Here is a 54036-nt window from a genome sequence, read left to right as displayed (position 1 = left end):
GTTCATTTAATGGTGTCATTTCACCCTAAATATGCGCCAAGTAAAATTGTGCAAGCTTTAAAAGGTGGGTCGGCAAGGATGTGGTTTAAAGCACATCCAGAAACAAAAGCAACATTATGGGGAGGGCATTTATGGTCTGGGAGCTACTTCATGTCTACGTTAGGCCATGTATCAAAACATATCGTTAAAGACTATATCGACAACCAACTAACCGAATACAATGCGGGTCGCCCGAGACGCTGATTCACCACGTCACTAAAGTAACGTGTTCTCTCAGCTGGCGACCCGTATAGATAATCTAGATGAATAGCCTATGACGTTTTAGGCACCTGGGTATCAGTTACAACCTTTTTAAAATACCGGTATAACACAATGTTAATAAAGACACCCATAAAGACAATAAATAATATGGCGACGATAAAAACATTTAATTGATTCGTCACATAACTGTAAACACCAATACCCAGCCCTAAAGCCGTTTCTAAAATAGCAAGAAATAAAAAATAACGATACTTCATTTTTACCCCCGAAAAATTTATTCAAAATTTTAAAAAAGGATACAACAAACTCACCATACCCTACTCACATTTCCCATTAATATAATCATACATCTCTATCAGCTCTTCGACAAGGATTATCACTGTTTCCGTTGACATTAATTGATCTTCTGCATGCATAAAAACCAGTGAAAATGTCACGTTTTCTCCACTTGCTTCTTGTTGAATTAAGTCGCGGTGATATTGATGCGCTTCATTAAAATAACGTCTAGCTTGTTCAAGTTTTTTGGTTGCCTCATTAACCTGCTTGTTTTTTGCAGATTGTAAAGCTAAAATGGCTAAACTTTTAGCACTTCCCGCCTCTGCGATAATTTTAAATGCACGTTGTTGTATTTTTTCTCGCTCTATCATAACGTCTCCTTTAATACTTTTTAGTTTTCACTGATTATCCGAAGACCTTTCATCAACACTTTCTCTCCATCCATTTCAGCATAATCTTTTGCAGATAACGACACAACAGGTATACGCGGATATTTTTGTTTAATCTTTTCTTCCATATAATGAATTTGCGGACTGATTAATAACAAATGCGCTTCATCAATAAAGGAGGCTAAATCGCCCATCCCAGACGCATGAATCATGACTTCAAGTTCTTTCTTTTCTGCTATTCTAATCATGCGATTGACCAATATACTACTCGACATCCCCACAGCACATACTAAGACAAGGTGTTTCATCAAACATTCCTCCCTTTGATTGCTATTTGCTTTACATTCTCCTCTTCCTTTTCTTACGAGAGTCTAAACGTTGTTCATCTATTTAAATATAAAATCCTTTAGGAGTGAGGCTAATAATAAAGTCGAAGTAAACTTAGAGCACCTAAGGCACCTTCCTCTCTCGGACACACCGAAATAGCAACCTCCTAACACCAACAAAAACAACTGAAGTTTAATACCGATTTGACATTCTCGCTGATCACTACTCACATAACACATTAGCCCGGCCTGAGCAGTTTTTTCATGCCAACAATGCGTCTTGAATAGTCTTTTTTACCACCCTCATTGCAAAGCGCTTACAAAAATAACCGATCCAAAAGCTAACGTTTGATGCGGCATTGTCTTCTTTTTCGTTTTTCACACTAAAAAATTTGACATTTAGCATTAAATCCGTTATATTACATGAGGGATTCGAACGATATCCTTAATTAAATAAAAAATATTCGTCTTTAGGAGTGTAAATAATGGAAAATGTATTTGATTACGAAGATATTCAATTAGTGCCAGCAAAGTGCATTGTTGAGTCTCGCTCAGAATGCGACACATCAGTCACTTTAGGTGGACATACGTTTAAATTACCTGTTGTCCCTGCAAATATGCAAACAATTATAGATGAGAAAATTGCACGTCATTTAGCAACTCAAGGATACTTTTATATTATGCATCGGTTTGAACCAGAAACGCGGATGACCTTTACACAAGCGATGCAAGAAGATGGCTTAATCGCTTCCATCAGTGTTGGGGTTAAAAAAGAAGAATATGATTTTATCAATCAGTTAAAAGAAGACCAGGTGATACCTGATTTTATCACCATTGATATCGCGCACGGTCATTCACAAGCAGTGATTGAAATGATTAAACACATTAAAGCACAATTGCCAAAAACCTTTGTTATTGCTGGGAACGTCGGTACGCCAGAGGCGGTTCGAGAACTCGAACATGCGGGAGCTGATGCAACAAAAGTAGGGATTGGCCCCGGTAAAGTATGTATCACAAAAATAAAAACCGGCTTCGGTACTGGCGGATGGCAACTTGCTGCTTTGCGCTGGTGTGCCAAAGCAGCAAGTAAACCTGTTATTGCTGATGGCGGGATAAGAACACATGGAGATATCGCTAAGTCTATTCGTTTTGGTGCTTCCATGGTAATGATTGGATCGCTGTTCGCTGGGCACGAAGAATCTCCTGGCGAGACTGTCGAACTCAACGGGATGCTATACAAGGAATATTTCGGCTCCGCATCAGAATACCAAAAAGGCGAGAAGAAAAATGTCGAAGGAAAAAAAATGCACGTCGAGTATCGCGGCAAATTAAAAGATACTTTATTGGAGATGGAACAAGATCTTCAATCTAGTATATCGTATGCTGGGGGTAAAGAATTAATGGCCATTCGAAATGTTGATTACGTTGTCGTTAAAAACTCTATTTTTAATGGCGATAAAGTTTATTAAACTAATTTGAACAACCCTGGAGAAAGTATCGCTTACTCCGAGGCCACTGAAAATCTTACGATTTTCTTATTGTAAGTTTAATTAGAATCAAAAAAGACGACACATTTATTCGAAAATATGAATAAGTGTCGTCTTTTTATTGTTTTTAATTCACATACTCGTACATGTTACCTTCTAAGTTTTAATATTCTTTTCAAATTCACCGCGAATATCGCGACGGCTCCTTGCATTTGCATGCCAACAAGACCCGAGGATTTTGATATATCATACCCGTGTCCGTGTTTTAATTCACTGTTTTTAGCTTCTATTTTATAACGCTCTTTTGATTTCTCCTTAAAATATTCTGTTTCTTGAAACTTCGCCTGATCGCTATGATTGTCTGATTTAATACTAACGGAGTAACTTTTACTTTTAGCGCCAGGTTTATAACAACCATTTCTAAGCGGACACACTTTACATTTTTCCACATCAAAATAATACGTGTCCGTTTGATTTGTGGCCACATTCTTTTTACCGTGACGTGCTTTCTTAACGGCTAAATGACCGGCTTTACACACATACATACCTGCATCTTTGTTAAACTCAAATTCATCTTCTTTTTTACGGAAACCTTGAGTGACAGAAGGGTTTAATTTAGCCACGAGTGCCATGTTTCTTTCCTTCGTAAAAGCAATATTCGCCTTCTCTGAATAGGCTGCATCTCCAATGACGGTTTCAACCTCTAACCCAGCTGCCATACTTTTTTCAATAAGACTCTGGAGTTGCTTGCCGTCTGTCTTTTCTCCCGTGGTAACAGTTGCCGCTGTAATGATACGTTCTTCACTCATAGCCAGGTGTGTTTTATAACCAAAAAAGGCTGTATCACGTGTTTTGTGTCCCACTCGAGCATCTTCATCTTCAGATATACGCAGCTGTTCAATATCATCTGTCACAGTTTCTTTTAACAGATTCATTTTTTCTTTTATCTGAGGGTATTCAGAAATCGTATGATTCGCATCAATCACATCTATTAGTTTTTGAGTGTAGTCGAGTTCATCTTTTAATTCATTGGATGTCGGTTTGGTTGGGAATTCATCTTTTAACGACGCATCAATCGCATAAACAGCTTTACGTAATTTCTTCGAACGGTCCATTAATATTTCTTTCGGTGATTTTTGATTATAACGCGCCTTTGTATGTGTAGCATCAACAATAATCGTATGACTTTTTAAAACGTCGGTTTCAATCGCAATTTCCACGGTTTTATTGATCAGTAAGTCGAGTAAATTGATATCTTTTAGTCGTAATTTACGAAACTTGGTTAGAGAACTTGGCTCGATAACTGGCTCCTCCGGAGCCATGCCAAGAAAATATTTAAACGACATATCGTATTTAGAACGTTCCACAACATCAACATCTGAGACATCGAAGATGGTCTTTAAGAGTAAATACTTGAACATACGAATAGGATTAATGGCGTTTCGACCATTGGTGTGACAGTACTTATCTTTTAATTCATCATAAACAAACGAGAAATCAACGAGCTCGTTAAGTTGTCGTAAAAAATTATCTTTAGGCACAACAATATCATAAATCTCTGAATACGGACTTAACATCATTTCTGTTTGTTTTAGAATCATTTTAGCCACCACCTATTATTGATACTTCTATTTTATCGAAAAAAAGACCGGATGCCTATGATTAAATGAGGTATCCGATCTTTTTTGGGCTTTTTCAGTGGCCTTCTTACTCCAGGGTTTTTTCTGCCTAACAGTTTGTTTTATGATGGCTTCTTTCTGTGCATCCGACAGATTTCTCACTTCAAAAAAAGTAACTATTTGTGCCATTAGATCATACCAAACAGGTACAGGCCAATTGTATTAATGGCAAAATTCGCCCCGGCATGAACCATATAAGAGGTTAAAAATGTCCCTGTTTTTTCATTAATATAATTAAAAAACAGCCCTACGCCAATTAACCCTATAACTAATAAGGTAAATAACAAGGGCGAAAACCAATGAGCCATAATCGCCACATGATACAGACTGAATATAATAGCGCTTAAAAAATAGCTCCAACGTCTTGAAAAAAATTTTTTTAATGTAAGAAAGCCAAATCCTCTAAAAAACCATTCTTCTACTAGCGCATTCACTAATGGAATGTAAAAAAACACAAACCAAAAATTGTTTTTCGTAATAGCCATCGATGATTCTAATTGGACGGTAATCATCGAGAAATCAAACCAACGCTCTAGCAATTGATAGCCAAAAATAATTGTGCCATAAGTAGCGATCATTACCAGGGCTATTAGAGATAGTTGTTTTTTTGTTACTGTCAACATCGATTTAATACTCACCCATTGATAATGGTTATTTAATATTAATGGGAGACCAATGAATAATATACATTTAACCAGCGATTTAACCCAGTAATTTGGGGCTAAAAATAAATCTACCGGCGCCATTAGTATCGGCAAGATAATTAACAGTGCAATAAGCACGCGCTTTTTAATCTCGTTAGCAATCATCTAGCGTCGCCTCCGACTAATATGATTATTCTTTGCTCTTAACACAGCCAATTTATCTTTAATTTTCACTTTTTGTTCCTTTGTCTTTAATTCATTCTTCCCAAGGATCGTTAAACTGTTATGAATAACTTCTACATCTATATAATCATGTACGTTTACACCCTCAGGCAACTGCGCCTGTTTAACAACAAATTCTTTTCCGAGCGTTTCAACAAGTATTACCGCCGTTTGTTGGTCACTCATTCGGTCAATCACAGCTATCGTTTTCATGCCTATTCACCTCACACATGCTTTATTTTCAGCTTTAATATCCTTTAGTCGACCACTACCAATACCGTTAATACGTGTTAAGCCATCAACGGATGAAAAGGGGCGTAATCTGATTAATTCGTCTGCTCTAACGTCACCTATATGAATAATCGTCATTAACTCTTCTTTTGAGGCATCGTTAATATCAACACAGCCTTCTAGAGCGTCTTTTGACACGGGTTGTTTCGCTGTTTCTAGTTCTTCTGCTTTTGCGGATGCTTCTTCCTTTAGCTCTGGCTCTTTTTCAATTTCTGGACGTGTTGTGTAATCTTTCGCCTTTATAAGCTTGATGACTTCACCATCTGATTGAAAGACAATATCCCCGTGCTTACTCGTTTGGTAGACATTAATTGTCGCTTGAATAACTCGCGCTAAAACGTCCGCATGCGGATGGCCATAACTGTTATTGGCACTGGCTGATACAATCGCAATCGATGGTTTGACCGCGTTTAAGAAAGCTTGAGACGTTGACGTGTTTGATCCATGGTGACCGAGCTTTAATATATCACTCTCTAATTCACGACCAAAACGTGTGATCAACGCTTGTTCTTCTTTCACTCCAGCATCACCCGTTAATAAGAGCGCATTAGAACCATGCGTTACTTTAACAACGATAGAATCTCGGTTAGCATCCCCTGTTTTGGTAATAGGTCCTAATACGTCAATGGCTACGTCACCAAAGTCAATACCATCACCGACTTCTGGTTCATAGTAGATGATGTTTTTTTCATCAATGATATTGAGCGTGTTTTCAAACGTCTTAGACGTTGACTCGACACCATTCATCCATATCTCATCCACCGTTAATTGATTTAATATTAGCGGTAACTGTCCAATATGGTCCGCATCTGGATGCGTTGCAATAACTAAATCTAAATGTGTTATTTGCTGTTGATGAAGGTAATCAAGAACTTGACGACCGTTCCAATTTCCAGCATCAACTAAAACGTTCCCAGCAACAGTTTCAATCAATATACCGTCGCCTTGCCCCACATCAATAAAATGCACGCGCATGTCATCCGTTTTAGAAGCACTTGGCGCTTTTTCATTTGTTTCACTTTTCCCTGTTGCTGTTTCATCTAGAGACGAAGCGTCAGGAGATGTTGTTTGTTTTACATCTTCTGTCTGTTGTCCTTCTGTTGGAACACCAACGTCACCATCCTCAACAGATTCGTGAATCGACGACCCACACCCGACCAAGACAAATAGCGTCATTAATAATAGCAAAAGATACTTTTTCATCTTACTCATCCCCTCAAATCTATTTTTCTTTCTACATCTTACCACAGTTTACTAACGTCAAACAGCCGCCTTCGATAGTTATATAACAGGAAGCTGCATTAATATCCAAGCCGCTTAATTGATTAACAAAAATAGAAAATTATATTTTTACATTGTTGTTATATAGCACTTTAATTTAGATATTATTGACCGATATTATATGTGTAAGTATATTGACTGGGGAGTGAAGCAGCATGTTTAAACGTAAAGAAAAACCAGAAATTAATAGTAATCAAATGAATGAGGGAGCGGCTATTGTTGAAAACCTCACAACTGAATTATCAGAAAAGAAGCACGATTTAGAATTAACTTTAACATCTATAAACAACCTTTTAATCGATATGACAAGTTTGGACTACATAAAGGCCATGATCTTAAGTGTACGTGAACAAGCGAACCTTATAGAGAGCGTGGCCAGCGGGAGTGAAGAGCTCGCCTCAACGACGGAGGAGATCTCACGCCAAACACAGTACTCAGCTGAAAAAGCTGGAACAGCTCAAACAAATGCCGTAACTAACTTAACCGTTGCTCGCGATACATTCAATCGCATGAACAAGGACGTCAATCGGGTTAAAGAAATCAAATCTGATATGTCTGAAGTCATCCATGAAGCCGAACGCATCAAGGAAATGGTCGATGTGATTAAAGGGGTTGCCGAGCAAACAAATTTACTTGCTTTAAACTCATCTATTGAAGCCGCACGTGCTGGCGAACACGGCAAAGGTTTTTCAGTCGTTGCCAATGAAATCAAAAAGCTTGCCGACTCAACAAAAGTTCAAGTCGGACACATTGAATCCATCGTTGCTGAACTAACGAAGAAAATCGATCAAACAAATGACAAAGTTGATGATATCGTCGCTCAACTGACACATGCTAACATTCAAATGCGTGAAGCATTTGATCAGTTAGAAGGTATAAAAACAGCTTTTGATGAGTTAAATCATTCCTTTACAGAAGTGAGCGCCAACGTCGAAGAACAATCTGCCACAACAGAACAAATGGCCGCACACCTCCAGCAAATTAATGAATTTAGTCGTGAAATTGAATCAAAAACAGAACGAACCGGACAGGTTTTCTATACTATTTCAGATCAACTTAACACCATAAGAAAAAACATGTTAGAACACGCATACGACTTGAACAATAAGACAAAAGCCGATATTTCTATCGCGGATCACCTCATGTGGAAATGGAACGTCTATAACATGATTTTAGGTTATGTTGATTTAGATGTACAACAAGTTGGAACGGAAAAAGAGTGTCGTCTAGGAAGATGGTTAGCAATTTTACCAGATACCGATAAGTGTCGTGTCCTTAAACAAGACATCCAAGCACCACATAAGCGCATTCATGACCAAGCAAAGCTTGCCATAAATCACTTTAATAATAGTCGAACGGCAGAAGCTGAGTTAAGTTTAGTCCAGATTGAGAAGGACTCACAGTACGTTGTTCAATTAATCAAAAAAATCAAACCAGCGCTATAAAACTTCGCAACTCTATTATTAAATTATTGCCTCTCTTTTTTTCAACCCACCGGTTCTATTTGAACCGGTTTTTATATTGACAATAATCTATAATTAACGTATGTTAGCTAAAGTAAAGAGCTATTAATAATTTCACAGTATTTTGTATAAAAAAGGGGGGCATCACGTGGCTAAACGTCAATTAGCAGTCATCGGTTTAGGCCAATTTGGCAGAGGTGTCACTGATACGTTAATTCAACAAGGGCACGATGTACTTGTGATCGATAAGAAAGAACGGTTAGTAAGTGACTATCAAGCTATTGCAACACATGCCGTTGTTGCTGATACAACAGAAGAAAACGTTTTAAAGAGACTAGGCTTAACCAATTTTGATTATGTCATCGTCGCAATTGGAGAAGATATCCAGGCAAGTATTCTCACGACACTTATATTAAAAGATATGGGCGTTAAGAACGTCTGGGTAAAAGCAATTAATAAAAACCATTCAAAAATACTGAGTAGAATTGGTGCTGATTATATTATTCAACCAGAAAAAGACATTGCCAAACGCTTAGTCAATCAATTATTGAATAACCATATCATGGATTTTATTGAACTTTCTGATGACTATAGTATTGTTGAAATTAAAGTATCCAAACAATTATTTAATCGCTCAATTGAGAATATAGATTTGCGTGGACTCTACGGATTATCATTAATAGGTATAAGACATGAAGGACAAGTTGATATAAACCCTAGCCCTCATTATCTTATTGAACCAAAAGACGTGCTGATTGTATTGGGACGCAACAAAGAGATTCAAAAATTTAAAAAGGTGGAAGTTTACGATGAATTTACGCTTAAAACTAAGAGATAAACCTCTCTCACCACCACAAATACTGGCATTCGGCTTTATCACTATTATTACACTTGGTACAGTATTGTTGATGTTACCAATAAGTCGAACAGTACCTTTATCGTGGTTAGACGCATTTTTCACAGCAACATCTGCGGTAACAGTTACTGGTCTCATTGTCGTTGATACTGGAACTGCATTTACAACATTTGGGCAAACTATTTTAATGATTCTCATACAAATAGGTGGTCTAGGTTTTTTAACATTTGCCGTAATGAGTATTTTATTTTTAGGAAAAAAGATTCGATTAAAAGAGCGTATACTCATGCAAGAAGCATTGAATCAAAACTCTATGGGCGGAATAGTTCGACTTATTCGGTCTTTATTTTACTTTGCCATTTCTATGGAGCTGATAGCTACAGCTCTGCTTAGTATTCGGTGGATTCCAGAATACGGTATAAGCAAAGGGCTTTTTATCAGCTTATTTCATGCCGTCTCTTCATTTAATAATGCAGGGTTCAGTCTATTTAACGACAGTTTATCTCAATACGCCGCTGACCCATTGATCAACATTGTCATCACATTACTTTTTGTTTCAGGCGGGATTGGTTTTACCGTTATTTATGAGTTAATGCATAAAAAAAAATGGCGTACATGGACCCTCCATACAAAAATTATGTTGATTGGCACATTTCTGATTAATATTTTTGCGATACTCAGCTTTTTTATTTTAGAAATGAATAATCCACATACTATTGGTGCAATGCCTCTAAACGAACAACTATGGGGTAGCTTTTTTCAAGGGCTTACACCTAGAACGGCTGGATTTAACTCGTTAGATTATGGTGATATGAACAATAGTACACTAATGTTAACAATTTTCCTGATGTTTATTGGAGCAGGTAGTGCGTCAACCGCTTCAGGCATTAAAGTTACAACACTTATCATCATTATATTAGCAGTTTTCGCTTATCTTCGCGGGCGTAATCAAGTATTTGCTTTTAGACAACGCATTGAAACCGAGGTGGTGATTCGTTCGCTCTCAATTATCGTTATTAGTTTCTTTATTGTCTTTGTCGCTATATTTATGCTTTCGGTTACTGAGGACTTACCAATGATGGCCGTTGTTTTTGAGGCTTTTTCTGCCTTTGGCACTGTTGGACTATCTGTTGGGATTACTGATCAACTCTCATCGATTGGAAAACCAATTATCATGTTTCTTATGTTTATTGGACGAGTTGGCCCTCTTACCATCGCCTTCTCACTCGCACGTTCAAAGCCACCACACATTTCTTATCCTAAGGGTGAGATTTTCACTGGATGATTATGCATTTCATATAACATCTATAGAAAAAGCGTCTGAGATTATGCCTCAGACGCTTTTGTTATATCTAACCAATTAATCAAATAATCTTCACTAAATAAATCTTCTGGGTAATCTATGATCCCTGTATCCCCATCTTCATATAACCACTGAACAAAATCGTTCAACGCCTCAAAATACGGGCCATAAAGAAATTCAAAGCTGACGGTTTCTTTAGGCATTCTGTTCTCTTCACACAGGAGAGGATCAAGATAATTTACATACGTTCGACAAGGAATTGGCCTTACTTCATACGCTATGCAGCTGTTCGTTTTTAAATCGAGTAAGGGACATGGTAAATCCAGCGAGCGATACTTACGTTTAAAATCAGCATCTTCTTTAAAATCAATTGATCGCGCTTTAGCCAAAGTCATCCTATGCCTTTCCTGATATTCAACTAAGTGTCTGAAGATAGCTAATCGTCTTTTGTCAGGGAATTGTTCAATCGCATGTTTAATTAACTTAGCTTCAAGTCCTGTTACAATAATTGGGAAGTAACAACAAAAAGCACACCCCATAAAACACGTCGGCTTTTGTTCCATCACGTTGTCCATTTTGTCCATCTCAGCACTGACTTGATTTAACAGCCCTTTAAAAGATTCTGTTAACTTTTTCTCAACAGGAACGTCTTGTTCATCCCAATGTTCAACAATCTGATAAAAAAGTGCTTCATCAATTGCATATTGTTGACTTAAGCGGTTTATTTTATCCATTAGTTTATCATACGTTATATATGTCATACTCATCCACCTTATAATAGCCTATTCATCGATACTTAGAACAATCTAAAGTTTAACATATCAGAAGTAATATCGCCATCACGTAAAAAATACACACCTTCATATGATGTTTTAAAAAAATCACCCGGACACTTCCAGCCTTACACATAAGATAGGCGACTGACAATGAAAGCCACGTGTAAGCTGCCTGGCCCTCATCAAAAAAGCGTAAAGACAAATTGTCCTTACGCTTTTTGAAACAATAGAAGGATTATAAAATTGAATTAAGAAACGCTTTTGTTCGCTCTTCTTTTGGATGATCAAATATGTGATCTGGTTGCCCCTCTTCTACAATTCGCCCCTCATTCATATAAACAACCCAATCGCCTACTTCACGAGCAAAGCCCATTTCATGGGTGACAACAACCATCGTCATCCCCTCTTCTCCAAGTTCTTTCATCGTCTCAAGCACCTCACCAACGAGTTCTGGATCAAGTGCTGACGTTGGTTCATCAAATAACATAATGTCAGGTTGCATAGCAAGCGCGCGCGCTATCGCTACCCGTTGCTTTTGTCCACCTGATAAACGGGAAGGATAAATATCATACTTATCACCAAGTCCCACTTTATCTAGTAGCCGCTTCCCTTCTTTAACCGCCTCTTTTTTAGACATCCCTTTTACTTGTATCGGGGCTTCTATGACGTTTCCTAAAACCGTTTTATGTGGGAATAAATTAAAGTGCTGAAAAACCATACCAACTTTCGCTCTCACTTTGTTTAAGTCATGGGTAGCTGCTTCAACTTGCTCACCTTCTATAACGATTTTTCCATCATCTTTAAACTCTAAAAAATTCAAGCATCTCAATAGCGTACTTTTTCCCGACCCACTCGCGCCGATTAAGACCACAACATCACTTTCATTAACTTTTAGATCGATATCATAGAGCACATGTAAATCACCAAATGATTTATTTAATTTCTCTACACGGATCATTTCTCTAGGTTTTGTCATTTTCTTTTCCTCCTTAATCACTTACCGCTAATTTTTTCTCTAATTGGTTCACGGCCACTGTTAGAACTAACACAATGACAAGATAATAAATGGCTACTGTAAAGAAGTAAGGTAAGTAATTAAATGAATTTGACCCCATCGTATTTGATACGCCAAATAATTCTTGTAAGCCAATAAATGACGCCAATGACGAATCTTTGATTCCTATAATAAATTGGTTACCCAAAGCAGGTACTGCACGTCTAAATGCTTGTGGTAGGACTATGCGACGCATCGTTAATCGTCGGTTCATTCCTAATGAACGCGCGGCCTCATTTTGTCCTTTGGCAATCGATTGAATCGACCCACGAATAATCTCTGCGATATAAGCACCCGAGTGAAAAGCTAAACCAATACTCGCTGCCCAGAACTCAGGGATGAGCCAAATACTTGCCAAACCATAATATAAAATAAAAATTTGAACGATCAGTGGCGTTCCTCGCACAACCCAAATGTATAAGTCCGCAATTATTTCTAATATTTTAATGCGTGAAATTTTTAGCATCGCAAAAAATAGTCCAATCACAATGGCAATGAGTAATGATACGACAGAAAGTCTTAATGTTAACCATAACCCTTGAAAAAATACATCAGTACTCCCGATGAATATATCAAAAAACTCTCCCAAGTCAATCTCTCCTTCTCCCTAATAAAAGCCCTTATTATTGATATGTAAAACAAATGCCGGTCACGCAAATGCGTGACCTTGGCACTTTACTCGATCGTATCTTCTGGCTCAACTGTTATATCTACACCAATCCACTCTTGTGCGAGTGCTTCTAACTCACCAGATGCTTTCATTTCCTCAAGAGCAGCATTAATTGCTTGAGTTAATTCTGGGTTATCTTTCCTTACTGCAATGCCTTGTTCACTGACACCCAAGTAAAAAGCTTCTTCAATCTCAAGACCATTATCAATCGCTGCATTACCCGTTACATCATCAGTTATAACGGCATCGTAATTCCCATTAGCAAGAGATTGTAACGCAACAACATCACTGTCTAGTTGAGGAATGTCATCGGTATATTCCTCTGCCATCGCAATATAAGTTGTCCCACGCGCTACCGCAATCTTTAAACCTTCTAAATCTGCTTCTGTTTCAATGTCACTGCCAGGCTGTACCCATACAACTGGACCTGAATAATAATAAGGTTCAGTAAAATCGACTTGCTCTAAACGCTCTTCTGTTATTGTATGACTAGCCACAGCAATATCATATCGTCCTTCACTTACACCCGTTACAATACCAGAAAATACCGCCTTTTTCGGGTTAGGTTCAAGTCCTAATTTCTCAGCAATCGCTTCGCCTACAGCAATATCATAACCGACCATATCCGTCCCTTCCATATAACTAAACGGTTTAAACTCACCTGATGCCGCAAAAGTTAACTTACCTGATTCAACTAAATGAAAGTCTTCATCAGTGCTGTCTCCATTTAAATCCGTTGCCGTATCATCTCCTGCGCATGCAACCAATGTGAATAGCAACCCTAACATTAAAATACCTAACAATTTTTTCATGAATAATCGTCTCCCTTTTACTTTTTTTCATCTCAAATCAAGAGATAAGTATAGGTGATTCCTTTTAATCATGGTATAAAAGCAAAAAGTTCGCTTAACCGGTCCCGCATCCTCCTCTTTGTTTTAGCATTTATTACTGCTTCGCACGACCCGAAGCAGTTCACCCTATAATTCCCATACCCATCATTTTTTAAGCTTAAACGTCATTACATGCCTTTTTGATATGAAACACTCGCAACACATATCAATATTAATCAGTTATATCAGTAATTAGAGCGCTTTCAAAAAAGATTTGTTTTTTTCTTTAAAATCCACGTGCCTCTAATCATTTCAATAAAAAAACATTTTCACTTTCAACATTATTTAATCTAAATGATTTAAACAACTTTTCACCAACAACCAACATTATATAAAAAAACATTAAAAAACCCTCAATCCCATAAAGGAATTGAGGGTTTATCTGGTTAATATAATTAACCAGACCTATTTGCGGCGCAACACACGTTGCCACATTCAACGTTTTTGACGTGTGCGTCTTATGCAAATCAGCTCATCGCTCTCTTACTATAGCATGTCCTATGAAAAAAAACTAGCTTTTGTTTAATGTTTAAAGATTCAGTTTTTATTCTCAAACGCTGTTCTAGCTTGTTGTTCTGCTTTTTTCATAATGTCAGATAAGTCCTTCTTACTGACTTGGTCTACGAAGTATGCTTCTGCCGCTTTCCCCATCGCGAATGTGCCTGAATAAGCGATTGCACTTGAGATAACACTACCCGAACCAGGTAAGACAACATTCAACAATTTACTGCCTTGTTGGGCAAGTAATTTAAAACTGTATCCGAGAGAACCAACCCCACCAATACTTATTAAAAAATCTCTCAACATTTTTTTATCGACCGTGCGTCCACTCACATACGCAATGAAACTCACCATCAACAATTGTAATGGCACTAAAACAGACATGTCACTGACCGGAATTGGTGTTAAAGCAACTGTTGATGCCACACCAGAAAAAACCTTAATTATCCTTCTTGTGAGTAATTTAATCGCGCGTTCGATCCGTGTTGAAAGCATGAGATGTATCGCGGATTGAAAATCGATCGTTGCTTCTAAGTAGTCTAACAACTCATCGATTTGGTAGCGGCCATCGAAATCAATCGTTAAATATTTTTGTTCGATGGTTGTTAATGTTTCTGGAGCATCATGACTCCACTCAATATAACTAGACACAGGAATCACGTCATCAATCGAGAGTTTTAGGTCGCGAATCAACTGTTTAACTTGTGCCCGTTTATTTTTTATTCGTTCTTCTTTTACTTCTGGATAACGTTCAGGTTCTTTTATACGTGCCGGGTCTATATGATCCGCATGTGTTAACACACACACGATAGGAACATATTGCGATATGAAGGGTTTGAGTAGCTGCACTTGCTTTAGTTCTTCATCCATTCCTGCTCGGTCTGTCGCATCCATCACAAGTATAATGGCGTCTGGCTCAAATTGTTGCATCGCTTTTTTCAGTGCCTGTTCTGCAGAATCACGCGCTCCTTCTGACTCGTTTAGACCACGAGTATCAATCACATCAAATAACGTTTGATCACCATCTCTGTATTGATAGCTTGCGACAGATGTCGTTCCAATATCTACCGCTGATGTCTTGGCAAGATAGCGTCCGATCATCGCGTTGATTAAACTACTTTTCCCAACGCCTGTTTTACCAATAACAATAAAACGAGGCGGACGTCGATCCACTATGTCTTGTATTAATTGATTGAGTTCTTCATTTTTAAAAAGCAATTCTTTTACCGTTTCCCTTACAGCCCCTGGTACTTTTACCGGTAACGTATCCATTACTTGATCTAGACTATTTCTCATATTCACTAGCCGATCTAATCGCTCGTCTATAGTTGCTCTGTCCATCAAGTCGCCCCCTCTTCATTCATTTCATAGTGCGTCTATCATTGATGTCTCTATGCGCGTTCAAGAAATAACTGATCTAAAACCGTCGTTACTTCTTCTATATCCGCGAACAATAACTTTATTAACTGTTGTTTATCCGATTGCCAAATGGCTCTTAGCGATGGATCAATAGCGGTTTTGCCTTTTATAAGTTGCGTATATAATTTAAGCCTTAATAACTCGATCGTTTTTCTATCCTCGGTACTCGTTGATTTATCTGAGATGATTGGATACAAACAATATTCTTTTCGATCATACGTTGACCTCGCTACCCCTAAACCTACTTGGATGGCGTAGTCAATTCTAAGCGGCAAATTTATTTTGTAAAAATGGGTGTTTGCCAAATCCGATTCAATCGGGGTTGATGTAATATAAATGTATGCATCTTTAGGAATAAGTTTAATTAAGGCATTCAGCGTTTCTGTCGCTGTTTGATATTCAATCATTTGACCGACATCAACTTGTAGTAAATGATCTACCGTATAAACCCACTGATTTCTAATGCCGATAAATGAAACCACTTCAAAATCACGGTATATTTTCAATTCATTACCTAAACGCCAGCCTATTAAGTAATCATCTACCCAATTTTCCATGGTGTCACTTCCTTTCTTGATGTATATATTATATAACCGAGTTAACGAGCAGTCTGATATGTTGCGGAAGCACTTGAAGTTCAAGTGGAAGAGGATCGCCTTTATCTCCATCGATATTTGCATGTAATATTTCTGTAGAAGTGATGCGTACGCCTTTGGTTTTTGCGTACGTGACTTGTCTATGTGTTTTTAAATCACCACTTAACAACGCAGGTAACAGCGATACCATGTCAACACCCGCCAGTTCTTTTATGATAAATATGTGCATCAAGCCATCATCTAATTCGGCATCGACCACCATGTTTTCAAATCCTGCGATCGACTGTGTCATACCTATCACAACTAAAAACGCCTCTTCTTCAATCACTTCACCATCTAAAGTCAGACGCAGTGGATAGACGTTATGTTTTACCAACGTTTTTGCTCCTTCGATATAATAAGCAAGCCGACCCAATCGTGTTTTTTGATCAACGCCCACCTCTTAAGTCGCCTCAGCAATTGCTCCAAGAGCAACAACATTCACAAAATAACGGTCGTTTATTTTTCCTATATCAGCAAGCTGTTCAGTATTGGCTTCTTTCACCCACTGAATAGCCTGTTCTGGCTTAAGTGGGACGCCTATTGCTCTTGCAAAATCATTGACCGTGCCAAACGGAACGAGGCTAAACAGTGGCTGGTACTTCTGTTCTGCTAGACCTGAAACAGCTTCATTTATAGTGCCATCTCCACCAACAGCTATGACGTAATCATAACCTTTCTCTGCCGCCTCACGCGCAAACAACGTCGCATCATGTGCTTTTTCCGTTTCACGCATCGTCAAATCATAACCTTTTGATTCCACAACATCGCAAATGAAGTCTTTATAGTTTTTAGCCTCTTCATTACCTGAAGAAGGATTTAATATAATCATTGCACGCTGCATCACACTCACCCAATACCTCTCTAGATTTCTATGTTGACCCTCACCATAAAACATGTGTAGTATACTACAGTATACCCAAATGTTAGGGTTTACTAAACAAACAGCATAGCTTAAATAAATAACAAAAAAGACTAAACAGTGGTTGCTTAGTCTCTTTTACAGAAGAATTCGTCGTTAGTCTATTATTTTCGAAAGTAAATAGCGGTAGATTAATTGTTCAGTTGCGTTAATTGAGTCACGGTGTGTACGTTCAAACGCATGTGAACTATCAATGCCGGCACCAATTAATCCGTGGATGATATCATGACCTGCGCGAATAGCTGAAGAAGCGTCTGACCCATAATGTGGATACAGATCGACTTTATACGGAATATCATGCGCATTGGCTAATGCGATTAAGTGTTGTCTCAAACGATAATGGTAAGGACCGCTTGAATCTTTTGCACAAATGGAGACAGTAAATTCGTCTGTCGCTTGACCATCACCAATTGCGCCCATATCAACAGCCAAGTATTCGCTAACAGACGATGGAATATTCGAGTTACCACCATAGCCAATTTCTTCATTATTAGAGATAAGAAAATAGGTAGTATACGGCAATACAATTGCCTCATTTACTAACTTCTCTGCAACTGACATCAACATCGCGACACTTGCCTTGTCATCTAAGTGCCGAGATTTAATAAACCCAGATGGCGTTTCTTCAAATCTTGGATCAAATGATACAAAGTCTCCTACGCTGATGCCACGCTCTAACACATCGCTGTCATTTTTAACAACAGCATCAATCCTTACTTCCATATTGTCTTGGTTACGTTCGGCAGTACCTGCATCTTTATAAACATGGACAGAAGTTTGATGCATCAAAATGGTACCTGTGTAAGTCTCACCACTTGCGGTATGAATCGTGCAATATTCACCTTCTATTGAATTAAAGCGAAAACCACCGATTAAATCGAGTTTTAACCTGCCGTTTGATTTCACTTCTTTTACCATCGCGCCTAGTGTGTCAACGTGGGCTGTCAACATCCGTGTTTGATCTGATGATTTCCCTGGTAAGGTAACGACGAGGCCACCTTTTTTATTGCGCATTGTTACTAGTTTTAAGTTTTGAAAGAAGTTTTCAACATAAGTGATCACTTCATCGGTATAGCCCGATGGGCTAGGAATGTTTACTAAGTTCTTTAAATATGTCACAGTATGTGCTGTCATATACTCCCTACTTTCGTTAGTTACTATTTTAACTATCATTTAGTCATCTCACCTACGACTCGTAAGATGCTTTTCATTGGCTTCTTAAATCAATATAACCTTCTGACAAATAAGTCGGCGTTTAACTAAAAGCGATTCATCTCCCACCTACTCACTTGCATTCCTTGATTCGGGAGTCTTCTCGCTTGTTATAGATAAAAAAAGAAAGCTTCCCGGCAACACAATAATAAAGAGAAATCTCACGAGGACATTAAAATGGGTCGCAAGCCCACCGCATAAACCATGAATCGACCTTTATGTTCGTGACCATGTTTACTTTTCAGACAGCTCTACTGCCTCTTTTATGTTATGCTGAGTAGATAAACACGAACGCGAAGAAGAGGTAACCTAAAAATGACACTCATCTTACAAGACAAATGGCAAAAACAACTGCCACCGGTTGATTATGATCACTACAAGGCGCTGTATCATGCGTATCTTAACAATCAATTATCTTACTTAGAAGACATCGATCTATTTGCGTCAACAGGTAAACTGATTCCTCTAAGACAAGCAAAAAACCATGCCGGGCACCGGCTCATTATTTGCTTCTATCAATATACAGGAGTAGAAGCTTCTGTTCCTACTTTTACCGCATCATTAAAGTCAACTGAATCTGTTGTTGTCACCATACCTACCCTCACATTAGCCCCAGGAGAGACGACCTTATGGACGATTATTTTCACAGCGCCAATGACGGCATTCACGGAAGGTTGGTTAGTGTCAATCGATACATAGTTTTAAAAAACGATGAGGCTAGTCTTCGTCTCTTACAAATAAACTCTCAGGAACAGGTTCAGCTAGATACGCTTGAATATCCGCGCGAATCCGGTCCATTTCTTTTAAATGCGTATCGAACTGTGCTGTGTTCACTAAATACTGTTCTCCGTCATGAAATGCTTTGATTTTCTTATCAAAAATTAATTTGCGCAAATCGGTCTCATTGATTTCTAAGTAAGCCGCCGCTTCCTTAATTGATACAAACATCTCCTCGCCCCCTTCACTTTCTTTAATACAGCCCTCTTCATTATGTCGCCATGAACGATTTAGGCACAGGCGCACTAAACGATACTAGCTTTTCTGTTGTTGGATGTTGAAAAGTAATCGTCTCAGCATGTAAGCCTAAACGTTTGATGGGATTTGTTTTTGCGCCATACTTTTTATCGCCAACAATCGGATAACCAGCCGCACTTAGTTGGACCCTGATCTGATTTTTCCGACCAGTGTCTAACTGCACGTGTAGTAGACTTGTATTTTTACCACGATATTTTACTTGATAATGGAGCGAGGCATAAATCCCTTCAGATTTATTTTTAGTCGTGTACATCCGGTGCGTTTTAGACTCAGCTAAATAATCTTCTAGCTGGGCGTTGTCTTGTTTGACAACGCCTTCTACAAGAGCCACATAACGACGTTCTTTCACCCGTTCTTTCCAATGTGTCTGTAAGATATGTTTGGCCCGCTCATTTTTTGCAAACACTAAAACCCCCGAGGTGTCTCGGTCGAGCCGGTGCACGATAAAGACTCTCGCCCGCGGATCTTTCTCTTGAAGATACTCACTTAATTGCCGGTGAGCAGTCAGTTCTTTTAATTGTTTATTCGTTTGAATCGTTAAAAGACCACTTACTTTATTTACGACAAGACACTCCTCATCTTCATAGAGAATAGTTAATCCCTTTAGTTTAGACGTTTTAATCTTTTCTTTTGAAATCGCGACCACTTGTCCTGCCGTTAATGGATGATTAAATTGCGTCACCGACTGACCATCGACATAGACTTGCCCCCGCTGTAAGAACCCCTTTACTTTGCTTCGGCTATAATCAAATACCTCGAGTAAAAAATCCATTAATATTGTATCAGCTTTAACCATTTGTTCATTTTTTTTCACGAGACACTTCACTCACTTTCATTATACGCACGTTTTTTATAAGCCATCATACAGATGATCCAAATAACGGGCATGTATTCTCTTAGCCGCTCTTTATTATCCTAGATAACATTCTTTTAGGATGTTCTTTTCCATACCGACTGCATATGATAGACTGGCTCATCTTTTTCTTGAATATAGGCTGTCCACTCATATGTCTTTGGCCAATTTTTAAACATTTTAGCTACAGTATAAAGGAAAAGAAGCGATAGTTTGGTAGGTCTTGGTTTCCATCCTCCGGATGGAACCAAAGTGATTTTAGTTTTATTATGATCTTTTTTAACAGTATAATGTCCCTTTACACTACCCACAGTAGGATTACCTGCTATTTCAAAGGATCCTTTCATGGTTATATCTTTTTTTAATGATCTAATATCAAAAAAACCTTCTTTAAAAAACAACGTCACTGGATAAGTGTCATTTTTACAGATTATGCGCTTTATTATAGGTTGCTCTTTAATCCATTCAAACTCATAATCATACCCTGCATGACTGAGTTTTTCTTGATAAAGATTAACTTCCAATGGAATGATCTCAGCATTTACATTTGGATTAAAAGTGACGATGAGCGGTTCAGGACTATATCGTGTGTATAGCATTTTCGAGCCGTCCATAGGCAGCGGAAGCTCATCAGGTTTATGCACCTTATCTTCAATCCTTATGTCAATTTCTGTGCCCTTCTTTCGAACAAAATAAAAGTGATGTAAAAGCACTAAAGGCATGGCTGAAGGGTTTTCTGCAGCAGCACCCATAGGAGCAAGTAACCCAAAGGGCTTTCGTCTTTTAGGGTTATTTTCATTCACTTTAATAACTATCTGTCTATTGTCCACGTCTTTAAAATTGTAAGATGCGTGTACACCAACATCATTTACTTCATAGTGAGCTTCAAAAAAGTCACATTCAACCATAGTTGCTAATCCTTTACCTACAATATCAAATGTCTGTCGTTCTAGCTTAAGGCCAGGCTGGTGATAGACATCCACTTTGCCATCTCGTCTCCAACCAATGACCAAATGTCCTTTACCATGAATGGCATCATTAAATACCTGAGGTTCAAAACCAATATATATTGTATCTGGGTCACCCTCAAAATTCACCAGTAATAATCGTTCCATCGGGTCTATATTAATCTTAAAGGGATTGATAATAGTGACTTTTTCTTGTACCATACCTTCACTCCTTTTTCTTGATTGGCGCATGACCGGTTATACCTGTCCACCTGAGAAATATAGCGCGTCATGTTAAAGTTTTAACCTAATATACGTCAAGGTTTTTATTAAAGGGTTCATGTCGATGATCTTTTTTTGTTTCGTCCAATAACCATAAAGGCTATCGCTATTAGTATATAGACGGGTGTAAAATTGAAAAAAATATCTTTATAAGCATTTGGATGTAAATCAATGAATAAACGACTGAGCCATAGTAACAAAATAATCGTGCCCATAGTTGCTGTATAATGTAGTCCATAAATTGCTGCTAAAGGCCATTTGGGAAACAATCTAAATATTAAAATACTAGAAACACCAACAACAGTAACAACAAAGCGCATGATAATATGAACATGAGCGTCTGCTGTTTGACCCTGTAGCAAGCCGGTAATAGAACTGATTACTGTTAACAATGTAAAAACGACACAAATTAAAATAACTGTCTGCTTACCAGTGAGATGAGCCCTCATTTTTAGCCTCCTATAATTACATGATCAACTACGTAACATACGTCTTGAATGATAATGACGATTTGACTGTTTTTGAGCTATCGCTTGATGATCACTGAACACCCTATAATGAGGCGTCCATTGACATTGACATCTATCGTATCACTTATTTACTTGCGTTCTTTTGTTGTATTCATGTTTGAGTAACCCATAGTGAACATGATCAAGATAATGATCATGCATCCACTCAGCCTGTCTAATTATGCCTTCTTCTTTAAACCCTAAACGTTCGGCGACCGCTCGACTTTTGGCATTTGTTGATGCTGCCTTTAAATCCATTCGGTTCAGCTGCAACGCATCAAATCCATAGGCAATCATCTTTTCTGCTGATTTTGTCATAATCCCTTGACCAATATAAGGTTCACCTAACCAATAGCCAATTTCTGCTCGCTTGTTTTGATAGTCAATGTCATTAAAACCAACCAATCCAGCCACTTGATTGTCAACATAAATGACAGACACGAACGTTTTCATTTTTGCATTTGAAAGGACTGTTTCCTCAACGAACTGGCGCGTATGTTCTTCTTTAGTTGTCAAATCTACGAAAATCAAAAACTCACGTAAATGTTGTTTCGATGCTTTAATTAAATGATAGAGCGGTTCTGTATGAAACACTTGAAGTGGCCTAAGCTCTATCCCTTCCTCAATAACATAGTTATACACATGAATACCCTCCCTATAATGATTAGCGTTCATCTTTTACCTGAGTCTTCTGTAACGTTAACTTTCTTTTTTAGTTAATAATTTTGGTGCACTCCATTTAATTAATATCGCCCCCATAGGTGCGGTGAGTAAAATAGATAATACAGCCACTGCTAAAATCTCCGGACCTTTACTTACGCCACTTGCCAGTGGCAGCGCACCAATCGCCGCTTGAACCGTTGCTTTCGGGAAGTAACTTAAGACACAAAAAATGCGCTCTTTCCTGTTTAAATTACTACCGAGTGTTGCAAGTAACACACCGAGTGAACGGAACACTAAGCCGATAAAGATTATCACAATTCCCATTATACCAGCATTTAGCGCAACAGTAATGTTGACTTCCGCCCCTACCAGACTAAATAAGAGTATCTGAGCAAAAAACCAGATATATAATAACTGATTGGCTAACACTGCACCCATCTTCGCACGCTGGTCGGTAATTAGAAAGCCAATCGCCATAATTCCTAACAAACTCGCAATTCCAACATGTTCGCCCACTGCATAAAAACCGATAATGCCTGTTAAAAGTAACAACAAACGTTCCACATTAGATTGGAATAAGTGTTTAAAATCAAACAATTTAATAAACACATAGCCTATAGCTAAACCGAAAATGACGCCAAATACGATACTTAAAGGAATAGTCAGAAGTGATGCAGTAAGTGATACGTCACCTGTAGTACCAAGTGTAAGAAAGAAACTAAAAATAGTGATGGCAAACACATCATCGATGGATGTCCCAGCTAAAAGTAATGTAGGAATTTGCTTGTCTTCTCCGTAACCATCACTTTTTAATTCAAGCATGCTCGGAACGACAACCGCTGGTGAAACAGCAGCAATGATAAAGCCTAACATCCCTGCTTCAGCGAAAGAAAAATCAAAGAAATAATAACTGACAAGTAAAATGCTAAAACCTTCAAATAACCCTGGTAAACTACTCATCTTAACAGCTAAACTTCCTACCGCCTTTATTTCATGGCGTTTAATGCCTAGTCCTGCCCGAATAAGGATTACAAATAAACTAAACGAACGAATATCACTTGATATATGTAATAAATCGACATGAAGCCAGTCAAGTACATATGGACCAAATAACATTCCGACAAACAACATTCCAAGTAGTGGGGGTAATTTCAGACCTTTCATCACCATCCCTAAAGTAAATCCAGCAATTAATAATAGTGCCACACTTTCTAACATGTTGTCTTCCTCCTCATTATTCACCTGAGCTTTGTATGACTTTAAGCATTATGTCAACGACAGACACTTTCTTATCAATATATTTTATAATCTTAAAACAGTTCATAAGCTTAATTGATCTATAAAGATAAAAATAGCCACTACAAAGAACAGGATTTTCCTGTTATTTGTAGAAGCTATTGGCCTTAAGCAGACAGTTTCTGATGTGACTCAGAGGCGAGCTTCACCGCCTATTATTCTTTAGTTTAGCACAACCCATCTCACTAGACAACGACTCATTTTAAGTATACAATCGCCACTTTTGAAACTTTCGTAAAGCATCAGACGTCCTATATAGTTAAAGGGCATTATACTCATAGGTAACTACTAATTTATACCAAAAGTCACCTTGTAAAGATTTTGAATATTATGTACAATAGTGACAGATTGGTGGAGGAAATGTGGGGGATATTGATGAATAAAAGTACACGTATCGTTTCATGGTTGTTAAGTGGACTCATTTTATTTTGGATTCTAGAATTTTATTTTGCTTCATTTTTTTCATATTGGCGGATACTCCCTTCCGTTTTGTTTGCTTGGCCTATTTTACTATTCAATATTTACTGCGCTCTTCATATACCAGATGCCTCGTCTCGATTTTATCGATGGTTCTCTCTTACTGTACCCGTATTACTTGCTATAATCTTGACTCTTCCAACAGCACAAGTATTACTCACAAAACAAGAAAAGCTATTAACAACAACGTCACCTAATGAAGCATACACAGTTAATGTCTACAAAAAAACAAATCCAACTGTTTTAGTTGCAGAGCGTAAAGGACCGTTGTGGTTTAAGCAACACCTACATGTCGAACCTCATTTTGATCATTTGGTTGTACAGTGGATTACAAATAATCAATTACAAATAAATCAGCACGTGATTGACCTAAGAAAAGCCGGCCACTTAAAGTGACCGGCTGTCTTTGTTTATAGCTTAAACCTACATCAATCTCCTTATTGATCTCCATTGTTTTGTTTTGGTCTAAGATAAAGGACGTAATATCTAAATAATTCGCGTAAAACCAAAACAAGGAATAAACCGAAAAAAACTTTATTCATCGTTGTAGAGAGGTCACCAATAATTAAAAAGGCAACAAGTCCCAGCAGATAGAAACTAATCATAGCCAGTTGGGCTATTTTCACATTTTGTTTTTTCATCACATATACACTCCCACACTTACATTTTGACAGTCGTTGGTTGTGCTGACAAGACCACATAGTCACTTTTCTGACTTTTTAATCTTTGTTTTAAGTTTTTGTGCCGCACTGCGCTTATAATGTCTGACCGCATTTGCACTGACACCTAACTCTTTCCCAATCTCAACGAGTGTCTTTCCCTTTAATACATATCCCGTAAACCATGCCCATTCATTCTCCGTTAACAGCTGTTTTATTTGAATAATAAGTGCTTTGTCTGGCAGCTGATCTTCGGTTTTATATTGTTCCGTTGTTTCAACATGTTGCTTATATTTCTCTTCTCGGTTTCTTTTTCTTTCATCCTTCCGAAACAAATCAATTAAACGAAACTGCATTTTATTGTAGACATACGTAGAAAATTTCATCTTCTCATTGTCATAGTCTAATGTTGCTTGCCATAGACAAATGGCCAATTCTTGATAAAACTCACCTTCTGGGTCTCTTACATGATATTTTTTTAGTAGGTGATAGATCATCGGTTCATAGTCATTGAGTAATCGGTTAAACTCATCCATCAATCGTTTCCTTAACGAGGGCCTCACTGTATTCCGCGGTAACTACAGAATAAATCACTCAATACAGTTTTGGCACCTTGCCAAAACTCCCTCGATGGCACCAAACCTTTTAGTTTAGCAGTGTTTTCTGTTCTTTGCTGTGTGAATGCTAACTAAATGATAGGTTTTGGTAGAATGTTAAAAGAAAAAACTCACAAACATTAATATATTGGTCCATGAGTTTTGTTGCTTATCCCGTGCTCAAAATAGCTTGTTAATCACTAAGGTACGAGTGGTATCGACTACTACCTACCACTCTTCATTTAGTATCTGTTGCTTCTTCACCTCATACTCTTCATCTGTTAAAATACCTTCTTGTTTCAACTTATGTAACTTACGTAATTTTTCATCAAAACTATTACTTGTATCGCTAGTTTGTTCAGTATCAATCTGATGAGACGTCGTCGTGACATCCACTCGGTGTGTCGGTACCCCTTTCTCAGTAAAGGCATTTATCCCATGCATGACTGTGATTCCAATCGCAACAAGCAGCCATATCACTCCGAAACCTCCCATAGTCTGCAAAAAACCTAATCCTATAAACACGAAAACAATCCCAACGACAAAACCAAACATTGACTGACCTTTCCCAGGTCTCACGTTATACCTTTGTTTCATCATGTCACCTCATTTATTCTATATATTTCCTCTTCACTTAAAGGATAGCATATTATATCATCATCAACAATGCGGTTAAGCGTTATCAAAAAAAAGGCTGATTAAATCGAACCCTCATGGCTCGTTCAATCAGCAAAACTCTCCCAGTTACACTTATTGGCAACTTCTTATATTATACAACAAAACAGACAAATCGGAAACAGTTTATTTAAAATAATCCTCAGCAGCAACTATCCAATAACTGCATAAGATGATCTAGTTACTTAAAAAAATTTCTTTAGCTTGAACAGCAATCAAGTAGTCAAAAATATGCACGTTCTCATAGCCTTTACGCTCAAGCTTCTTCAAGTGACTATCGATATCTTTATAAACATTCCTGCTTAAATCATCTTCTCCTGTCAACAAAAGGTACTCTAATAATAAACCATTTACTGCAAGTGAGCTAAATTCCACTGTTGGTTGTAATGTTTCCCTATTATACCTACCCTTTAATTCGCCTTGCGTCATATATTCATCAATAAGCCATTGATGAAATGCGTCTGGTTTACGTTGGAATAAAGCTAAATAAGCCTGTGCAACAAGTAGTTGATCCACAAGATGTACTTCTTCTTTCTTTTCGAACATACCTGTTGTAACGTCATAAATCTCACTAAAAAAAGGCTGGCCTTCTGCTGAGATAAATAATGAATGATACGCCTCTTTGTCATAGTTTAATTGTTGAACTATAGGTATGTTTTGATAACTTAAATGAACCGTTGAGGCTTTTATATCATATTCCCAATCATAAAAATCAACATATATACCTTGATGATTATGAAATGTTTCAATAGCCGACAAATAAACCCGTGCCGCATCTTCATATGTGTCGTTATCAAATCGATTAGCTGCTAATTGAAGTGCTTCAACGATTCTTAGCGTATCCACTAAAGCATCTACTGACGTACTTTCAGTACGCCACTTTATGAAATCACCTTCTAAGAAATGTTCTATCACGACTTGATATGCTTGACTAAATAAAGCTTCCTCACCTATAGACTGAAGATAATATAAATATTGCCCCATTGATTCCGATAACTCTTCTCCACCATCAGGATAAGCTCTTAACGTCCCTCTTTCTGTCTCGTAGTAAATCTGAACAACGTCGATTGGGTTCGGTTTTTGAGCATGTTGATACAAAAAGATGATACCCCCTAGAATAATTAAAGTAACTATCGCTAGCGCAACCCTTGGTCTATATTGCTTTTTCTTAATACTGATCATCCGGCTCATTGTAATCTGTCCTTCTTATAACGTTTCGTTTTATCCCATTTTGTTTGTTTTTTAAAGAGCCTACCTGATATATATTGAATCATACTCTTAAATAACATAATCAAAAATAACTGCGCATATGTGAAATACATAAGCACACCAACCCCAACGTTCTTAGGCGTTAAAGTGTCTTCTAAAACCATGGCACTCGCTATTTGCGCACTGTATACAACATAACTTAAAAACCAAAGGACAAGCAGTGGTGTATTAACAGAAGGCAACGGGTAACCAATCAACCCTAGAATAAACCAAATGTTACTAAAGGCTAGAAAAAAGATAAAGACAAGATACGTTAATATGTGTTGCAGTGAGTGGACAAAGGTACGCCCTTTCCAAAATTTAAACGTATACAGTGATTTTTCAAGCAAGTACAAGTTACCTGTTAGCCATCGTGTCCGTTGCTTGATCAGCGTTTTTAGTTGTTCAGGTTCTTGCTCCCATGTTCTTGCATGGTGAACAACTGGTAAAAGGTATCCCAAACTTGACACTCTCACCGTTAACTCCGCATCTTCTGCCAGTGCCTTTGGGTCATATCCACCTGCTTCTTCAATCACCTCTCTGCGTAAAAGCATATTTGTTCCTGCAAGCGCTCCTGCCTTAAATAGCTGATAGCGCCCACTTTGCATGAGCAGTTGAAATACTTGGAATTCTAACGCAATCATACGCGTGAGTATATTTTTTTCAGCATTAATCGTTTTAACATACCCTACTGCTCCAGCAGCTTTTTTAGTTTTTTCTGCAGCGTGAACAAGTCTTAAAACACTTTCAGGTTCTGGTTGATTATCACCGTCAAATACACAAAAGTAATCTGATTTCGTTGACTGCAAGCCATAGTTCAACACAGATGATTTTCCCTTGATCTCCATTTCAGGGACTAACAAATAATGAATATGACTAAACCGCCATTGAAACGCCTCTGCTATTTCCTTTGTATTATCTGACGACTGATCATCTAATATATACACATTCAATTCACCTGGATATTTCAATTGACTTAAAGCATCTAATGTATCATTTAAGACGAGCCCCTCGTTGTAGCAAGGAACTAAAACAGCGACAGATGGATAACTTTCAAGTGGTGTATCATCAAGCTTTTTTTGCCGTCTATAAACACCCGCAATTGTCAAAACAGAGTAGTACACTAACATACACCAAAAGAACGCCATAATGATGACTAAGACGTAAACCATCATGATGGATCACCTTCTCTAGGCGCTAGCAAATCAAAATCATAATTCGTCGCCTCATAGTACTTATACGTGACAGGTAATTTAATCTCATTTAAGTGATGACGTATCGTTTGAAAAAATCGCTCAGTCACCTTCTCTACACCGATTTCATTAGTATCTTGTAAGAAAACAATATAGTGTTGCTGATCCGTTTTCGTCACTAAATCATATTCTTGTCGAATGGTTTTAAGAATCGTTTCAGCAATGTATGCATGCAGTGCTTTTTCCGTTGTTTTCACCGTGGAAACAGAAAATTCTATTACCATATTTTTTGCTCCACGTCGATCTGTTGCTTTTGTTATAAGTTTAACACGTGACTTGAATTCATCATTACTGAGAATTTCCGTAGATCCTTGATACTTTTCAAGTTTATTTATCGTTTCTCTTTGGTGTTGAAGCACTATCTCCATTCGCTTTAAAACGGTTGCCATAACCCAAATAAGAAGGAGACTCGCAGATAGTAAAACATGTTCACCAATCAAGTCAAATTGATTACCAAGTGTTTGATCCGTAATAAAGAAAATACTAAATCCGACAATTAATATGGTTGTAAGAACGACTAAAAAGAGCTGTCGCCATGTTAAAAAAATACTAATAATAGAAATAATTATTATTAACCACATGTTGAGGGATAAAAACGTATCCGTACTGTAGTGAAACAAACCAACTGCGACAATAACGAATATGATAAACAATAGGGAAATAGATTTTTGGAAGTTTTTTATCATGATATCTCACCCTTTCAAGTCTTTTAACTTTACACATTGCTCTTCCCTTTCCCCATAATAGCGAAACTCCGTGAAGGGTAAATGGTGACTGCAGTCATAGGAATTCTCTATGAATTCCATAAATGCATACTTATTGTCAAAGGTATGTTATATTAAAAATAATCAACTTAAGAGAGGGGACGTTTCTATGCGACTCATATTAGGCTCATCTTCACCAAGACGCCAAGATATATTAAAACAAATAAACATTGATTTTACCGTTCGTAAACCTCATGTAGATGAAACACAAATAAAAACGACAAATCCTATTGAAAAAGTTTCTGCACTTAGTAAATTAAAAGCGGAAAACATACCTTTCGAATCAACCGATGACATTATTGTGACAGCGGATACGGTGGTCAGCTATAATAATATCATTTTCGAAAAGCCTAAATCTAGAGAAGAAGCTTTTACTATGATGCGGGCATTAAGTGGGCAAACACATGAGGTACATACAGGTGTTTTGATACGTTCAAAAGACAAACAAACATCGTTTGTTGAAACGACACAAGTTACTTTCTATCCGCTGACAGAAGAAGAAATCACTCGCTATATCGATACTGAAGAGCCCTATGATAAAGCTGGCGCTTATGGTATTCAAGGCCTTGCGGCCCCGTTCATCAAAAAAATTAATGGCGATTATTATAATGTGGTCGGCTTACCTATTGGGCGTTTAATGCAAGAATTAAAGAGCTTTTCACACAAAGGGCGTGACTTATCGTGAAGAAAAACATTCGTGTCGTCGCCGCTATTATAGAAAATGATCATAATGAAATATTTTGTGCCTTACGTTCTTCAACTATGAGCTTACCAAACTTATGGGAATTCCCTGGTGGGAAGATTGAAGCAGGAGAACGCGTTCATGAAGCGTTACGTCGAGAAATTTCTGAAGAATTTGACTGTCACATTCAGACCTCACAAGATATTTTTATGGAAACTAGCCACGATTATGATACATTCACCATTGAATTGATAGCAATTAAAGCAACCTTACTATCACAAACGGTAAAACTTACTGAACATGCCCAATATATTTGGCTGAAACGCGATAATTTACTCAGCTTAAACTGGGCACCGGCCGATCTTCCTATTGTTGAAAAACTGATACAGGAACAAAACCCATAATAATAATAATAATAAACGCCCTTATTCTAGCTACTGACATGCTCCCAATAAAGTGGACAGTAGAAATAAGGGCGTTTATTATATAGAACGTGAACCTCTCCGCATAAATCACAGAATATAGAAGAGCAATGCGTCGCTAATTTTTGTTCAATTTAACGAGTGTTTAATCTTTGACCCGCTTGATCTGTTAAATAATTATACAAGCCTTTCTCTACTGGTTTCTTAAGCCTTAACATCATTTTTACAACTGACACTGTTTTTTCCCCAGTAGCCATAATATCCTCTTTAAATGACTCTACTACCGGTTCCACGTCACCCATATAGTAAAAAGAGGTGCCTTCATCATTATGTTTTTTAATAAACAATGGTAACCGCATACCATGCGATTGATAATTTCTGATTGCTAAAACATCTGGTGACTGTAATGTTCTTTTCGACTTTGATACCCATTGAAATAATTGTGGTGTGATAAATTGATCTTCATACTTTGTTGTATCACTAATCGTTTCTTCTTTGTGATAGTTAATAAAAATAGCACAATTTGATTTATCTTGACTTATAATATAGCCCCCGACATTTTGGGCCAGCGGATTCTCATCCCAAAGTAACAACCTAAATACGTCTTGACGTGTATATTTTTGATATATGACAAAGCCTTCATGCGCTTCACCTGATTGACTTCTAACTTCATATAGATGAGTAGCATATGCCGCATGATCGGCCAAATACTGTTTAAAAGTATCTTCTTTAAGTAAGTCACTAAAACAAGCACTACGTTTATACGTTTTTGAGGCATCATGATAGTCAATAAAATCCACTTGTAAAAACTCTTGTGGTGATCGACGTTTCTTTTGATAATTCTCTTGGTAAAATAGTAAGTTGATACTTCTTAAAACCGATCGCCGCAACTCTTCATTAAAAGAAGCATAAACATCTTGATTCAAATGAACAAGCAAATCAGCCTCAGCAACCTCTTCATTTTCAATCAGAAGACGACACAATAACCCTTCGTGTCCACGAATACCATTCAGAACATGTTGCCCCAAATATACTAAACTTTTATCGGCCTTCTCTGAGAGGGATGGAAGGCCTTTTTCTAGTTTTGAAACATAGCGATAATAAGATTTACTGTAAGCGACATAGCTCATAGGATCTCGCGAACCATGTTCAACAAAATCCATCATCGACGGGATCTTTCCCACCTTATATTTTAAATGCAAGAAATCTTGATCTAAATCTTTTTTCAAAAGCATGTTTTTTTGATCAATAGCATTAAAAATACGTTCCTCAGCTATTTTTTCAAAGTTAATCGTGGATTCACCAGGAATAGCTCTGCTACGTTCAACTAACTGCCTTCGTAATTGATCCTTATTGTAGCTTTGATCACCATACAGAGCGACAGGAATGAGGTAATTATTTTCATGATTGCCGATAAAATCGATGACGGTTAGAAATTCCTTTGATTCGTGCTTCCTCAATCCTCGGCCAAGCTGTTGTACGAAGATAATACTTGATTCTGTTTGTCTAAGCATAACGACTTGGTTAATTTTCGGTATATCAATTCCCTCATTAAAAATATCCACTGTTAAAATATAATCTAACTGACCATTCTCTAATTGCTTTACGCACTTTTCTCGCTCTGATTGGGGATCATCACCCGTTAAACTCACTGTTTTTAATCCAGAAATGTTTAAAGCTTTCGATAAGGTCATCGCTTCCAATTTCGTTGCACAAAAAATTAAGCCATGGGGCCTTTCTCCAGAAAAGCTATAGTAATCTAATTTCTCGCGAATATGTCTTACTCGCTCATGAATTGATAAATCTTTAAAGGTCATATCTTCTCTTACTTGACCATTTACTTCATAGTCAGACACACCAAAATAATGAAACGGCACGAGTAAGTCTTCAGCTAAAGCCTCTTTCAATCGTATTTCATAGGCTATGTTGTAATGAAATAATTTAAATAAATCATAGCCATCAGTCCTCTCGGGGGTTGCTGTCATCCCTAGCATAAATAATGGATCAAAATGATCTATGATCTTTTGGTAACTCGTTGCACCTGCCCGATGAGTTTCATCTATTAATAAATAATCAAAACTATCTTTATTGAATCCTTGTAGCGTCTGTGGTCTGGAGACAGATTGGACAGTAGCAAACAAATACTTTGCTTCTAGGTCCTTTGATGTCCCTGATAAGATCCCATAATCACGATCGTTACCTCCAATAACTCTTCTGAAATCTGTCATCGCTTTTTTTAGAATTTGTTCACGGTGAACAATAAACAACAAGCGCTTTGGTCGCACACGTCTTACATCAAATGCAGCTAAGAATGTTTTACCTGTACCAGTAGCGGATACAACAAGCGCCCTTTTTTCACCTTTATTACGAACGTCCGCAATGCCTAATAATGCATGTTGCTGCATCTTATTTGGTTTAACCTCCAACGCTTCTGACCATTTATTTTGATAGCTTGCAGGAAAATCAGCGACTGATTGTATTGAATACCGTTGATGCTTCTGACGATATGCAACAATCCACTCTTCACTAAGAGGCATACTTTCATGCCACATATCGTCAAACTGACTAGTAAAATGTCCAATTATTGCTCCGTGTTGATGGGAGGTTAATTTGATGTTCCATTCATAATTCACCTTTAATGCCGTAGCTGTAAGGTTAGAACTCCCCACAATTAATGAGTGATAATCCCCATGGTCAAAGATATACCCTTTAGAATGAAAACCTTCTCTTTCGGCAATCCTCACCTCTAAATTAGTAAGCTTTAAAAGTTCTTGAAACATTTTAGGTTGATTGAAATAATTATATGTCGACGTAATTAATCTACCCTTAACACCTTTTCTATGTAAATCTAACAGATGTGCTTATAACGTCTGAATACCTGATTCTGTTATAAAAGCAACGGCTATCATGAAACGCTTGGCTTCTCTTAGCTCTTCTATAAGCGTTGTTAAAACATCTTGCTTTTTCTCACTATTATTTATTAAAAGTTGTGGTTCAAAGGCACCTGAGTATGGGACTGATCGATCAATAAACCCTTTTTTAATGCCTTGTTCTAGCTCATTCATCCATGCTTCCATTTTTGCCCCTCCTCTTACTTTTTCTCTTACTCTCTAGTTTACCAAAGATTGCCGCTTAGCTGTGGCTTTTTATCCTAAATCCAAGAAGATATTCTTCCCATTATAATTTTTTAAACACTCGAAAAACTTAAGCTTTTGATAAAGACTATGTATGTAAAAAAACTGTCACGCCTATTGTAGCGTAACAGTTTTTTTAATCACTGTAAATATCTTCCGCATCATGAAAACCATCTTTAATCACTGTCTCCTCAATATTGTCCTTCGTGACCGTGACAGGTGTTAAGTAAATGGTCGGTACATCCTTTTTTCCGTTATTAATGACATGGTTTGTCTCGATTGGTTCGCCTCTAGCTAATTTAATTGCCATTTCAGCAGCCTTTTCTGTTAATTCATTAATTGATTTATAAACTGTCATCAGCTGTTCTTCAGTAAAAAGACGCTTAATTCCTTGTAATTCAGCATCTTGACCAACAATAGGGATCTGTTTTTTTATCCCTGCTTCAGTTAGCGCCTCAATAGCACCTCCTGCGGTGGCATCATTAGCGGCAATGATCGCATCGATCTTATGATCGTTTGCTTTTAACGCAGCTAACATATTCTTTTTTGCTTCTTTGGGCCGCCATGCATCCGTCCACTCATCATAAACGACTTGAATTTTACCTGCATCAATGTGTGGTTTTAATACTTCATATACACCTTCGCGCATCAAATGGGCATTGTTATCGGTATTAGCACCACCAATATATACATATTGTCCCGATGGGACAGCTTCTAGCATAGCCTTTGCCTGAAGTCGTCCCACCTCTTTATTATCGAATGAAATATAGAGATCAATGTTGGCATTCTTAACGAGACGATCATATGAAATAACCGGTATCCCAGCGGCTTGTGCCCGGCCCACTATCGTCGCAGCTGCTTCAGCATTATGCGGGACAAGTACTAACACATCGACACCATCAGTAATCATCCGCTCTGCTTGAGCTATTTGTAGCGCATCATTCCCATTAGCTGCCCGAACAATAATATCAGCTCCTTGACCTCTTACAGCTTCAGAAAACATGTCACGGTCCTTATGCCATCTCTCCTCTATTAATGTATCCATTGATAATCCCACGGTTATGTTTTCGTTTAACACCGCTTCATGATTGTCATCTACATCTGGTTCCTCTAAAGGGGGCGTTTCAACGGCACACCCTAGAAGTGTAAATAGACAACTTAGCATTAACAATCGCCGCACATCTTCACCTACTTTCTCTTCCTTTATCTAGTATGATTTATGAATAAGCTGTTGACGGTAAGTTTTTGGTGTCTCACCCGTTACCTTTTTAAACACTTTACTAAAGTAGTTAGCGTCTTGATAGCCAACATCTCCGGCAATCGATTTAATGGATACTGTGTCGTCTTCTAACAATTGTTTAGCTCGATCGATCCGACATTTCGTCAAAAAGTCAATATAGTTCATCCCTAATCGCTCTTTAAATACTTTACTCACATAAATAGGGCTAAGGCCAGCCTCATCACTCAAATGTTCCAGTGATAGATCATCCTGTATATGCGTTTGGATATGATGTTTCATTTTAGTAAACCAATCGTCAGCTAGCTGGGCGTGATAGATGATATAATCTTCTTTTAATTGATTAAAATACTGCTTTATTTCTTCACTAAGGACCGCATAATCGCGCGCTTTAAAATGATATTTTTGCCAATTAACATTGATATGCATTTCATCTAGTGTTTGGCCCATCATATAAAGCAATTGAATAATCCGTTGTTTAAATTCAATCACATGTAAGCCTTCGGATTGAAAACAAAGCGAAATATCAAGGATACACCGGGTCATGTCATCCCATTTACCCATCCGCAAATCTTCAAAAAAACGTTCTGTAATGTAACTATCTAACTTTTTATCACACACATTTTCTGATTTTGGCAAATCGTCATAATACATGACCTGGTAGGGCCTCTTCGTTTCCATTGCAGCGACCACCGCTTGCTGGTAGCCAGCGCTTAAGCGATCGAGTGAGGCAATTTCATCACTCACACCCATCTGAACAGGTTGATTTAAACGCTCAAATGCTTGTTTTATTGCGCGAGCAAGATAAACAACTTGTTGGCGATACGATTGAGAGTCTCTTAAAATGATGAATGGCAACTGTTTATGATAGAGCGGACCTACTAATACCGCTTCAAACTGTTCAATCCCTTTGATCATCTCACTATAAGACGCTAAAGGCTTATCTTTAAACATAAGTAAAAGCACACCATACCCTGTCCCCCCCTCCTTACTGACATAATCCATAAGCAAGGGGGCTTCAACGTCATGCACATGGTCTAAAAGGAGTTGTGTGACAAGATCACGTTCCATCACTTTCTTAGATTGGGCAAGAGTCGCAGTGACTTGGTCGGATTTCTTTTTTTCTTCTTGATCAGCTTGAACCTCTTCCATCACTTTTTCTAGTGTCGTAAGAATTTCTGTAATTTTACTCGGTTTTAATAAATAATCTTTTACCCCCATTTTAAGTGCTTCTTTCGCATAATCAAACGTATCATAGGCGGTCACCATAATAAATTTGATGTTGGGTTGTCTATCTTGAATCAGTTGAATCGCCTCAAGCCCATTAATCTCTGGCATTTTTATGTCCATTAAAACAATATCTGGTCGGTCTTTCATTGCTTTATCTACCGCTTCTTGACCGTTTTCAGCTAGGGTTAGCTCAACTTTTTTAAAAGCTTTCGTTATTATTTGTCTCATACTCTCACGCTCGACACGTTCATCATCTACAATCATGATCTTCATCCTGCTTATCCCCCTCTGTCTCTGGCAATAATAAACTCACCTTTGTTCCGCGGCCTTTATATGCATCAATATAAACTAAGTTATCTTGATTAAAAAACAACGTCATTCTTTTTATGACGTTAGTAAAACCTATCCCTGTTGAATGACCTTCTTTAGGAAGAAGACTCCCACTTAAAAGTGCCTCAATCGTCTCATCTGCCATACCAGGTCCATCATCACTTATTTCAACGCGCGTATAATTGCCTTGCTTAAAGATACGCAAAGTAATGTTGCCACCTTTTTGGTAAGGCTCTACTGCATGAATCACCGCATTTTCAATAATAGGTTGTAACGTGAGCGCTGGTAATTCTTTTACTAATAACGTTTCATCGATTTCTTCATGATAGACTAACCGTTCACTAAACCGTGTTTGTTGGATATGCACATATTGCCTAATCACGCGTAGCTCATCATGTAACGTCACCGCTCGGTCAAGTTGTTTTAAGTTATATCTAAGCAGGTCTGCGATCGACACGAGTAAATCACTCGTTTCATAAGCGTCTTCTAAATAGGCTTTTTTAGAAACCGTATTAAGCGTATTAAAAAGAAAGTGTGGATTAATTTGACTTTGTAAACTTCTTAACTGCGTTTGTTGTAGTAATAACTTACTCTCACTTAATTCTTTTTCTACTTTGGCCTTTTGATTAATTTCATGAATTAACTGTTTAATATTTTCTCGCATACGGTTAAATGTTTTGCCTAAGAAGGCGAGTTCATCTTTAGAATCAATCACAATTTCACGATCTAAATCACCTAATGATAAACCATTGGCTGCTCTTGTTAGTTGATGTATGGGATAAGTTATTTGTCTTTGGAATAAATATGTGACAAGGATAAGGATTAAAACTAAAAAGATTAACAACCAAAAACCAAAGGCATTAATTGACCGTGATTGCTCAATCATTCCTCGATAAAAACTATCGTATGTTTTTAGCTCTTGGTCTAATAATTGCAATGTTTGATCTGAAATATAGGTTTGTATACGTATCGCGTCATGTAATTCTCTTTGCGCTTGTTCGACATCTTGTTGTTCATAGAGTCTAATGGCACGATCAGTTGATTCAACTAGACTATCAAGTAAATACAAGTAATTGGTAAGTTGATTTTGATTGGTATTGTTTTCTAATGTCGCTAATTGCGTCTCAAGCTGTTGAATCGCTTCCCACTCGTGTTCTAGTTGGGGTAATTTTTCTGTGTCCTCATTTACGGTTTCTGTCAGTAAAGCACTCAGTGTTGTCATTAGCTGATCACTCTTTGTATTTGCCTCATTTAATATTAAATAGCGTTCGAGTATATCATTGTAATTGGCTTGGGTTTGTCTGTTAAAGTAGGTAAGTGATAACCAAATGATGAATAACGTGGCAATAACCACAACCATAAATAGCGCTACTTTATGTTTAATTTTGTGCATGCGACTCACCCCTTTCCACTGAAAAAGGTGTTAAATAACCGGCAAACTCTAAATAATCGCGTTCATTATTAATCCATTCACTTAAGACTTCGACACTTAAGGCGCCCATTTTTTCAGGTGATTGTTTAATCAGTGCATCAATCTCACCGTTAGCAAGCAGTTCATTTAAATCACGTTGTTCATCAAACGTATAAATACCTAACGGCTCAATTTGTCGGCGCCGTTTAATTTCATTCATCACGACCGGTGATAGTGTCGCATCAAGCATTACTACAGCATCAAAAGACGGGTATTTGTTTAAGGCCGTCTGTGTATGTAAAACCGCTTCATCAATTGATGGTGGAAGAGGAACTTTTATAATCTCTAAAGCTGTTGCCGCAAAGACTTCTTCAACCCCACGTAAACGCTCCTGTTGATAATAAGGCATGGTCTCATCATAGTACACCACAATCGTTTCACTGCGTTTATAATCTTCAGTCACCACATGAGCCAGTGTTTGTCCCATTTTATAATGATTTGATCCGACATACGTTCTGCGCAAACTCTCTTCAATTGGAACATCTTCTGCAATGGTCACGACAGGAATACTATAAAAAGCAGCTTTTACTTTTGTCAACTCTTTAAATACTTCTGTATCTTTACCTTGAACGATAATGCCATCAACCTTTGCATAAATCGACCGTTCTAAATCATTAAATAATGCCTCTTCATTTTGATTTTGATAGCCTAAAACTTCTAAAGTGACGTCTCGCTCATTTGCCTCTGTCATTGCGCCTTTAATGACGGCATCAAAAAAAGGCGTCCCCATTTGGTCAGTAATCAATACGAGTCGCTGCTTTGTTTTATATGTGTCCTCATTACGAGGTAAATCAATATCATAAAACATAACATCAACAAATGCCCGTAACGTTAATAAAGCTGTAATAGAAATCGCACCAATAAATAAAGCGGTTACAATTTTGCGCATATCATAAAACTCCTCTTGATGACATAATGACTCACGACGTTACAATTTCCCCTTGTATTTTAACACATTTGACACGACTAAAGCGAAGTGAAACGTATAAGGTGACAAGAAAAGTGAGGCCTTATTTCTTTAAAATACAGATTAAATTGACAACAGACCCTGAGTAAAATACATATCAGGGTCTCGTGCCATCTTTATATTTAAGTCGTTCGCTTTATTTACCTCGCTTACGTGTCAGGACATCAAATATAACCGCACCTGCAAGCACACCACCACGGATCATGTATTGGTAAGAAATACCAACACCTAGTAAGTTCATGCCATTTGTAAGTGAAGCCATAACAATGGCACCAATAATAGCACCGGTTACTTTACCTACACCACCAGCCGATGATACACCACCAACATAAGCAGCGGCAATAGCATCTAGTTCAAACAACATTCCCGCCGTAGTTGTAGCTGATTGAAGGCGTGACGTATAAAGAATACCGGAAAGTGCCGCCAGCATGGACATAGACCCCATAACCATATAGGTTACTTTTTTCACATTTATCCCACTTAAATGGGCTGCTTCAGGATTACTACCAACAGCATAGATTTGGCGGCCAAGTACTGTCTTATTTGAGATAAAGTGATAGACCATCGTGACAATAAGTACAATAACAAGCGTCCAGCTAATGCCATTATAACCCGCTAATATCCATGTAATATACGCGATGATAGCAGAAACAAACACAAGCTTAATTAAGAAAATCGGCAGTGACATGACGTCAAAGTTGTACTTTGTTTTGTCATGACGATTTTTCATTTCAGACACGACATATAACACCACACCGATCGCACCAATAATAAGGGTAAGAACATGGCGGTTATAAAAGTATTTAATCGCTGGTAAATAGCCATTACCAATCGCATTAAATAAGTCATCTTGTACGATGATTGTTCCCGTACCCTCGGTCACTTGTAACAAAGCGCCCCGGAAAATAAGCATACCCGCTAGTGACGCCACAAAAGCTGGAATGCCGAGTTGCGCAATCAGGAAACCGTTCAATAAACCAATAATAATACCTAATACTAAAATAATTGGAATAACCAACCAAACAGATAGCCCTTGTTGCATGAGGAGAATAGCTGCAATGGCGCCTAAAAAGCCCGCAACGTAACCGACGGATAAATCAATATGCCGAATAACAATGACAAGTGTCATACCAACGGCTAATACGGCGATATAACCAGAGGCATCTAGTAAGTTACTAATATTACGCGAGGACATAAATGTCCCATTTGTCATCACATTGAATGTGACCATAATCACTACTAATGCAATGTACATCCCATAATCACGAATGTTATCTTTAACTATTTGCGATGTTTCTTTTAATAAATTCATTGCGTCTCCTCCTACTTCGTGGCAAGTGCCATCACATTTTCTTGATCGGCCTCACTTCGATTGAGTTCTCCTGTTATTCTTCCCTCAGCCATGACATAAATCCGATCGCTCATCCCTAGAATTTCTCCAAGTTCTGATGAAATCATAATGATACTCATTCCATTTTCAATCAACGTATTCATGACAGAGTAAATTTCAAATTTAGCACCTACATCAATCCCACGGGTCGGCTCATCCAATATTAAAATATTAGGTCCCGCAAAGAGCCATTTGCCAAGTGAGACTTTTTGTTGGTTGCCTCCACTAAGCTTTCCGACAAGTTGTTCAATAGAGGAGGCTTTAATATGGAGAGATTTTTTATAATGTTCGGCAACTTTTATTTCTTCATTAGTATTGATAATGCCGTTATTTGCGATTCCAGATAACTTAGAAGCCGAGACGTTTTTCGTAATCGTATTGAGTAAAAATAAACCATTTCCTTTACGGTCTTCTGTCACATAGGCCATGCCTGCTTTTATAGCGTCACTTGTATGTTTAAACGTCTGTGGCTTAGAGTTTAGAGCCAAGTTCCCCATCAATTTATAGTTTTTCGGATTACCAAACATACTTAAAGCAAGTTCCGTTCGACCCGCTCCCATAAGTCCCGCAATGCCAATAATTTCACCCCGTCTTAAATGCATGTTCGCATCTTTTACAACAGCTCGTCCGAGCTGCGTGTCATAAGCTGACCAATTCACTAACTCTAAAATAGTGTCACCAATGTTTTTGTTTTCTCGCTCTGGATAAATCTGATTCATTTCCCGGCCGACCATATGACGAATAATCGTCCGCTCATCAATTTCGCCTTTTTTCTTTTCCAGTGTACAAATGGTTTGTCCATCACGTAAAATCGTCGCCTTATCCGCAATCGCAACGACTTCTTTTAATTTGTGTGAGATCATAATACACGTTATACCTTGCTTTTTTAACGCCTTAATGAGTTCTAGAAGATTTTCTGAATCATCTTCATTTAAAGCCGCCGTCGGCTCATCTAAAATTAATAATTTCACTCTTTTACTCAGCGCCTTAGCAATTTCAACTAACTGTTGTTTGCCTACGCCTAAATCTTTAATCAGGGTTTCTGGATTAACCTTTAAATTAACCTTATCTAACATTTCTTTTGCTTTTACGATGGTTTGATTCCAATTAATTACCCCTTTATATTTAACTTCATTACCCATGTAGATGTTCTCATAGACCGATAAATCCGGGAATAAGGCAAGTTCCTGATAAATAATCGCAATGCCCACATCGACACTGTCTTGTATTTTATTAAACTGTTGCACTTTCCCCTCATAAATAATGTCACCTTCATAGTTTCCATAAGGGTAAACCCCACTTAAAACTTTCATTAACGTTGATTTTCCCGCACCATTTTCCCCGACGAGAAAATGAATTTCTCCTGCTTCTACTTGAAAGTTGACGTTATCAAGTGCCTTTACACCAGGAAACGTTTTTGTGATTTGGGCCATTTCTAAAATGACTTTTGCCATTCTTTGCACCACCTTCGTTTTAAAACGGATAGAATAGTGACTGGCACTATTCTATCCCGTTTGCTTTCAGTATATTGACTAAAATAAAGTTCCACACATGTTCAAGGGTGTTTACTCTAACCCAGTAAATTCACTTGCTTCATAATAACCAGAATCTATCAATTCTGCTTGTACATTTAATTGGTCCACTGTAATAACTTCTGATTGAAGCGCTGCAACATCAATTGATCCGTTGTCATAAGCACCTGTTGTTTCCGGTGTATTACCATCTAAAATCGTAATAGCTAAGCCCATAGCATCTTCAACTAAACGACGGACATCTTTAAAGACAGTCATTGATTGTTTACCATCAATAATGTATTGAATAGAAGCTTTTTCTGCATCTTGTCCAGTGATGACATAATTAGTGATGTCACTATCAGCACTAAATGTATCCGCAATTGAACGTGCTGTGCCATCATTTGGCGCTAATACACGAACATCGCCTTTAAGTTCTTCACCTGCGCTAGTTAAGTGTGTTTGTGCTTTGTTGATCGCTTCGTTTGGATCCCAGTTGGTCGTTACTTGGTTTAATATTTGACCTAACTCATCACGTGATAATTCATTTTTATCCTTTAAGCCTTCAGCTGCTGAAGAATTGGCAATCACAAATGTACCATCTGCGATTTTGGGTTGTAGGACTGACCAAGCACCATCAAAGAATAAAAAGGCGTTATTATCAGATGACGCACCCGCATAAAGATACAGTGGCACACCCTCACCATCGGTTTGATCAATTAAATATTGACCTTGCGCTTCACCAACTGCGAAACTATCAAATGTAACATAATAATCAACAGCATCTGTGTTAGTAATTAAACGGTCATAAGAAATAACTTTGATGCCCTCTAAACTTGCCGCTTTTGCTGCTGCACCTGCTGCATCGCCATCATGTGGGCTCATGATTAAAACATCAATACCACGACTAATCAGTGTCTCAACGTTTTGAAGTTCATTAGCTGAAGACCCTTGAGAGAAAAGAATTTCCGTCGTATAGTTAGAATCTGCTATCGCATCTCGGAAACGTTGCTCATCTTGTACCCATCGTGGTTCATCACGTGTAGGAAGAATAATCCCAACATCGATCGTATCACTATTTGATCCGTTATCTGACACTTCACCTGATGAATCATCATCTGATCCACTGCTGTCTGTTTGTGTGTCTGAACACCCCACCAACAACGAAACCAATAAAGCTCCTGCAAGTAATACCCATAAGAATTTAGAACGTTTAAACATAATCTAACCCCTCTCAAATCAATTTGTTTTACCTTACACTTAGAAGTATAGTAGAAGAAGTTTTTTATTGTAAGCGCATTCACGGGTAATTTTTTAACATGAAAGGGAATGTTTTTACCTCTAGAAATCTGATGCATCAAAAAAGACACAGCCATCTTGCAGCTGTGTCTTAACGCATAAACGCTCTCATTCTATCTATTAGGTTTCGTTTTCACTCTTTTAAAAAAGTCATGTGTTTATCGTGATCGTCCCATTCAATATATAGTTCGAAATGGTCGATATCGGATACAGTTGATGTTGCGCTTAACCAATCTGTAATTGTTAAAGCTGTCATCTCAACACGCTCGTCATATTCTATCACTTTTTCCATGCGAGCTATACCGTCAACGGTTAAGACATAAGATAATGTGGTTGTTTCAATATGCCCACTTGGTGTCAAGTGAATCGTTAGCTCTCGTTTGGTTTCATCATCGACTGTCTTTTCCTCCATAACCGCCTGTGCCTGCCAATCATCTTCAATCGGGCTAAATGTTATTTTTTCTTGGCACCCTGCCGCGAAAAAAAGCATGAAAAGAAGACCATTTACGTAAGCCTTTTTCATTTTACTCTCCTTTTTTGATATTGTTTTAGTTTTTGTTTTTAATATATCGTTTGTTACATGTTGGCATCAATTAAGTCTCTATCACATCCGTCTTATACACGTGTATAAGACGAAAACAAGCAGTCAACCGGACCGCTTGTTTTAATGTTTTTTTTATCGCTTGATGACATGTTTCTTTCTTTTTCTGTCTATCAATACAAAGATTCCGCCGCTAAATAATAACAATAGCCCTAATAACGTGTAATTATAGACCATTGTCCCCGTATGAGGTAACGCTTGACCTAAAGTACCTACTTGGTCGTTAGCTTCTTGAACGTCTTCAAATACACCATACGTTGAAAACCCATCGACCGTTAAACGAATAATACCATTTTCCTCATCAAACTCACCACCAAGGCGCTCCCATCCATTTACGCCTAAATAATAGATAGCAGGATTTTCTGCAGCTGCATCTACTCCTAAGGCCAGTTCAAAGGTTCCTGTGTAATCAAGAAACTCATCTGGTAGGTTGAGTGTCACAGTGATCACATCACCACACACTTTTAGTTCGTGGCCGTCAGTTGTCATATATTTATCAGCTTCATACGTATCCACTACTAGTGTCGTGCCTGCCGGTAAATCACTTGGCATTTTTATTGTTGACTTTGTGCCTTTTATTTTAATTAACGCATTCGCCATAACGTGCACAGGCGTTTTACCTAACGCAATAACGTGTTCTTTCATAGAGTCATCTTTCACTTGATCATTGTCTGGGTTTTCTGGTTTATTTACATCTGACATGTCATCAGACGGTTTATTACCTGTGTCTTGGTCCTTGTCTTGATCTTTATCTTGATTTCCCGGTGTCTCACCAGAATCATCTTGATCATCAGAAGGAATTTCAGGTTCTGGATGTGATGGTATGTCATCCGCGCGCTCACCAAGAAGAGTGATTTCTCCAAAGACCGACGGATCTTGGAAGCCTTGACCTGTCGTATCATTCCAAGTCGCCACACCTGCTCTTGCGCCGTCTTTTCCATCGTTGATTTGAAGGTCAAAACCTATGATGGCTTCTGATTCAGGTGTAATAGCTGAAAATGGTACGGCCATTTCTACTGTGTAGCTCGTACCCGAAACAGTGACCGCTGATTCAAAGCCATCGTATACTTCACCGCTACCGAAACTTTGATCATTATGAATATTGACTCGGTACTGACCAATCCCAGCTGCTGCTTGATAATTTGGTACTTTACTGTTCGTTTGGTCTAAAAACAGTTCAACTGAGTCTTGTTCCCAAGGATTCGCACTTGATGTATCCAGTTGATCGTCGGTCACTTTAACTAATACATAAAGGAAATCATCGTCCCACAACAGTTTAGCAACCCCTGTCGCTGTTTGCCATGCTTGTTGGAAGCGATCAATTGACAGTGTCAACGCATCTTGCCATATATGATCTTCCACACCATCTACTACTGGTGATTCTTGTGTATAGAGTGCCGTACCTTCTCTTACCGGTACTTGTGTTTCTTCGTAATTTGCGAGGAAACCTTCTGGGTCAATGATGGCTTGATATGCCAGCTTACTTTGTAAGTTTTCATCAAATACTAACGGTGTTTGAGCTGCTCGCCAACTCGTCGCATCATTAAGTCCCCAAATCGTGATCCGTGAAATATGGTCGGCATGCTCTTTATACAATTTAAACAATTCTGCATAAATATACGCTTGCCTTTGTTTTTGTTGGTCTGTTTGAACACCGCCATCACCTGCAGTGACGTCAAGCTCTGTGATACCAATCTCTAAGCCTAAGTCGATGAAGCGCTCCATAGATAAACGTACATTGGCAGGGTTGGTGTTCATATTATAATGTGACTGCATCCCCATGCCTTGAATAAGCAATTCTCCTGGGTGATTTTCTTGGTAACGTCCATTTATATCTTTAATCATGTGGTAAATCGTTGTCGCTTTGTTTTGTTGATCATCATTGTAATCATTATAATAAAGAACAACATCTAATCCTAACGCATCCGCTGTTTCTCGCGCCTTTAAGAAAGCTAACTCTAAATAATCCGGCCCAATCGCCTTATACCAACCTGATTGACGTAGGCTCTTTTCCCAATCCTCAAATGGTGCTTGGCTATTATCGATAATCGCCTCATTGACCACATCCCATGAAATAAGATGCTCATCATACGCTTTAAAAGCTGCCATCGTTGTCTCAATGTGCGTATACATATTGTTTAAAGCTGCCTCACGCGACAATGGATTACCATCTGCATCTTCATAAAGTGCCGCACGTGATTGTTCATGCCAAACAAGGACATGCCCATGGATATCAAAGCCTTCGCGAATAGCCGCTTCCACAAGTTGATGTTCAGCATCAAAATTGAAGTTCCCTTCATCATCGTAGGCATAGCTTGGTTTCATCGCATTCTCTGCAGTCACTAAATTAAAGTGTTTCTTCAGTAGTTCTAATCGAACGCCTTCAAATTCCGACATTGATACCGCATTACCAATCTTAAAATCATCCTGATACACATCTTTAATCGGTGTAATATCCTCAATAACGATTGGCGCAGTCTCAATCTTAGTAAACGTGATGTCGTCAATATAAAAGCTTGATACAGCACTCGTTGCTTCTACGTAAATAGATAGATTTCCATTACCTAGACTTGAATAACGGTACGTACCTTTTAAATTTACCCATTCATCCGCGGTAACCTGACTAGACGTAATATTATTATAACTCGCCCCGTCTCCAGTACCTACTTGGGTCGATAGTTTTAATTCGTCTCTACCTGAGGTCATTTTCACCCAAACAGATACTTCATATAATTCACCTTGGTCAACATAACGATGCACATCAAGTGATGGCCCGTTCCAATCTTGACGTCTGTTTTCAACCTTAAGGCTTAATGATCCATTAGGGGTATGATTGGCCTCATCGGTCACCGTTAAAACCTCTTCACCGCCACGGGCAACGAAGCCTTCTGTTTCACCTGATTCAAAGTCAATTAACGTCATTGTCTCTGCTTCAGGCTTATTTGGTACATCTTCTTTTGTCAAATGAAGAATTTCCACATCATCTAAATAGTAGATGAAAGGTGTATCTGACGTTAGGTCCGATTCAATGTAAACGATAAATTCAGATGTACCAGGCATATAGTCAATCTCACCTGATTCAAACGTGACCCACTCTGTTGCGACCTCTTTGTTTCCGATGATCCATGGGTATTCATTCGTTGTGTCAGGATACACATATTTCGATGCCAGACGCAATGTGTCGGTGCCCGATGCCATCTTAATGTTAAAGCGAATTTTATACGTTTCATTTTCTGTAAGTAGCTCAGTTAAATTCAAACTTAATTTGCTGTCGGACGCATGACGCGTGACCTTTAATGATTGATCTCCACTGAAAGCTTCTTCTGTCGATAGCTCCTTATCCAGTGACCCACCCCAGCCAAGCTGTTGCCAACCGTGTGTGGTCTCTTCAAAATCATGTCTAACTAAAACACTTTCTGAAATAGGTGATTCAATCGGTGTCTCCTCAGGAGGGCCAGACACATAATAGAGCTTTACGTTGTCGATGTAGTAATCATAAGCCTCACCTTCTCCAGCAAATTCAATATAAAGGGCAAGTTCTGTTAAGCCCTCAGGAACAGTAAACAGGGAGGTGTGGATTGTTGTAAAGCCATCCCCTGTAACGGCTACACCACTTGGGTCATTATAGTAGTGATCGTCACTACCTGTTGCTGCTATTTTAACCGTTGGAAAAGTCACATCTTCTCCTTCGGCCATTTTCATGTCATAACTGACTAGGTAGCTTGCACCAACTTCAAGAGGGGCATCCGTTAAATGAACGAATCCTCCTGATCCGCGGTGCTCTCGGTCTTTTATTTTAAGAGAATAATCCCCCTCACTGCTTGCTTCATCTGATTGAACAACAGTGGCCGAACCTTGCCAGCTGATGTTTGTCCAACCGTGCGTGCTTGTTTCAAAATCATGATGGAGGCGTACATCATCCGTTTGGGCAGAAACAATACCGGGTGGTATACTTGGTATAAGTAATAGGACAATAAGAACATAAATGAAAAGCTTAGAAACATACGTTTTTAACATGGTTATCCTCCTAATAATTTTTACGTCTTTGTACTATGTCGCTCCTCCTTTCTAAATAAGTAACTTCAACCACCATTATAATAAAGCGCTTACAATTACCTAACCTAAGAGGCTATAGTCTCTCTTGTAAAAACTATAGCTAAACTTACGTCGCCTTGCTTCATTTTGATTTGTTTTAATCACTAAACTAATCATTAAACAGATCGATTCTAACGCTCTTTACTTTTTAAAGTTAAAAAACTATAGAAAAAGCGCTAAACCTTGTTTTTACAGTGGGTTTAGCGCTTTAATCATTTAAAGAATCCTCATGTATTTAGTTATTAGACCATGTATTAAAGGTGTGTATCCCGATCAATATGCACCTTTAATTGTTTTTTCTTTACACGGGTGTGCTTCATTTTTTTAAGCACCGTTTCTCCTTTATTGTTTAAAATCTCAACTGTCGTGTGGCGTGGATAGACGGTAATAACACCGATGTCTTCAAAATCAACGCCCGAAAGGGCATTGATAGCCCCAACAAAGTCATACGCGCGGAGTTTCTTTTCTTTCCCGCCATTAAAGAACAATGTTGTCACCGAATCATTTGTTTCCTGTTTCTTCTGTCGTCGCAACATGTTCACATAGTCTTTTTTATCATCTAATTCACGGTGAGGGTAACTCACCGTGCGATCATTAAAGTTAAGTTGATTTTTAAATGTCTCATAACTAGATATATCTTGGGGCGTTAATAAATGAACAACCGTTCCTTTATTATGCATCCGTCCTGTTCGACCCATCCGGTGGGTAAAAACATCTTCTGTATAGGCTAAATCATAGTTGATTACAAGTGGTAATCCAACCAAATCGATACCACGCGCCATTAAGTTCGTTGTCACAAGAATTGGGCGTACTTTTTCCTTAAATTGTTTCAACGCTTTAATTCTAACCGGCTGCTTTAAATCTCCATGAAGCCTCACAACAGGGATCCCTAAGTCAGCTAATTCATCTGCTACTTCATCTACTGTGCGCTTTTCTTCACAGAAAATAATCGCTTCGGTCACGTTTTCTTCAACTAAAATATCCACAACCGTTTCAACTTTATCGTAAGTATCGACCTCGACACGGACCTGATCAAAGACATCTTGATTTGTTGGTGTGATCATCAAGCGCTTCGGCTGTTTCAAGGTGGCCTTAATAAATGGCTCAATTTCCTCACTGATTGTCGCGGATGTGTATATGTTTTGTCGCGTTTCATTGAGTGTATCAATGATGGATTCGATTGTTTCCGTAAAGCCACGATCAAATAAATGATCCACTTCATCTAATATGAGTGTATCAATTTTCTCGCTTTTGATCGTTTCTTTTGAAATCAAGTCTAACACACGTCCAGGTGTACCGATGACGATATGACTTTTTTGTCGAAGCTGAACTTCTTGTGCTTCATAAGACATGTCCCCAATGATTGTAACCGGCTTTAACCTTTTATACACAGCGATATCTTTGATTACTTCTTCAATTTGCAGAGCTAATTCACGGGTGGGAGTAAGAATCAATACGCGTGGGTCATTTTCTTCAAATGCTATTCTCTCTAATACAGGAAGTAAAAAAGCCAACGTTTTTCCACTCCCTGTTTCTGCTTGTGCTAAAACGTCTACTTTTTTTGAAACGAGTGGCATTAGTTTTTGTTGGATAGGTGTTGGTTTTGTGAAGCCTTTTTCTTTTAAGCGTTTCTGTAAAGCCGGGTCGTTAATCATTGAAAAATCATTTGTTGTCATATGTTACTCCTTCATTATTTTAGATTAAAAAAAACTGCCCCCGATCATCCGTGAACAGTGTTGTCATTGTTTAATTCGCTGCGGAAATGAATAAGTAAAAACCTTAACACAAAATCTAACTAAACACAACAAGATTTTTTAGTGTTGCCTAATCCGCTCGACAAGACGCTCCCCCCTATTTTTAATAGTTGGGGGGGGCTCTTTCGAGTAACGTGTTTGTCTAAAAAAACGGTTGCGGCTTCCTTCAACTAATCCTCCGACTCAATTTCATTACTAGAATCGATGGCAATGTGCGCCATTGCTTGTTTTGACAAGCGGTCAGCACTTTTGTTATGTTGCCGGTCAATGTGATGATAGACAGCTTGTAAGTTGAGCGTATTAAGAAGTGATTCAACGTCATCCGCCCACTTGGAGAGGGTTGGGTCCATGATTGGCCATTCGCCTTTAAGTTGATTGATCACGACAAGACTATCACCGTATATGGCAATTTTTTGCGGGGCGATTTCTAACTGTTTTAGTTGTTCTAAACCATGAAACAAACTATAATACTCCGCCTCATTAACGGTCTTTGGTAAGGCCGATGATAGATTTTTTCTTTTTTCAACCATTCGCTTCCCTTGGCGATAAGTCCATACAATACCTAACCCACTTAATTTTGACAGCTGATTAAAGCTAGCATCAAAGTATAATGAAATCGAGTGAATCGACATGGCCATGTTTTCTTTTTCTTGCCGTAACTGTTTCATCGTATAGACGTGATCAGTTTCATCTATTGCTTGTACATCTTGATAATCTTTATGCGATAAAAAACGTTCCATAAAAAGAATCGCCACATCCAAAGGGACCCAATTAGAAGTCAAATAGAGCTTTTGTTTACCTAGTTGATAACAATAACTCAGTTGGTATTTCACTGTTATCGCTTACCTTTTCTAAAATAATGGACCAAGCCTTGACTAGACACTTCCAAATCATGTGTCAAATAATCAAAAATACCCGGATCAAGGATGTAGCTTTCTGTTTCAACTTTATTAAAGAGCGCTTTAGCAATCCGATCAACAAGCACCTCATCAGTTTCGTCCTTATATTTGTCATAAATGCGCTCACTTATACGCATAAAACGGTTTAACCATTCTGATAAGGAATGGTACACATGACTCGGCTCTTCACTGTACCCATAATGACCAAAGTAAATTTTTTCAGGCCCAAGATCACGGAGGCGCTTCATTGAGGTCATCATATCGTTTGGGTCAAACTGTGTCGGTGATGTAGAAGGTAAAATCAACTCACTGCCTCCAGTAAAACGAGTCGGATACATCGTCCCAAGCGTATCACCAGTAAAAAGGCTGTTCGTCAATGAATCATGAATGGCAATATGATGCTTACTATGCCCTGGCGTATCATAAAATGTTAACACACGACCTTGACCAATCGTTACTGACTCCCCGTCTAAAACAGACCGAAGACGCTCTATTGGTACAGGTTTAATCGGATCAAACAACGTATCAAACTGTTCATTACCGTATACCGTTCTTGCGCTTTCAATTAATTTCGTTGGATCGGCCAAGTGCCGGTATCCTCTTGGATGGACAAGAACCGTCGCATTTGGCAGTGATTCCAATAAAAGGCCCACACCCCCAGCGTGATCTAAGTGAATGTGCGTCACAATAACATACTGAATAGAAAGATAATCAATTCCTCGTCTTTTTAATCCTTGCAGTAAAAACGGAATCGACGGTGCTGCGCTTGTCTCAATCAATGTTGGCGCTTCGCCTGGTAAATAATATGATGCCGTTCGTTCCGGTAAGTTCAAGTCAAAAATATCAATGATTTCAATCTGTTGCATGATGTCACTTCCTCTGTTTATGTATTTGATTATTACTATACCCGTTTTCTTTACATTTACTCAAACCATATAAATGATTATGCGCATAAAGTAGACGTTAGCTTATGTACTGATACAAGTTATACATGTTTAATAAAATTAACAAGAAAATGGTCACATTAAACACTTTCTCTACGACTTCAATCGATAAAAACTTAGCAAGTCTTGAACCTATAATACCCCCGCTAATTCCACCAGTCACCATATACCCAAGCATAGATAGATCGTAGTTACTTAAGTTACCCGACAGTCCAATACTAATAAGTGACGCTAACTGACTGAAGAAAATTATGAAAATCGAATAAAAGCCTGCTTTCTTTGTATCAAAGGCAAACAATAAGCTTAAAATCGCCACGTTATGTGGGCCGCCACCAATATCTAAAAATGACGCCATTAATCCTAATAGAAGGCCAACAAAAAAGACCATCGATCGACGATCAATATGATATTGTTTAAACTTTGCTTTGTTATTGACATAAAACAGTACCAGTGAAAAAACCACAATCAAGCTCGTTGTTTGAGCCATACCGACCCAACTCTGGTGACTAAACTGATTGAAAATCCCTTTACCGATGATTCCACCCAATACTGAACCTATAGCTAGCAGTACCGCATGGTCTACTCTCATTTCTTTTAGTGTTCGTCGCCGTGTATAAACAGAAACAACAGCCATCGCAAAAACAGTAGAAGCAGATAGCACACCGATCGTAGGTAAATCGTAATGCCCTAAAAAATCTAACACCGGCTTAATTAAAATACCCCCACCAAAACCAGCTAAGGAACCAATAATTGTCGCGCCTAACCCAATAAGTAAATAAAGTAATGCCATGATTTATCCTTCTTTCATCCACACTTAAACCAACAGCATAACCGCTTAGTGCTGTTGGTTTACTTTCTTACTTCCAGTATAACACGTTCATCTTTTAGACAAAACCCAAGATAAGTTTAAGGCTATACAAAAAAAGGAATATTCTACTGTAACAACCTTTTATAAGAATGGAGGGGAGAAAAATGCCTAAGTTCTGTAAACTATTATGTCTTTTACTCATGTTCTTTTACACTACTCCGCCTGCCTTAGCTACACAAGCAATCAATTATCCTAGTCATCGTTCCTTTACATTTATTGAAAAAAACCTCGATGACTTACTACCTAAGCCGGTTCAGCGTAAAGATGATCTCATTGAAACGATCCGTAACCATGTGACGCAGTTAAAAGAACGAGAAAATGGCACGACACCGATTATTCAGTTACCCGATTCACTTAAACAAGAACTCCTTAAATACATGACACCATCTTTTTTTAATCAAATCATTCGTATGGACAAAGATCAAACATTCCTTACCATGCCTCTAGAACATTTTCCTATCATTGATGAGGAAATAACAATTTTAACAATAAATGATATGCGCTCATTTAAGGTTGAATCAAATGATGAGATGTACTATGTATTTGACATGGATTTCCCACACTTTAAACTATCACATGTCTCACCACCAGTCATCGATTTAACCCAAGACCCACAGCAATTGACGAAGGAAATAATAACAGCACTTAGTAACCGTGATTACGTTGCCCTCAGCCAATATGTTGACCCTCTTGAAGGACTCACTGTAACCCCTTATTTACATGTGACAGAGACTTCCAAGACGTTTGATAAAGATACGGTAAGGACATGGTTAACTGATTCGTCACTTTATTTTTATGGCTATTTTGATGGAACAGGGTACTCAATCGATAAAACACCGTTAGACTATAATATCCGATTTATCGAAACACCCGTACTCACTGACCCTGATTACATTCTTGCTGATGCCTTTAGTACACACGGCAATAGTTTAAACAATACAAAAAAAGCTTTTCCAAACCTTTTAACCGTCATCGAATATCATCATAAGGGCACAGATGAATTTTCAGGAATGGACTGGCGAAGTTTACATTTTGTCTTTATCGCTTTAGGGCGAGAAGACACCTTCCTCAAGTGCGTCAGCACTAGGTGGGTGATGAATCGCTTGTTTTGAATATTTTTGAAGTGACAAACATATATTCCGCATGGTATAATTAAAGCACTAACAGTGACCGTCACAAAACCAAGGGAGGGTGGGTATCATGGGCATGAAGGCCATTTTTTCAAATCGCTTATATAAGCATAAAATCGATCCTGATTTTGTGATGTCCATGGATCACACCCTCCGGGTGTTTAATCAAGCCAAACATTTTCGCTATCAAACGGAGGTCCGGGAGCTTAGGGGCTCGAAAGCGAAAAGTTCCATCTCCATCCATCAACGGTTAAAGCA

At 38.2% G+C, this 54036-nt stretch carries 54 protein-coding genes and 1 riboswitch; of the genes, 11 read left to right on the top strand and 43 right to left on the bottom strand.

All coding sequences use genetic code 11. The annotated features are described in order from the left end of the window. Positions 1-243: IS200/IS605 family transposase (gene tnpA, locus BM163_RS08875; RefSeq protein WP_143088207.1), on the top strand; the 243-nt coding region annotated here is incomplete at its 5' end. Positions 244-311: 68 nt separating this feature from the next. Here the strand turns inward: tnpA and BM163_RS08870 are convergent. Genes BM163_RS08870 through BM163_RS08860 form a run of 3 tightly spaced genes read right to left on the bottom strand, consistent with a single transcriptional unit; the run spans position 312 to position 1234 of the window. Then, a complete protein-coding gene (locus BM163_RS08870) occupies positions 312-518 on the bottom strand; it encodes a hypothetical protein (RefSeq protein WP_089802285.1) in 207 nt (68 codons plus the stop codon). A 60-nt stretch (positions 519-578) separates the two neighbouring features. Continuing rightward, positions 579-908: a PTS sugar transporter subunit IIA gene (locus BM163_RS08865; RefSeq protein ID WP_089802283.1), complete on the bottom strand. Its 330-nt coding sequence runs from the start codon at positions 906-908 to the stop codon at positions 579-581. A 20-nt stretch (positions 909-928) separates the two neighbouring features. Next, complete coding sequence (locus BM163_RS08860; RefSeq protein WP_089802281.1) at positions 929-1234, bottom strand: PTS sugar transporter subunit IIB; 306 nt, start codon at positions 1232-1234, stop codon at positions 929-931. Positions 1235-1737: 503 nt separating this feature from the next. Here BM163_RS08860 and guaC point away from each other — a divergent pair. Then, complete coding sequence (gene guaC / locus BM163_RS08855; protein WP_089802279.1) at positions 1738-2721, top strand: GMP reductase; 984 nt, start codon at positions 1738-1740, stop codon at positions 2719-2721. Between the two features lie 167 nt (positions 2722-2888). Here guaC and BM163_RS08850 read toward each other — a convergent pair whose 3' ends face one another. From BM163_RS08850 to BM163_RS08830, 4 genes are all read right to left on the bottom strand, one after another. Next, on the bottom strand, positions 2889-4340 hold the full coding sequence (locus tag BM163_RS08850) for an IS1182 family transposase (protein ID WP_089802277.1): 1452 nt from the start codon (positions 4338-4340) through the stop codon (positions 2889-2891). 206 nt (positions 4341-4546) lie between these two features. Next, entirely contained in the window at positions 4547-5227 is a 681-nt protein-coding gene (locus tag BM163_RS08840; RefSeq protein WP_229675542.1) for a CPBP family intramembrane glutamic endopeptidase, read from the bottom strand. After that, positions 5228-5497 (bottom strand): DUF3006 family protein, encoded by a 270-nt coding sequence (locus BM163_RS08835; protein ID WP_089802273.1) that lies wholly within the window; start codon positions 5495-5497, stop codon positions 5228-5230. A gap of 6 nt (positions 5498-5503) precedes the next feature. Beyond that, a complete protein-coding gene (locus BM163_RS08830; protein ID WP_170243702.1) occupies positions 5504-6778 on the bottom strand; it encodes an MBL fold metallo-hydrolase in 1275 nt (424 codons plus the stop codon). A gap of 233 nt (positions 6779-7011) precedes the next feature. Between BM163_RS08830 and BM163_RS08825 the strand changes: the two genes are divergently transcribed. From BM163_RS08825 to BM163_RS08815, 3 genes are all read left to right on the top strand, one after another. Continuing rightward, positions 7012-8301, top strand: coding sequence for a methyl-accepting chemotaxis protein (locus BM163_RS08825; protein WP_089802269.1), 1290 nt, complete (start codon positions 7012-7014; stop codon positions 8299-8301). Positions 8302-8467: 166 nt separating this feature from the next. Continuing rightward, the gene (locus BM163_RS08820) at positions 8468-9157 is read left to right on the top strand and encodes a potassium channel family protein (protein WP_089802267.1); all 690 of its coding nucleotides are present in this window, start codon (positions 8468-8470) and stop codon (positions 9155-9157) included. Further along, complete coding sequence (locus BM163_RS08815; protein ID WP_089802264.1) at positions 9129-10460, top strand: TrkH family potassium uptake protein; 1332 nt, start codon at positions 9129-9131, stop codon at positions 10458-10460. The genes BM163_RS08820 and BM163_RS08815 overlap by 29 nt, the downstream gene beginning before the upstream one ends. 41 nt (positions 10461-10501) lie before the next feature. Here the strand turns inward: BM163_RS08815 and BM163_RS08810 are convergent, their stop codons facing one another. The 9 genes from BM163_RS08810 to BM163_RS08765 form a co-directional block, all read right to left on the bottom strand. Next, a complete protein-coding gene (locus tag BM163_RS08810; protein WP_089802262.1) occupies positions 10502-11239 on the bottom strand; it encodes a YkgJ family cysteine cluster protein in 738 nt (245 codons plus the stop codon). A gap of 250 nt (positions 11240-11489) precedes the next feature. After that, a complete protein-coding gene (locus BM163_RS08805; RefSeq protein ID WP_089802260.1) occupies positions 11490-12230 on the bottom strand; it encodes an amino acid ABC transporter ATP-binding protein in 741 nt (246 codons plus the stop codon). Positions 12231-12243: 13 nt separating this feature from the next. Next, a complete protein-coding gene (locus BM163_RS08800; RefSeq protein WP_229675541.1) occupies positions 12244-12897 on the bottom strand; it encodes an amino acid ABC transporter permease in 654 nt (217 codons plus the stop codon). Positions 12898-12983: 86 nt separating this feature from the next. Then, complete coding sequence (locus tag BM163_RS08795; RefSeq protein WP_089802257.1) at positions 12984-13790, bottom strand: transporter substrate-binding domain-containing protein; 807 nt, start codon at positions 13788-13790, stop codon at positions 12984-12986. Positions 13791-14405: 615 nt separating this feature from the next. Then, complete coding sequence (locus BM163_RS08785; protein WP_089802253.1) at positions 14406-15710, bottom strand: GTPase family protein; 1305 nt, start codon at positions 15708-15710, stop codon at positions 14406-14408. A 50-nt stretch (positions 15711-15760) separates the two neighbouring features. Beyond that, the gene (locus BM163_RS08780) at positions 15761-16345 is read right to left on the bottom strand and encodes a hypothetical protein (RefSeq protein ID WP_089802251.1); all 585 of its coding nucleotides are present in this window, start codon (positions 16343-16345) and stop codon (positions 15761-15763) included. A 28-nt stretch (positions 16346-16373) separates the two neighbouring features. After that, a complete protein-coding gene (locus tag BM163_RS08775) occupies positions 16374-16823 on the bottom strand; it encodes a diacylglycerol/lipid kinase family protein (RefSeq protein ID WP_089802249.1) in 450 nt (149 codons plus the stop codon). Positions 16824-16826: 3 nt separating this feature from the next. After that, entirely contained in the window at positions 16827-17267 is a 441-nt protein-coding gene (locus BM163_RS08770; protein WP_170243700.1) for a diacylglycerol/lipid kinase family protein, read from the bottom strand. Between the two features lie 174 nt (positions 17268-17441). After that, positions 17442-18479, bottom strand: coding sequence for a M42 family metallopeptidase (locus BM163_RS08765; RefSeq protein ID WP_089802245.1), 1038 nt, complete (start codon positions 18477-18479; stop codon positions 17442-17444). 393 nt (positions 18480-18872) lie between these two features. Here BM163_RS08765 and BM163_RS08760 point away from each other — a divergent pair, with 393 nt between their 5' ends. Then, on the top strand, positions 18873-19256 hold the full coding sequence (locus tag BM163_RS08760) for a hypothetical protein (protein WP_089802243.1): 384 nt from the start codon (positions 18873-18875) through the stop codon (positions 19254-19256). An 18-nt stretch (positions 19257-19274) separates the two neighbouring features. Here BM163_RS08760 and BM163_RS08755 read toward each other — a convergent pair whose 3' ends face one another. The 6 genes from BM163_RS08755 to BM163_RS08730 form a co-directional block, all read right to left on the bottom strand. Then, complete coding sequence (locus BM163_RS08755; protein WP_089802241.1) at positions 19275-19505, bottom strand: excisionase family DNA-binding protein; 231 nt, start codon at positions 19503-19505, stop codon at positions 19275-19277. Positions 19506-19545: 40 nt separating this feature from the next. After that, positions 19546-20406 (bottom strand): RluA family pseudouridine synthase, encoded by an 861-nt coding sequence (locus tag BM163_RS08750; protein WP_229675540.1) that lies wholly within the window; start codon positions 20404-20406, stop codon positions 19546-19548. A 116-nt stretch (positions 20407-20522) separates the two neighbouring features. Next, entirely contained in the window at positions 20523-21614 is a 1092-nt protein-coding gene (locus tag BM163_RS08745; RefSeq protein ID WP_089802240.1) for a hypothetical protein, read from the bottom strand. 116 nt (positions 21615-21730) lie between these two features. Beyond that, positions 21731-22123 (bottom strand): DUF6608 family protein, encoded by a 393-nt coding sequence (locus BM163_RS08740; RefSeq protein WP_089802238.1) that lies wholly within the window; start codon positions 22121-22123, stop codon positions 21731-21733. Positions 22124-22264: 141 nt separating this feature from the next. After that, the gene (locus BM163_RS08735; RefSeq protein WP_089802236.1) at positions 22265-22825 is read right to left on the bottom strand and encodes a GNAT family N-acetyltransferase; all 561 of its coding nucleotides are present in this window, start codon (positions 22823-22825) and stop codon (positions 22265-22267) included. A gap of 57 nt (positions 22826-22882) precedes the next feature. Next, complete coding sequence (locus tag BM163_RS08730) at positions 22883-24064, bottom strand: cation:proton antiporter (RefSeq protein WP_089802234.1); 1182 nt, start codon at positions 24062-24064, stop codon at positions 22883-22885. A gap of 163 nt (positions 24065-24227) precedes the next feature. Further along, positions 24228-24304: riboswitch (Fluoride riboswitch) on the bottom strand. Between the two features lie 213 nt (positions 24305-24517). Between BM163_RS08730 and BM163_RS08725 the strand changes: the two genes are divergently transcribed. Further along, complete coding sequence (locus BM163_RS08725; RefSeq protein ID WP_089802232.1) at positions 24518-25015, top strand: hypothetical protein; 498 nt, start codon at positions 24518-24520, stop codon at positions 25013-25015. Between the two features lie 41 nt (positions 25016-25056). Here the strand turns inward: BM163_RS08725 and BM163_RS08720 are convergent, their stop codons facing one another. From BM163_RS08720 to BM163_RS08695, 6 genes are all read right to left on the bottom strand, one after another. Next, entirely contained in the window at positions 25057-25260 is a 204-nt protein-coding gene (locus BM163_RS08720; RefSeq protein WP_089802229.1) for a hypothetical protein, read from the bottom strand. A 62-nt stretch (positions 25261-25322) separates the two neighbouring features. Then, positions 25323-25814 carry a sigma-70 family RNA polymerase sigma factor gene (locus tag BM163_RS08715; protein ID WP_229675539.1) on the bottom strand — a complete coding sequence of 164 codons (492 nt, stop codon included), beginning with the start codon at positions 25812-25814 and terminating at the stop codon, positions 25323-25325. Positions 25815-26102: 288 nt separating this feature from the next. Beyond that, entirely contained in the window at positions 26103-26471 is a 369-nt protein-coding gene (locus tag BM163_RS08710; protein ID WP_170243699.1) for an SHOCT domain-containing protein, read from the bottom strand. A gap of 255 nt (positions 26472-26726) precedes the next feature. Beyond that, a complete protein-coding gene (locus tag BM163_RS08705) occupies positions 26727-27647 on the bottom strand; it encodes a hypothetical protein (RefSeq protein WP_143088206.1) in 921 nt (306 codons plus the stop codon). Between the two features lie 89 nt (positions 27648-27736). Then, entirely contained in the window at positions 27737-28972 is a 1236-nt protein-coding gene (locus tag BM163_RS08700) for a glycosyltransferase family 2 protein (RefSeq protein WP_307725328.1), read from the bottom strand. Next, a complete protein-coding gene (locus BM163_RS08695) occupies positions 28969-29736 on the bottom strand; it encodes a hypothetical protein (protein WP_089802222.1) in 768 nt (255 codons plus the stop codon). The genes BM163_RS08700 and BM163_RS08695 overlap by 4 nt, the downstream gene beginning before the upstream one ends. Before the next feature lie 187 nt (positions 29737-29923). On the opposite strand from BM163_RS08695, the gene BM163_RS08690 reads away from it, so the two are divergent. Continuing rightward, a complete protein-coding gene (locus tag BM163_RS08690; RefSeq protein WP_089802221.1) occupies positions 29924-30499 on the top strand; it encodes a Maf family protein in 576 nt (191 codons plus the stop codon). After that, a complete protein-coding gene (locus BM163_RS08685; protein WP_089802220.1) occupies positions 30496-30900 on the top strand; it encodes a (deoxy)nucleoside triphosphate pyrophosphohydrolase in 405 nt (134 codons plus the stop codon). The genes BM163_RS08690 and BM163_RS08685 overlap by 4 nt, the downstream gene beginning before the upstream one ends. Before the next feature lie 152 nt (positions 30901-31052). On the opposite strand, the gene BM163_RS08680 is transcribed toward BM163_RS08685, so the two are convergent. The 15 genes from BM163_RS08680 to BM163_RS08610 all read right to left on the bottom strand — a co-directional run bounded on the left by BM163_RS08680 (position 31053) and on the right by BM163_RS08610 (position 52570). Beyond that, positions 31053-33773, bottom strand: coding sequence for a DEAD/DEAH box helicase (locus BM163_RS08680; RefSeq protein WP_258390169.1), 2721 nt, complete (start codon positions 33771-33773; stop codon positions 31053-31055). A gap of 6 nt (positions 33774-33779) precedes the next feature. Continuing rightward, complete coding sequence (locus BM163_RS08675) at positions 33780-33995, bottom strand: hypothetical protein (protein WP_089802216.1); 216 nt, start codon at positions 33993-33995, stop codon at positions 33780-33782. Positions 33996-34188: 193 nt separating this feature from the next. Next, positions 34189-35217: a sugar ABC transporter substrate-binding protein gene (locus BM163_RS08670; RefSeq protein ID WP_089802214.1), complete on the bottom strand. Its 1029-nt coding sequence runs from the start codon at positions 35215-35217 to the stop codon at positions 34189-34191. 42 nt (positions 35218-35259) lie between these two features. Beyond that, positions 35260-36792 carry a response regulator gene (locus BM163_RS08665; protein WP_089802212.1) on the bottom strand — a complete coding sequence of 511 codons (1533 nt, stop codon included), beginning with the start codon at positions 36790-36792 and terminating at the stop codon, positions 35260-35262. Continuing rightward, a complete protein-coding gene (locus tag BM163_RS08660; protein ID WP_089802210.1) occupies positions 36770-38242 on the bottom strand; it encodes a sensor histidine kinase in 1473 nt (490 codons plus the stop codon). Before BM163_RS08660 ends, BM163_RS08665 begins: the two co-directional genes overlap by 23 nt. Then, positions 38229-39209 carry a substrate-binding domain-containing protein gene (locus BM163_RS08655; protein WP_089802208.1) on the bottom strand — a complete coding sequence of 327 codons (981 nt, stop codon included), beginning with the start codon at positions 39207-39209 and terminating at the stop codon, positions 38229-38231. Before BM163_RS08655 ends, BM163_RS08660 begins: the two co-directional genes overlap by 14 nt. A 214-nt stretch (positions 39210-39423) precedes the next feature. After that, complete coding sequence (locus BM163_RS08650; protein WP_089802206.1) at positions 39424-40599, bottom strand: sugar ABC transporter permease; 1176 nt, start codon at positions 40597-40599, stop codon at positions 39424-39426. An 11-nt stretch (positions 40600-40610) separates the two neighbouring features. Further along, positions 40611-42131 (bottom strand): ATP-binding cassette domain-containing protein, encoded by a 1521-nt coding sequence (locus tag BM163_RS08645; protein ID WP_089802204.1) that lies wholly within the window; start codon positions 42129-42131, stop codon positions 40611-40613. A 111-nt stretch (positions 42132-42242) separates the two neighbouring features. After that, positions 42243-43409, bottom strand: coding sequence for a sugar ABC transporter substrate-binding protein (locus tag BM163_RS08640; RefSeq protein ID WP_089802202.1), 1167 nt, complete (start codon positions 43407-43409; stop codon positions 42243-42245). Between the two features lie 211 nt (positions 43410-43620). Next, positions 43621-44010, bottom strand: a complete 390-nt coding sequence (locus BM163_RS08635; RefSeq protein ID WP_089802201.1) for a hypothetical protein — start codon at positions 44008-44010, stop codon at positions 43621-43623. Between the two features lie 153 nt (positions 44011-44163). Further along, positions 44164-48105, bottom strand: coding sequence for an endo-1,4-beta-xylanase (locus BM163_RS08630; RefSeq protein ID WP_089802199.1), 3942 nt, complete (start codon positions 48103-48105; stop codon positions 44164-44166). A 332-nt stretch (positions 48106-48437) separates the two neighbouring features. Beyond that, on the bottom strand, positions 48438-49859 hold the full coding sequence (locus tag BM163_RS08625; protein WP_089802197.1) for a DEAD/DEAH box helicase: 1422 nt from the start codon (positions 49857-49859) through the stop codon (positions 48438-48440). A gap of 248 nt (positions 49860-50107) precedes the next feature. Further along, positions 50108-50770, bottom strand: coding sequence for a reverse transcriptase-like protein (locus BM163_RS08620; RefSeq protein WP_170243698.1), 663 nt, complete (start codon positions 50768-50770; stop codon positions 50108-50110). A 2-nt stretch (positions 50771-50772) separates the two neighbouring features. Then, positions 50773-51702, bottom strand: coding sequence for an MBL fold metallo-hydrolase (locus tag BM163_RS08615; RefSeq protein ID WP_089802193.1), 930 nt, complete (start codon positions 51700-51702; stop codon positions 50773-50775). 97 nt (positions 51703-51799) lie between these two features. Continuing rightward, the gene (locus tag BM163_RS08610) at positions 51800-52570 is read right to left on the bottom strand and encodes a sulfite exporter TauE/SafE family protein (protein WP_089802191.1); all 771 of its coding nucleotides are present in this window, start codon (positions 52568-52570) and stop codon (positions 51800-51802) included. Positions 52571-52752: 182 nt separating this feature from the next. Between BM163_RS08610 and BM163_RS08605 the strand changes: the two genes are divergently transcribed. Both BM163_RS08605 and BM163_RS08600 read left to right on the top strand, forming a co-directional pair. Further along, positions 52753-53760, top strand: a complete 1008-nt coding sequence (locus BM163_RS08605; protein WP_089802189.1) for a hypothetical protein — start codon at positions 52753-52755, stop codon at positions 53758-53760. 88 nt (positions 53761-53848) lie between these two features. Next, on the top strand, positions 53849-54036 hold a 188-nt coding region (locus tag BM163_RS08600; protein ID WP_373855180.1), incomplete at its 3' end, for a hypothetical protein.

The organism is Halolactibacillus alkaliphilus (genome assembly GCF_900115465.1).
Taxonomy (GTDB): domain Bacteria; phylum Bacillota; class Bacilli; order Bacillales; family Amphibacillaceae; genus Halolactibacillus; species Halolactibacillus alkaliphilus.
Note: the sequence above shows the minus strand (reverse complement) of the source record. Positions and strands in the feature narration are given on the sequence as shown.

Bases quoted from the DNA above. Each gene is read 5' to 3' on its own strand.
- BM163_RS08870 (WP_089802285.1), bottom strand. From the start codon at position 518: ATGAAGTATCGTTATTTTTTATTTCTTGCTATTTTAGAAACGGCTTTA.
- BM163_RS08865 (WP_089802283.1), bottom strand. From the start codon at position 908: ATGATAGAGCGAGAAAAAATACAACAACGTGCATTTAAAATTATCGCA.
- BM163_RS08860 (WP_089802281.1), bottom strand. From the start codon at position 1,234: ATGAAACACCTTGTCTTAGTATGTGCTGTGGGGATGTCGAGTAGTATA.
- guaC (WP_089802279.1), top strand. From the start codon at position 1,738: ATGGAAAATGTATTTGATTACGAAGATATTCAATTAGTGCCAGCAAAG.
- BM163_RS08850 (WP_089802277.1), bottom strand. From the start codon at position 4,340: ATGATTCTAAAACAAACAGAAATGATGTTAAGTCCGTATTCAGAGATT.
- BM163_RS08840 (WP_229675542.1), bottom strand. From the start codon at position 5,227: ATGATTGCTAACGAGATTAAAAAGCGCGTGCTTATTGCACTGTTAATT.
- BM163_RS08835 (WP_089802273.1), bottom strand. From the start codon at position 5,497: ATGAAAACGATAGCTGTGATTGACCGAATGAGTGACCAACAAACGGCG.
- BM163_RS08830 (WP_170243702.1), bottom strand. From the start codon at position 6,778: ATGAAAAAGTATCTTTTGCTATTATTAATGACGCTATTTGTCTTGGTC.
- BM163_RS08825 (WP_089802269.1), top strand. From the start codon at position 7,012: ATGTTTAAACGTAAAGAAAAACCAGAAATTAATAGTAATCAAATGAAT.
- BM163_RS08815 (WP_089802264.1), top strand. From the start codon at position 9,129: ATGAATTTACGCTTAAAACTAAGAGATAAACCTCTCTCACCACCACAA.
- BM163_RS08810 (WP_089802262.1), bottom strand. From the start codon at position 11,239: ATGACATATATAACGTATGATAAACTAATGGATAAAATAAACCGCTTA.
- BM163_RS08805 (WP_089802260.1), bottom strand. From the start codon at position 12,230: ATGACAAAACCTAGAGAAATGATCCGTGTAGAGAAATTAAATAAATCA.
- BM163_RS08795 (WP_089802257.1), bottom strand. From the start codon at position 13,790: ATGAAAAAATTGTTAGGTATTTTAATGTTAGGGTTGCTATTCACATTG.
- BM163_RS08785 (WP_089802253.1), bottom strand. From the start codon at position 15,710: ATGGACAGAGCAACTATAGACGAGCGATTAGATCGGCTAGTGAATATG.
- BM163_RS08780 (WP_089802251.1), bottom strand. From the start codon at position 16,345: ATGGAAAATTGGGTAGATGATTACTTAATAGGCTGGCGTTTAGGTAAT.
- BM163_RS08770 (WP_170243700.1), bottom strand. From the start codon at position 17,267: ATGCAGCGTGCAATGATTATATTAAATCCTTCTTCAGGTAATGAAGAG.
- BM163_RS08765 (WP_089802245.1), bottom strand. From the start codon at position 18,479: ATGACAGCACATACTGTGACATATTTAAAGAACTTAGTAAACATTCCT.
- BM163_RS08760 (WP_089802243.1), top strand. From the start codon at position 18,873: ATGACACTCATCTTACAAGACAAATGGCAAAAACAACTGCCACCGGTT.
- BM163_RS08755 (WP_089802241.1), bottom strand. From the start codon at position 19,505: ATGTTTGTATCAATTAAGGAAGCGGCGGCTTACTTAGAAATCAATGAG.
- BM163_RS08745 (WP_089802240.1), bottom strand. From the start codon at position 21,614: ATGGTACAAGAAAAAGTCACTATTATCAATCCCTTTAAGATTAATATA.
- BM163_RS08740 (WP_089802238.1), bottom strand. From the start codon at position 22,123: ATGAGGGCTCATCTCACTGGTAAGCAGACAGTTATTTTAATTTGTGTC.
- BM163_RS08730 (WP_089802234.1), bottom strand. From the start codon at position 24,064: ATGTTAGAAAGTGTGGCACTATTATTAATTGCTGGATTTACTTTAGGG.
- BM163_RS08725 (WP_089802232.1), top strand. From the start codon at position 24,518: ATGAATAAAAGTACACGTATCGTTTCATGGTTGTTAAGTGGACTCATT.
- BM163_RS08720 (WP_089802229.1), bottom strand. From the start codon at position 25,260: ATGAAAAAACAAAATGTGAAAATAGCCCAACTGGCTATGATTAGTTTC.
- BM163_RS08715 (WP_229675539.1), bottom strand. From the start codon at position 25,814: ATGGATGAGTTTAACCGATTACTCAATGACTATGAACCGATGATCTAT.
- BM163_RS08710 (WP_170243699.1), bottom strand. From the start codon at position 26,471: ATGAAACAAAGGTATAACGTGAGACCTGGGAAAGGTCAGTCAATGTTT.
- BM163_RS08700 (WP_307725328.1), bottom strand. From the start codon at position 28,972: ATGATGGTTTACGTCTTAGTCATCATTATGGCGTTCTTTTGGTGTATG.
- BM163_RS08695 (WP_089802222.1), bottom strand. From the start codon at position 29,736: ATGATAAAAAACTTCCAAAAATCTATTTCCCTATTGTTTATCATATTC.
- BM163_RS08690 (WP_089802221.1), top strand. From the start codon at position 29,924: ATGCGACTCATATTAGGCTCATCTTCACCAAGACGCCAAGATATATTA.
- BM163_RS08675 (WP_089802216.1), bottom strand. From the start codon at position 33,995: ATGGAAGCATGGATGAATGAGCTAGAACAAGGCATTAAAAAAGGGTTT.
- BM163_RS08670 (WP_089802214.1), bottom strand. From the start codon at position 35,217: ATGCTAAGTTGTCTATTTACACTTCTAGGGTGTGCCGTTGAAACGCCC.
- BM163_RS08665 (WP_089802212.1), bottom strand. From the start codon at position 36,792: ATGAAGATCATGATTGTAGATGATGAACGTGTCGAGCGTGAGAGTATG.
- BM163_RS08660 (WP_089802210.1), bottom strand. From the start codon at position 38,242: ATGCACAAAATTAAACATAAAGTAGCGCTATTTATGGTTGTGGTTATT.
- BM163_RS08655 (WP_089802208.1), bottom strand. From the start codon at position 39,209: ATGCGCAAAATTGTAACCGCTTTATTTATTGGTGCGATTTCTATTACA.
- BM163_RS08650 (WP_089802206.1), bottom strand. From the start codon at position 40,599: ATGAATTTATTAAAAGAAACATCGCAAATAGTTAAAGATAACATTCGT.
- BM163_RS08645 (WP_089802204.1), bottom strand. From the start codon at position 42,131: ATGGCAAAAGTCATTTTAGAAATGGCCCAAATCACAAAAACGTTTCCT.
- BM163_RS08640 (WP_089802202.1), bottom strand. From the start codon at position 43,409: ATGTTTAAACGTTCTAAATTCTTATGGGTATTACTTGCAGGAGCTTTA.
- BM163_RS08635 (WP_089802201.1), bottom strand. From the start codon at position 44,010: ATGAAAAAGGCTTACGTAAATGGTCTTCTTTTCATGCTTTTTTTCGCG.
- BM163_RS08630 (WP_089802199.1), bottom strand. From the start codon at position 48,105: ATGTTAAAAACGTATGTTTCTAAGCTTTTCATTTATGTTCTTATTGTC.
- BM163_RS08625 (WP_089802197.1), bottom strand. From the start codon at position 49,859: ATGACAACAAATGATTTTTCAATGATTAACGACCCGGCTTTACAGAAA.
- BM163_RS08615 (WP_089802193.1), bottom strand. From the start codon at position 51,702: ATGCAACAGATTGAAATCATTGATATTTTTGACTTGAACTTACCGGAA.
- BM163_RS08610 (WP_089802191.1), bottom strand. From the start codon at position 52,570: ATGGCATTACTTTATTTACTTATTGGGTTAGGCGCGACAATTATTGGT.
- BM163_RS08605 (WP_089802189.1), top strand. From the start codon at position 52,753: ATGCCTAAGTTCTGTAAACTATTATGTCTTTTACTCATGTTCTTTTAC.